Here is a 57,671-nt window from a genome sequence, read left to right as displayed (position 1 = left end):
TGCGTCCATATCAATAGCAAAGGATCCCGGAATGTGGGCTGCTGCATAGGCATCAAAGCCACGAGCATCGAGGACCACCACTCTATCTAATTGTTCATGTAATTCTTTCGGAGAAATTAAAACACTCATCATTACACCTCCTATATATAAACTAGAATGCCATACACTCTATATAATCTAGTGTAACATAGATTATCTTCGATGTGTATGGCATTTCTATTCATACATGTATGATATGACATACTATTAATTTTTATCGGTTTTCATTACTCTTCATAAGAAAGGTTAATACTCATATTACTCTTTAATAGCTTGAAACGCTTCTTTTGCAATTTGTAATGTGTATGCCAAATCTTGATCGCTATGGCACGTAGATAAGAAGTTGCTTTCATATTGGCTGGCTGCATAATAGATGCCACGTTCCAAGTTGTAATGGAAGAATGTTTTAAACACTTCCATATCACAAGCGCTGGCGTCATCGAAGTTATGCACTGCTTTATCTGTGAAGAAGAGAGTAAACATAGATCCTACTCGTTGTACTACTACAGGTACACCTACTTCTTTCGCCGCCGCTTCTAATCCTTGGCATAAGGCTTCTGTAGATTCCTCTACTTGACGGAATGCATTCGGATGTTTTTGCAACATAGACAAGGTAGCAAGACCTGCCGCCATGGCTACTGGATTACCACTCAAGGTGCCTGCTTGGTACACAGGACCGGATGGAGCAATGGAAGACATAATTTCTTTCTTGCCACCGAATACCGCCATTGGTAAGCCACCGCCTACGATTTTACCTAAGCATGTCAAATCTGGAATGACATTGTAATATTTTTGTGCCCCTCCAGAACTGGAGCGGAATCCGCACATCACTTCATCAAAGATGAGGACTGCACCGTGCTCTGTCGTTACTTCACGCAAAGTCTCCAAGAATCCTTCCACAGGAGGTACACAGCCCATATTACCTGCTACTGGTTCCACGATGATGGCTGCAATACTTTCACCATGAGCCTCGAACAATTGGCGAACTGCATCAGAATCATTGTACGGCAATGTAATCGTATCCCTTGCCACACCAGTTGGCACGCCGGGACTATCAGGCACGCCAAAGGTAGCTAAGCCAGAACCAGCTTTCACTAACAAGCTATCACTATGACCATGGTAACAGCCGATAAATTTCACAATTTTGTCACGACCTGTATAGCCACGAGCCAAACGCAAGGCACTCATAGTAGATTCTGTACCAGAGTTCACCATGCGTACCATTTCCATAGATGGATAGAAAGCTTGAATTTTTTTCGCCACTTCTGTTTCAAGCAGTGTTGGTGCTCCATAACTAGTACCACGAGGGATGGCTTCCAAAATAGACGCCACGATTTCAGGATTCGCATGACCTAGAATCATAGGACCCCAAGACAATACGTAATCGATGTACTCATTGCCATCAATATCGTAAATGCGAGATCCACTAGCAGAACTGATAAAAGGAGGATTGCCCCCTACACTGCGGTAAGAGCGAACGGGACTGTTCACACCACCTGGCATATATTCACGAGCCTCTGTAAAGGCTTGTTTTGATTTTTCTAAACTAAACATAATGGCTCCTATATTTCCACACTATTTTTCTTGTAGCCAACGTGCCACATCCAAGGCATGATAGGTAATAATCATCTTTGCCCCTGCTCGTTTCATGGATAGCAAGGTTTCCAAAGTAATGCGTTTTTCATCTACCAACCCCGCTGCCGCTGCTGTTTTAATCATGGCATATTCACCGCTGACATTGTAAACGGCTAAAGGACAATCGAAGTTATCCCGTACTTCGCGTACAATATCCAAATAGGATAGAGCTGGCTTAATCATAATGATATCCGCCCCTTCGATGATATCTTGTTCCACTTCACGCAAGGCTTCTAAACGATTGGCCTCATCCATTTGGTATCCTTTACGGTCCCCAAATCCTGGCGCAGAATGGACCGCATCACGGAATGGTCCATAATAGGCGGACGCATATTTCGCCGCATAACTCATAATAGATACATTGCTAAATCCCGCTGCATCTAAGGCTTCACGAATCGCAGCAATACGTCCATCCATCATGTCAGATGGTGCCACCATGTGAGCACCCGCTTTCGCATGGCTCACTGCTACATTACACAATAATGGCAACGTAGCATCATTCATGACTTCATGATGTTCCACATGACCGCAATGGCCTGTAGATGTGTATTGGCAAAGGCATACGTCGGAAATCACGATCAACTCTGGCACTTCTTTACGGATCGCCATAATCGCTTGCTGTACCGGTTGTTCCATATCCCACGCAGAAGAACCATCTTCATCTTTGTAAGTAGGAATGCCGAAAATTTCAACTCCCTTAATACCTAAGTCATAGGCTTCTTTCGCCAATTTCACAGCTTCGTCCACGGATACATGATATTGTCCTGGTAAGGAAGAAATTTCTTCTTTCACCCCTGTGCCGGGAACAATAAATATAGGATAGATTAAATCATCTACTTGTAATGTTGTTTCACGAACCAACGCACGCATGGCTGGGTTGATGCGCAATCGTCTTGGTCGATTTCGTAATTCCATATTATGCCTCTTTCTATTTGCAATCATTCAAGATTAGATCCACCATCGCAGGGATTGTAAAAGTTTCACCAATTAAATCTGGTTGAATCCCTTCTTCCACACAGGTAGCACCTGTAATCGGTCCAATGCAAACAACCTTCGTGTTTCCTAATAAATTCACTGCATCGGAGCCAAGCATATCTTTTGTATTCGTCACCGTAGAAGAACTTGTAAACGTAATGTAATCTACTTCCCCTGCTCGTAGGGCTTCTTCTAAATATTCTTTGTGGGACGTATCTTGTACCGTTTCATACAAACGCAATACCGTCACATCGCATCCTGCCTGTGAAAGTCCTTTATAAATCACATCGCGTGCCACTTTTGGTTGTACTAGCACAAATCGCAAATCGCCTAGCGCTCGTTCTGGCCATACACGACTCTGTTCTACTGTAATGGTTTCCACCACAGATTCCGCTTGGTAATTCGGTGGCACGATGTCCGCACGAATGCCTCGATCTAATAAAGATTTTGCGGTAGCACTGCCGATAGCACATACTTTCATAGAACCTAAAGCACGGCTATCTAAGCCACGGTCTAATAAACCATCAAAGAAGAACCGCACCCCTTCGGCAGATGTAAAAATTAATCCATCGTAGGAAGATAAGCTATCATAAGCCACATCCATCTCCTCTGTACGAGGCAATGCCTGTGTTTTGATAGCAGATGCTTCGATGACATGGGCCCCCAATTCTAGTAATCGTTCAGATAAGGCGCTAGCTTTACTACGAGCTCGTGTGACCACGATAGTTTTACCAAATAATGGTTTATTATCAAACCAACGTAATTGCTCCCGCAAAGATACTACTTCCCCAACGATAACAATAGCTGGTGCTTTCAATTGCGCTTTTTCTACATCTTCTACGACATGCTCCAAGGTAGAGACCAACGTTTCTTGGATTGGTTTTGTTCCCCAACGGATGACTGCCACTGGAGTTTCCTTAGGACGACCATATTTGATTAAGTTAGTGGCAATGCTCGGTAAATTCGAGATACCCATCACAAAGGAGATCGTATCCACAGATTTAGCTAAGCCATCCCAATTCATACCAGATTCTGGTTTTGTTGGATCTTCATGACCTGTAACAATGGCAAAGGACGTCGCCATGGCACGTTGGGTGACAGGAATCCCAGCATAGGCTGGCGCAGAAATACCAGATGTAATACCAGGTACAAATTCAAATGGCACGCCCGCTTCTACCAAAGCCAACGCTTCTTCACCACCACGACCAAATACTAGAGGGTCGCCCCCTTTAAGACGAGCCACCACTTTACCTTCTAATCCACATTTTACGAGAAGTTCGTTGATTTCCCATTGATGCATCGTATGATTGTTGCTTTTTTTACCTGCATAAATGATCTCTGCTCCTTCTTTCGCATAGGACAAGAAATGAGCATCTGCTAAATAGTCATAAACAATAACATCTGCTTTTTCAATACATTCCTTACCTTTTAGAGTGATTAATTTATGATCACCCGGTCCGGCACCAATTAAATATACAATGCCTGTCATTTCAATACTCCTCTTTCTACTAAATCGTCAATGATGGCTTTGCCCCCTTCTTCATAGAGAGCTTTCGCCAAGTTACGACCTAACATATCTGCTTTTTCTTTTGGTCCTGACAATTCACCTTCAAAACAATTTTTTCCATCTAAAGAAGCAATGATAGCTTTCAACGTTAATTGTCCTTTATAAATCGTCCCATGTACACCCATCGGTACTTGGCAACCACCTTCGAGTTGACGAAGGAAACTACGTTCTCCACGAGTAGCCCACATAGTATTTTCATCGTGCAATACAGATAACATATCTAGCATTTCTGTATCATCCTTGCGACATTCAATGCCCAATGCCCCTTGACCTACAGCAGGAATCATTTCATCGCTAGTGAAAGTCTGTGTAACAACAGATTCCAGCCCCAATCGTTTTAACCCTGCCTCTGCTAATACAATGGCATCAAAGTTTTCTGTTTCTAATTTGTTTAATCGCGTTTGCACATTCCCACGAAGTACAGAAACCTGCAAATCAGGTCGTTGATTCAACAATTGTGCTTGACGGCGTAAACTACTAGTCCCTACCTTAGCACCTTGTGGTAGTTGATCTAGTGTTTTATATTTTGGTGATACCAAAGCATCACATGGTGTTTCACGCTCTGTAATAGCACCTAGTACCAAATCTTCTGGCAATTCTGTAGGCATATCTTTCAAGCTGTGTACAGCCAAATCGATGCTACCATCACGCATAGATGCTTCTAGCTCTTCTGTAAATAAACCTTTACCACCGATTTCAGCCAATGGTTTTTCTAAAATACGATCACCTTTCGTACTGTGATGGACTAACTCCACCTTGCACTGTGGGTAATGTTTACGCAATGTATCTGCTACATAGTTGGCTTGCCATAAAGCAAGGGCACTACTACGGGTGCCTATACGAATTATGTTTCTCATAGTGTGTCGTCCTCCACTTCCAAAGCAAACATATCTTGGAATAACTTCCAATAATCTCGCTCTTCTTCTTTACCCGCTACTTCACCAAAATGAATCATTGGATCACGCAATAATTTACGTACCAACATGCGGGACATATTGCTAATAATCTTACGTTCTAGCTCTGTGGCATTAGGTAATTTTGCCATCGCTCGATGTACTTCACGTTTACGAATGGCTTCTGCTTTTTCACTAAGCAAGACCATAATAGGACGAACCGATAGATATTGTAATTTTTCTTCAATTTCTTGTAAGGCTTCTTCTAAGATAGGCTCTGCTTTTTGAGCTTCTTCTTCTCGTTGGTGTTTATTCGCTTCTACTACACTTTCCAAGGCATCAATGTTAAACAAATACACTCCTGGAATTTCTGTTACATCTGGGTTGATATCACGGGGAACAGCAATATCGATCATGACAATTGGTTTACCACCACGGCCATCCATGATTTCTTCCGCTTCTTCCCATTCAATCACATAATGAGGTGCACCAGTAGATGTAATAATAATATCTGCTACTTTGGCTTCTTCTACAAAATTGTCAAAATCAACGGCTTTACCATTGAATTGCTTTGCCAATTCTTCTGCTGTTTTGAACGTCCGATTGGACACGAAAATACTCTTTACCCCTTTAGCTTGTAAATGACGAGCTGTGAGCTCACTCATTTGACCAGCTCCCAAAATGAGAACCTTTGCCTCACTGATAGGAATATCTAAACTATCTTCCGCTAAATTGACTGCTGTATAACTAACAGATACTGGCGTATTCGCAATCCCCGTCATCGTACGCACACGTTTCCCTACAGCAATGGCTTTTTGGAAAATAATATTAAATACAGATGCTGTTAATCCCTTACTATAGGAAGAAATATAGGCCATTTTTAATTGGCTCAAAATTTGACCTTCTCCTAACACAAGAGAATCTAAACTAGATGCCACTCTAAATAAATGAGAAATACATGCCTTCCCTTCATACAGGAAAAACCATTTCTCATCTACGTCTACCGTTTCTTCACCTTTCAGATGCAGTAGTAAACGTATCATATATTCTTTTACATTCTCCATGTCATTTAGGACGACATAGAGTTCTGTGCGGTTACACGTCGATAAAAGGACGCATTCCTCTACTTCTTCATGAGCATAGATGTGATCCATAGCATGATCGAGAGCTTCTTTGGAAAAAGAAAATTTCTCTCGTACATCTACAGGTGCACTTCTATGATTCAGACCTAATACGACTAATTGCATGTACAATATTCTCCTTCACTGAGTCTCCTTGACCCTCTAATATTTGTATAAACTCCGATTCTCCTAAATTTGTACGCCAGAACTGCTCTCGTTCTTTTGGCGTATTTAATATATGCTGTAATTCTTGTCTCCATAGACGAATCTGAGGCAGCCACTCGGCTAATATGCCGTACCTGGTTTCTATATCCTGTCTAAGCAAGCGACTCACTCGTGGGCTCACTTGATTGGTAAATATAGAAATCTCTAAATCACCAATCTCCGTAGCACTGCCGAATACCCAAGTAGAATCATCTTTCACATCAGCCCGATTAATGAAAGCTTGTACTTCTTGAGCATCTTCCATGACTTGCGCATTCACAGCAGGAATATCCGTAGCAATAATGACAAACTGTTGCCCTACCATATATTCTGAGCTATAAGGCTTCTCTATCCATTGTAATACACCTGCTTTATGGTATGTTACAATGTCAGGCAATACATCAGGACTAACTACTATAATAGATGCCTCTTCGTCTATTAACTTTTCAATTCTACGCAGCGCTACTTGCCCTCCGCCGACTACAAGACAAGGCCTGTCTTTAAGTGAAAGTCCAACTGTTATCATCCTACTATCCTTATATGTCTCTACAATGGCAAAAACGGCTTGAATACTCAAGCCGAAATTCACCTTATACTTCTGTTTCTGTCTCTACAGGTTTTGTTTCCTCTAAAGCAATACCATCTAATAATTGTAGTTGCGCTGTTAAAATTGATTCTACTTTTGCACGGAACACGGCCATTTCATTCGCAATGGTAGCATATTTAGCTTCTGCTTCTCGCAACGCACGATTGGCATCTTCTAAAATCGTAGATCGTTGTTGTTCCGCATTCTGTAAAATTAAATCAGCCTCTTTACGAGCTGCCTCTTTTACATTTTCACCAGTCTCTTGAGCAAGCACCAATGTATTGCGCATAGTTTCTTCCGTTGATTCATATTGATTCAAACGTTTTTCCATTTGCTCTACTTTATCAGTCATTTCACGGTTTTCACGATACAAGATTTCATAAGCTTGTACCACTTCATTCAAGAACTCGTTTACTTCATCGCAGTCAAAGCCACGAATACTTTTTCCAAACTCTTTATTATGAATATCCATTGGTGTTAACATAGGATCAGCCTCCTTACATAAATCGTTTTAGATGTACTCCAATACGCCCTTTTTTAGACGTGCCGGTAATACTTTCTATTTGCATACGACCTCTGCCACGAAGAGAAATAATATCTCCTTCTTTTACTTCTTGCGCTGGTCCTTTCGCAGGTTGCCAATTCACTTGTACTAATCCTGCCTTAATGGCCTCCACAACTTTTGTACGAGATGTACTAAAACCTGAAGAAGCTATAGAATCCAACCGCATAGACGCAACAGTAGTTCGCACTTCTTTTATTTTTTCTTCTTTCGGTTGTAATTCACTCAATTCCATCCGTGATACTGTAACCGTGACCATAGCAATTTTCGTAAAGTTTTGAATCACAAAATCTGCTATCGTTGCATCTACGATTACCTGCGCCCCACCACTAGTGACGATAATATCTCCAAAATGAGTGCGATCAATACCAAGTCCCATTAGGGAACCCAACACATCACGATGTGTCAATAATCGGAATCGTGGATCCCAAGATACTTTCAGCACCGCAATTTGTAAATCTACTGTTCCTTGAAAGTGAGGGTCCACAAAGGCCACTCGAAGGCGTTCTGCCCCTTCGTAACCACCACTGGAAATGATATTAATACCACCAAAATTCGCTTTTACTGCATCTGCAATGACAAGGCCTGTAGGTGACATAAAATCTGTCACACGGTAAGGTCGGCCTGCTTGTACTTGCTCCGCTAGATCAATCATACGTCTAGCCTCTTCGCCATTACCAGATGCTTCAAAATATCGAATTAACTTTTCTTTATCTTTCACGTTGTTTTCCTATTTCATTTGACCGTTCATAACAAGCTAAGATGCCTTCCATAATGGAAGAACGCAACCCTTCTTTTTCCATGGCTGCAATACCTGCTATAGTCGTACCTCCGGGAGATGTCACTTGATCTCTAAGCACACTCGGATGAGCGCCTGTTTCTAAGGCAATCAAGCCAGAGCCATACATCGTCTGTACCGCCGCTTGCAACGCCAATGGCCTAGTGAGACCAATCCGAACACCTGCATTTGCCATAGCATCTAAAATGGTATACATATAGCCTGGACCTGCCCCTGCTAGAGCGCCAATACGGTCTAAATCAGCTTCTGAACATACCACGGCTTCACCTAAGGCTTCGAAAATGCGCAAAGCTTGTTCTCGCTCACCTGGTGTCACTTGTTCACTACTAGCAATCGCTGTAAAGCCAGCTTTTACCAAAATTGGAGTATTCGGCATAGCTCGTAACCAATGTACATGGGGTGCAAAGGATTGTAATGTATCCAATGTAATGCCTGCCGCAATAGAAATACATAATGTTCTCGCCTCGATTTGTGGTCCCACCTCTTCCATAAGAGACGGTAAGACTTGAGGTTTTACGCCAAATACAATGGTTCTGTACTCATCAAAAGCAGGTATGGCATCACAGTCCGTGAAGGCTGTGACACCTAACGTGCGCTCTAATTCTGATGCTTGCTCACTGCGACGCACTAGTACATCTACTTCCTCAGGGCCCCAAACACCTTGTTCCAAAGCCCCCTGTAAAATAGCACCACCCATCGATCCTACACCAATTAGTAGTATTTTTTGCATGGCTACCTCCTAATGCTTAGGCTTGTGGTTCTTTCCAAGCTAATTTGTCAGATATTTCTGTGTACTCTTTATCTGTATAATCTACTGTTACATTCACTGGTACGCAGATAAAGATATCTTTACCAATTTTTTCTAATTTGCCATCTAAAGCAAATGTAGCGCCACTAACAAAGTCCACAATACGTGCAGCTTCATGAGGGTCTGTATTTTCAAAATTAATCACTACTGGACGCATATCGCGCAATTGATTTGCAATGTTTTCAGAGTCTTCGAATGCTTTTGGCTCTACGATGACTACTTTCATACCACTAGAACGTTGTGCCACTGTATTATATCCTCCTGTTTTTGGTTTTACTGCAGATGCTACAGGTCCATTACCACCTGCCACTGGTGCTGTTACCACTGGCTGTTGAAATTCTTCTTCATATGTATCATCTGAATACTCTTCATATTCATATCCATCATCTTGATTACCGCCAAAAAAGTTTTTTACAGAATTCCAGCTGTCTTTCAGTGCCATCGTCATTTCCTCCATTACTTATCATAGTGGCGTTCTCCAAATATTGCGGTTCCCACACGAACAATATTTGCACCCTCTTCAATTGCTACTTCAAAATCATGGGTCATCCCCATGGATATATATTCAATCTGCCCTTCATCAAAATGAAGTTTCATGTCTTCAAATAAAGCATGAGCCACTCGAAAAATTGGGCGAGTCTCTTCTGGATCATCAAAAAATGGTGCCATACACATAAGCCCTTTTACCCGTACATTGGGTAATGTTTTGGCATATTCCCGTATGGTAGGAAACTCTTCCACATCCATGCCAGACTTGCTCTCTTCTCGTGCCACATTAACTTGCAGTAATACTTCTTGTACTAACCCTTCCCTAGCGGCAATGCGCTGAATTTCATCCAACAACTTAACACTGTGAACCGAATGAATCAATGCAAACTTACCTATCGCATTGCGGACTTTGTTGTTTTGCAACTGTCCAATCAAATGCCATTGTAACTCTGGTCCCTGGTAGAGTTCCATTTTTTCTTTTGCTTCTTGTACACGATTCTCACCCACAGTTCTTACGCCTAACTGGGCTACCTCTTGTACAGCCTCTACAGGATGATTCTTCGTCACCGCTACTAGCGTAACAGAATCTGTTCTTCCCACTCGTGCTTTCGCCGCTTCAATGCGTTCCTGCACTTCATGTAATGCTGTTGCTATCATATATGTCAGTCCTCTTTCGTCGTTACATTCCACTCTGAAAGGTCTTCATAAAAAAAATAATACTTTATCTTTCTTATTATAAACGAAAGAATAAGAAAAGTACATAGAAAAAGCATGATTTCAAGCCTATTTCTCTGTATTTTCTTATTCTTAGTCATCTAGTTTATGTATTTGTCAAGTATTCCATGTGTGGGTGAAAGTATATGTTCCCAATCATGCACCGTCATCACATGTGATGTTCTCGAGTGCCCTACAATGTCCTAGGGTGTCCTATGAAAGTAACCATCCTTAAGAAAAAGGAATCTAACACATCTGCGTCCTAGGCTTGGTCTCGCAGGACAGCGAACATGGCCATACGTCCTGTACATCCTTGATCTCGCCGGTACGAGTAACATCCATCAGTGGTCATCGTGTCTGTGGATGATACCGACACTTGCTCCAGTGGTATGCCCTTCTGCACCACACAGGCTGCAATGTATCCTTTCAAATCTACATGTGGTGTAGCTGTTATTTGTCCGTCTCGTTGGATATACCGCACCACCTGGTCCACCTGTGAAAGCCCCAAGGCACGCATGTCTTGTCGAAATTGTTCAGCGATCTCTTCGCTCACCTCAAAGGATTCCCCTCCAATAGAAGGACCGATGAAGAGATAGCAATCAGAAGGCAACGTTCCGTACGCATTGCGCATACTATCCATCGTACGCTCCACAATGTGAGCGATGGCTCCACGCCAACCTGCATGGACAACCGCCACTGCATGATGCACCGCATCATAGATGAGCACAGGTACACAGTCCGCCACAAGCAACAAGAGAGGAACATTCATCAAGTTCGTATGAATCGCATCGCTATCTGGGATACTGTCATCCCAACTAAAAGCACCTCGACCAACAAGCTCTTCCGTCACCCTCGTCACACCTACACCATGTACTTGCTCACCACAAGTCAAATGATTAGGATCCATCCCTAGTACCTGTGCTAAGCGTTTGCGATTCTCTGCCACCGCTTCTGGAGTATCACCAACATGTAGTCCCATGTTAAAACTATCAAAGGAACCTTCGCTGACACCACCATAACGATAGGTGACACCATGAGTGAGGGGGAAGTGCTCTAACAAAGGACTATATTCGTAGGTAATACTTGTGGAATTATCTTGAGAAAATAGTGCATGATGAAGCGAGGAGGAAGTTTGGAATAGTTGCGTTTTGTTCATGTTGTGCCTCCTTTGGGTTAGTAGAATCGTTTACATTTGATCCGTGTAAATATTATTTTTAATAGATTTACTAGTTATATTCCATGAATTTAGATGTTATAATTCATATAAAATAAAAGAATATTGTACTTTCTTGCTACATTATTATTACAAATAAAGCGTAAAAGTAAACCGCAAAGCAATAACTACAATACTCTAATCTTAGTAACTTTTTCTCCATCATTAATGAATTGAATACCATATACAAAATCTGATTGCCAAATAAATACACCATAAAACCAAGTATTATCATCATAAATACGTACCGGTCTACCATATGCCTCATACACTTTTTCTAACGAATCTCCTACTGCAATTCCTCGATACGTTGTAGCATCACGATTAGTAACTTCAATTACTCCTGCCCTTTCGATTTGCCCATAAATACTGCTATACGTTATACCCCCATATCGCATGAAGGCTCTTTGCTCTCCATCTCGTCTATACTCATGATGAACCTCTTCTGTGGGAGCACCTAAAATTCGACGAATCTCCTCATAAGTAGCATTAGGGTATACTCCAGCTATACTACGTTCTGCTCCCCCTAAATGATGTCCGATCTCTTGACCTGATGGATAGCGACTCGGATACTCCGACCGTTGTGGTAATCGAATTGTACTCGCAGAAGATCCACTCGTTCTAGTAGAGCTATTTTGTTTCCCCGCTTCATTCCAAGATTTTTCAACCTTTTTCCACGTTTTAGACAACCAACTCGCCTCTACATGAGTTGGTGTGAAGATGGTAGCACTAAAAAGTGCTAGTAAAATAGATGTGGTTAGTTTTTTCATATTCTCTCTCTTTCATTACAACTCATATACTATTTAAATATTGGACTATTTTATTACTAGTATATCATTAATACATCTATACATTCTATCTAGGCAATTAAACTTTTCACACATTCCACGATAGGTAAATCTGCTTCTAACCAATCTACATCATATAATGTTTCTAAGCCTAACCAACGAGCTGCACTATGTTCTTGCAAATGAAAGTCTCCTAATAATTCACATTGATAGGCATGCATAATAAGATGAAAATTAGGATAGTCATACTCTACGGTTGTTAAAAAATCTCCTACTGTAATCTGTACATCTAACTCTTCTTGTATTTCACGAGATAAAGCTACTTTATGAACTTCTCCAGGCTCAATTTTACCTCCTGGAAATTCCCAACGTCCTTGCAAATCTCCATAGCCTCTTTGTGTAGCTAATACTTGTTTATCTTTCAAAATAACTGCTGCTACTACTTCTATCGTTTTCATCCCTATCTCCTTCAATGATTCACAAAATAATCATATAGATCTTCTCGTATTGGTGTTTCTAAATCATACATAATGCGAACGGCCTTTTTCGTTGTACCCGGCATTGTAAACACTTCTGTTTCACCTGTAGCATAAATATGTCCTAAATAATAAAACTCTTTTGCTCCATCTTCATCATTTTTATTTTTCCGAATAAACAGATGCATCGTAATATTTTCTTCTTTTGCATGTAAAGCTCTTTGTACCAAATTATTGGTAAGGTCCACACCACTTTTAGAAATAGCAATTAATTGTTGTGGAGATAATAATTTATCTTCATATCTAATGGTATCTGCAATATCTTCGCCCTTATCATAATTGATAAATACCGGATATGTTTTAGTGGGCTCATCATATTTATAACCACCAATATTTAATGGCACAATACTCGTTTCCCACTCCATTAACTGACATACATCTTCATACGTATATTTTTGATACAGCGTAAATGATGCCTCCTCATATCGTTGACTATAATATTTTTGATTCCTTTGAAAGCCTACTTTTACATAGTCTTCGACCATATCACGGAAACCTTCTTTTTCTAAAGCTTCACGGAATACTGTTGATATTTGTAATCCATCGACCACTTTATCGCACAGCACGGCATCCTTAAAGCTGGCTTTGGCAGATCCTGTTTTAAACTGTCCAGTAAATAAATTAATGATATTTTTTTCTGTATGGATTGTGCAAGGAATGCCTAATCTTACTAACTGATATTTCATATACACCAATGGATTAGCTTCACCTTTCAATAATCCTTCCAGTACATAGAGTTCATGCACACGTTTACCAAGTACCATGTACTGCCCCATATACTCTAATATTTTAGCTTCTACCGTCGAAAACCTATGGGTGTAGTCTTTTTCATAGTCTACTAAAAACTTATAATATGTTTTTGCATTACTACTAAAGATCAAAGAAATATCAATACTTCCATAGTTCTCAAAATCTATCAATTTAGGTATGCGCCCTAATTTATATTTTAAATTTTTATAGGCTTGTCGAATATGTTTAATCTGCGTGAACTTAGCCGTGTCGATAGATTTAAAAATACGTTCTTGAGCAATCGCATCAAAATGGATGGTAGATGCACCTGGAATCACTCGTGTACCTTCTTGCACATAATAGCGTAAACTATCCTTATTATGGCTTACATCACCAGAAAGAGCTACAGGAATCATAAAATTATTATTAAAATTCCCAATAAAATCAAGAACGACTACATAATCTTTACTGTTATGACGACGCAGTCCCCGCCCTAACTGTTGTACAAACACGATAGGACTCTCTGTGCCACGAACCATAACAACTTGATTGACCTCTGGAATATCGATACCTTCATTAAAAATATCTACCGTCATAATATAATCTAATGCATCATTTGCATCCGGCCCTGATAATCTTTGAATCGCCACTTCACGACTTTCTTGTGAATCTGCACCACTTAAACTTAAAGTTCGCATCCCCAGCTGATTAAAAGCCATGGATAGTTCTTGTGCTTCTTCAAGACTATGACAGAATACTAACCCTTTTACTCGCTCTCCAGAATATCCATAAAAATTACATTGCTCTAGAATTAATCTAGCCCTTGTTTGGTAATCCCATTCATTGGCAAAAATACTCTGAGCTTCATCACCTTCATAGGTTGTTATCCCATCAGATAATTGTCCGATACCAAAATAGTGAAATGGACATAGCAAATCTGCCTCTAATGCATGTTGTAATCGTATTTCATGAATAATATTGTAATCAAATAGCTTATAAATATCGAAATCATCTGTACGCTCTGGACTAGCGGTCATAGCAAACCAAAACTTAGGCTTGAAGTACTCCATAATTCGGTGGTAACTTTCAGATCCTGCCCGATGCGCCTCATCGATGACGATAATATCAAAATCTGTAGGGGAAAATCGCTCATAACAATCTGGCTTTGACATCATTTGCATAGTGGCAAATAAATACGTTTCAGAAAATCCCTTTGCTGTACCTGATAATACACCATACGTCACGGAGTCACCAATCACCCGTTGATAGGATTCCATCGCTTGACGAGCTACCTGTTCACGATGGACCAAAAATAGCACTCGCTTCGGTTTAACACTGCTGACAGCAAATGCAGATGCATAGGTTTTACCTGTACCAGTTGCAGAAATTAATAACCCCTTGTTAGCCCCTGTCTCATATAGTTCTGTAAACTTTTCAATCACATAGGACTGCATACTATTCGGCTGTAATACTTTTGGGGCTTGGTTATATTCAGTTACACTCGCATCTGCCACTGCTGGTAATTGTTTCTTAGTAGAATCGTTGTACTGTTTATATAACACTCTATATGTATCAATATATTCTACATAAGCCTTTGTTTCATCTGCTGCCCATAAACTTTCAAACTCCTCTAAGACAGATGTCACAAAAGATTCTTGCTTATGAGAACTATAATGCACATTCCACTCTTTATTTCTCGTCAATGCATGGAGTGTCATATTTGAACTACCCATGATAATCGTAAACTCATCTTCTAAATGGAATCCATATCCTTTTGTATGAAAGCCTACATCAGATCCTTGTGCATCAAATATGCGAAGTTCAATATTACGAAACTGACTTAACTTATCTAGTATTTTAGGATCATTAAACATCAAAAAATTTGTTGTCAAAATACGGCCTGGAATATGTTTTTCTTCCAACTCTTTTAACGTCATCAATAATGGACTTAATCCACCGGCTGTAATGAAGGCTACGCTGATAAAAAAAGATTCGCACCGTTTTAACTCGCTCTCTATGGCAGAAATAACCTTCCGACCTTCTTCTGCATTATTCGATACAAACTCTGGCCCACTATGTTGTAATGATTTAGTAAAGTTTATCGCACTCATCTCTATCTCCTATATACATCTATATAAGATCACTCTACCAGCTCTTATGCATAAGATCAATAGAAAAATAAAAAGAACACTACACATCCTATAACAAGCCTGAGTATTCTCATGGTTTGTCAAGAAATGTATAGCGTTCTTTCTTATCTTATGGTGCTTGTATCAACGTAACAAAGTATCTTACCACCATTCATTGATATATGTATTTTGTCTTGGGTAGGCCCGATTTAACACTTCTAGTATATCATCTGGTCCTTCTAGTGTTTCTTCAAAAGCAAGTTCTGTAGCACTCATACGACCCATAAGCAATAAGCTCAAGGCTCCTACGGAGAACACTAATTTCGCATTGATGTCCACATGTTCTTTATGTTTCACCACTTGCGCTTTGCCTTCTTTATAGGATACCACATAGGTACCGTGGTTCCACTCACATAATGGGTCTTTCACCCCGAATTGGATGGCTCCTTCTAATGCCACGGGTACAGGAATGCTTTCCATAGCCAGCTTCACATCTACGATACGGCTCATCATAAATGGCATCGTACTATGTCCTGTTTTTCCATTTGTGTGAAAGATATAACCTTGGTCAATCATGCCTTCGTTCCAACGTACGCTTTCACCTTGGGAGCGATGGTTGTACAAGAAGTTCAGCAATGCTTTTTGAGCACGGCGAGTGGTGTACACAAACTCGCTCACCCCGATCTCAGGCTCTCCTAAGCGATAGAAACAATAGCCTTCTAATTGTCCCGAATCATTTTTTACATATCCCACTTGTACGCCTTCTGCAAAAATAGATTCCAACAAACGAACCCATTCTTTTTCTTTTCGTACCGCATAGCCGGACAATGGTTTTGTATACGTTTCATAGACGCCTGCTAAACGTTTCCATTCTCGTGGAGATCGCAACATACCAAAGGATAGTGTTTTATCTAATTTCTTTAGCAAAGGTGCTAACTCGTCTAGTTTCATGGTTTGCACCCATTGATGGGCATACAAATCCCAGCCATAGTTTTGGTAAAACCCTGCAGAAGATGGCATTAAAATGGTTAAGCCTTGTCCACGCTCTTTCAATTCCCCTAAGGCGGCTTTCAATAATTTTTTACCCACCCCGCTACGCCGTACAATCGGATCTGTGGCAACCCCTACCATGTAAGACATAGGTAGGTCCACACCGCGAACACGAATGGTATTTTGTCGTAAATGAACGGTACTCACCAAATAACTACGATCGATGCCGACCATCGTATTGTCTGGTTCATAAGCCGTATCAAAATAATATTTAAAAAATGGATGATCTTCTGGTTCAAAACAATAGGCCCACAAACGTTTTACTTCTTTTGTGTCTGACTCTTTGGCAATTCTAAATTTCAAAATAATCCCTCTTCCATCGCTATGGTACATAGAAAACAGTTCGTATACTTTATTCTATTATTATATAAAAAAATAAGGGCCTACTGCTAGACCCTTTATACACTTCTTTTGTGAAAGTTTACAGACATAGAAAAAGAGCCAGCTTAACCGGCTCTTTCAAGCATGCATCCTCGAACGCATACCCCAATTATTGCATATAAGTATACTTCTTGTAATTTCTAAAACCTAGAAGCAAGGGTGATATGAGTTATTTTAAATATGACAGCATTCCATTGAAAGGTGCAAGACATGATGTATGATCTATTTATATATACAATAATACTCCATCTATAAACAATTTAGCGCCATACCCAAATAAGATCAACCCACAAATTCGGTTAATCCATACCAATTGCGAAATCTTGATACGCTTTGATAGTTTGTGAATGATCGTCGATAACGCACCAAACCAAACAAAGGCTGACACGATGTATCCCAACAAGAAATAGAGAGAGGCTTCTTCTGGAATGCTGGCTTTCACAGCACCGAACATCATGGTCACATCGATAAGTGCCTGTGGATTCAACCACGCTACCGCAAAGGCTGTAGTCACAATGTTCCAAATGGTCACATTCGTATCCACATGGGACACATTCGGTTCCGAATTGAACACGGTGTAGCCCATGTAAAAGATAACCGCCCCACCTAGCAATAAAATGATGCCTTTCAAAAATGGCCATATGTCAAATATGGCACCAATGCCATAAAAGGCTGACACGCTCAAGGTGAGGTCGAAAAATGCCACGATTAAAATCGTTGTAATAATACGTGACACCTTTTGTACCAATGCTGTATTAATAATAAATAAATTCTGCATTCCTATGGGTGCCAACACGGCAAAACCGATGAGTAATCCTTCCCAAAAGTAGGTCATGGATGACTATCCTCACATGCGCCTTGTTTAGCACAACGAGCATCATATTTTTCAGCAAAATGATCTGGGTTGTACGACTCTTTCGCCATGCGAAGACCAGGCAAGCCCATATCTTCTTCACGGTTGATAAACTTTGTATCTGCAAATTCATGACGAATGAATTCATTATTGATAGCTTGATACAAACCACGGATAGTTGGATTTGCTTTTTCAATATGAATGAGCGCCATATGCTCATTCAACATTTCCCCAATGGTGAAAGCTTCTACTCGTCCGAACAATTTAATGCAACCACCTACAAGACCTAATGCATCCCAATGATCAAACAGCAAATTGATAGCAGTTAGTTCATCTTCAATGCCTTCTTCATGGTGTGTCTCCACCCATTGTGCTGCAGCTTCACGACAAAGAGGAATCGTATTTTCATCAATTGGCATATATTCATAGTTAGAATATTGCATACGGAATTGGTTCAAATGATTTTTCTTTTGGCGCAACTTTTTACCCGCTAAGGTAATCATATCTTCTGTACGGTAAATATATTCAAAATTGTCACGGTCTGGTGTAAATTCATAGCAGTCTGGACACAACTTTTGCATCCGTTCCATCATGATGGGGTTTACACCTTTTAACAAAAATGGAATTTGATTTTCCTTAAACCACTCTTTCGCCATTTGTAATCCATCTACAAATTTGGCATCTTTTCCCGCGAACGGTGGTAACATAAATGGAGATTCTGTCACTCCACCACCTTTAATAAATAACACGCCTTCTTCTTCTGCCCAAGTAATGCCATAAATATCTTGCCACATAAACAATGTGGTAAAACTATTATCTGACGCTTCATAATGATGCTCTCCAAAATACGCATCAATACGGGGCTTATCTTCTAAGGTAAAACGCTTGAAGTCTAAAATAGGACTCGCCTCCTAATACTCTGATTTTATGATATAACATTACTATTATATGCTATTCATCGATAAAATTCAATGCAGAATAAATACCCTATTTACATTTTGTGATTTTTATCTATTTCGCAGAAAATTTGGTATAATAAACTTGTCACTATATCCCAATTCCGTGACGGAAAGGGGGTGTTTTTATTGTTAGACTTTCTAATCTTGTTGTTTGTTACTATCATGGCGAATGTAATCAGCTACTACCTTTGCAAATGGCTAGATAGTAACAATAAATAGTGACTAGCCAATGCCGTAATATAAACGGCAAAGAAAAAGCACAGGGTTGCCGCCCTGTGCTTTTTTGGTGTAATCTTTGTTAGACTTATTTGTTGTTTTAGCTACTCACATTGTAACATAACTTAACGTAAAGGTAAACATAGAATACCTCAGTATCTCCACCCTCCGTAAAGCGCCATTGTAGAAGTGGTCTTTCTTGCCTCCCTTATTTGATACATTCCGCAAACGCAAGAAGAGCACGGTGTGCCCCTCACAAACATTATGAAATACCGTTTGTGAGGGGTATACCGTGCTCTTCCTTTATACGCAATTACGAAAGGCAAGAAAGCCGCTACTAAAACAAGCTTTCGTCTTCTTTTAACTCTTCTCCAGAGATCACCGCCACAGAGGCAATTTTATCTCCTTCGTCTAGGTTCTGAGTTTTCACACCAGAAATGGCTTTGCTTTTCTTCACGGCAATGTCGTTCACATCAAAGCGAATGATCTTACCTTGTTCAGAAATTAGCATCATTTCATCGTTGTCATTTACGATTTCTACAGCTACGACTTCACCAGTTTTATCAGTGATTTTAAAGTTTTTCGTCCCTTTGCCACCACGTTTTTGTACTGTGTAGGAGCTTTCCACATTGCGTTTGCCATAACCTTCTTCACTGATAGTAAAGACTTGGCATTCTTCGCCGGTACCGTGGATAATACTAGCACCGACAACTTCGTCGCCAGCGTTCAAGTTGATACCTTTCACACCACGAGCAGCACGTTTCAACAAACGTACGTCACTTTCATGGAAGCGAATAGCCATACCTTTTTTCGTACCTAACAATACATCTTGGTTGCCATAGGTCAAGCCCACAGAGATCAACTGATCCCCTTCGTCCAATGCCACTGCATTCAAGCCACCACGGCGAATGTTGCGATACTCATCGATGGATGTGCGCTTCACAACGCCTTGTTTTGTGACCATGAACAGGTTCACATCGCTGGAGATGCGTTCTAAGTCAATCATGTTCGTCACTGTTTCCCCTACATTAAGAGGAAGCACGTTGATGATGGCTGTACCTCGAGAGTTACGACTAGATGCTTCTGGTACTTCATAAGCTTTCAAGCGGTACGCACGACCTGTGGATGTAAAGAATAACAATGTATTATGCGTGCGCACATGCATGATTTGTGCTACATAATCGTCTTCTTTTGTTTTCATACCCACAACACCTACGCCACCTTTATGTTGGTTACGATACACATTGGCATTCATACGTTTAATATAGCCTTGTCGTGTTAAAGTGATAACCATTTCTTCGTCAGCAATTAAATCTTCCACATCAAAGTCAGATGTATCGATGGTAATTTCACTACGACGTTTATCACCATATTTTTCTTTCATAGCGATTAGCTCTTCTTTGATGATCTCACGTTGACGTGCATCGGAAGCTAAGATTGCTTTCAAGTCCGCAATCAATACCAATAAAGCAGCATGTTCTTCTTCGATTTTTTCACGTTCCAAGCCAGTTAAACGAGCTAAACGCATATCTAAGATAGCGTTCGCTTGAATTTCTGTAAGGTTGAACTTTTCAATCAAAGCGGTACGAGCAATATCTGTAGTTTGAGAGCTGCGGATCGTATGAATCACTTCATCAATATGATCTAAAGCGATCAATAAGCCCTCCAATACGTGTGCACGTGCTTCTGCTTTCGCTAAGTCGAACTCTGTACGGCGTACAATGACTTCTTGACGGTGCGTTAAATAATGACCTAATACTTCTCTCAAAGTCAATACTTTTGGATGGCCTTTCACTAGCGCCAACATAATCACACCAAATGTATCTTGTAATTGTGTATGTTTATATAATTTATTCAACACAATATCTGGTTGCACGTCCGCACGCAATTCGATAACGATGCGAAGACCACGGCGGTCACTTTCATCACGAAGGGCGGTAATGCCATCCACCACTTTATCACGGCTTAAATCTGCAATAGTTGCAATTAAGCGCGCTTTGTTTACTTGGTACGGAATTTCAGTGACTACGATGCGATGTTTCCCCTTAGTCATGGCCTCAATATGAGCTTTCGCACGCATTTTGATGCTACCACGACCTGTGGCATAGGCTTTTTTTATACCATCACGACCAAGGATAGAAGCTCCTGTTGGGAAGTCTGGACCTTTGATAGCCGTCATCAATTGGTTCACATCCACCTCTGGATCGTCGATGAGCATCACAAGACCATCTACCACTTCCCCTAAGTTGTGGGGTGGAATATTTGTGGCCATCCCAACGGCAATACCAGCGGAACCATTGATCAACAAGTTCGGAATCTTAGCAGGAAGTACAGTTGGTTCTTCCAAGGATTCGTCATAGTTCGGCATGAAGTCCACTGTTTTTTTCTCAATATCTGCGAGCATTTCTGTCGCAATACGAGACATACGAACTTCTGTATACCGCATAGCCGCTGCAGAGTCGCCGTCAATAGAACCGAAGTTACCATGACCATCCACGAGTGGATATCTTGTATTAAAATCTTGGGCTAAACGCACCGTTGCGTCATACACAGAACTATCACCATGTGGATGGTATTTACCAAGTACGTCGCCGACGATACGAGCCGATTTTTTGTACGGTTTCGATGGCGTCATGCCTGTTTCATGCATCGCATATAGAATACGACGGTGTACAGGTTTTAAACCATCACGTACATCTGGAAGGGCGCGCATAACGATAACGCTCATGGCGTAATCGATATAGGAGCTGCGCATTTCTTTATCGATTTGGACCGGCACAATCTTGCCATGACTCCAAGCCTTTTCCTCCATTGTATCACCTCATTTTACAACACTGATTATATAACTAACCTATTATACCATTTTATGCACTTTTTTTCTATCTTTTTACATGAAAGTTTCAATACAGTCACATATAAACACTTACGAACGTATGCGTCGCATAAATATTCATACCGTTTTATCATTCCACCGCTAGCATGGCCTCATTTAATCGATTCATACGGAACTGCTCCACCACATCGATCATAAAGCGTTCATTATGGATAGGATTCACATCCATCTTGAATAGGTGGGACTCACAATGACAATCACTGCAGCCAAATCCTTTTACCTCATCTGTACTGATGGCTTTCATGGCCTGTGCTAATTCACATTCTAAATCACTGGAGCTACGAATCGGTAAGGCTGCCACAACAGTGCTGACACTGCGCAAATAATCTAAATGCCAATGTTTCTTTTTCCGCTTCCGTTTATGGCGTTCAATACGCTTTTCCAAATTCGCCTTCGCTGAGCCTACATACACATAATAGCCTGGTTCAAAGTGCATGTTGCCCTTACTACCGATGGTTAAGTCCACCGGCTCTTCTACCTGCAACACCATGAGGTAATCTCCACGGTCCTCCGCTTCTCGGCGCACCGCTTCATCATTATACAAGCATTCTCGCACCACCCTCGGTCTATTGAAATCTGAGGTCCACTGTAACGCCATCGCTTTCCAGTCTAACTGCGGCGCTACCTCAATAAATGTTTTGGTAAATTCCAAATCTGTGTGAAAGTCCGGGGAAAACCACAGAGCTCGTTCCCACTGCACTAAGAATAGAATCCCTGTGCGGTATCCTTCTTGTTGTAACTCTTGTAAGTGTAGTAAATGTTTTCGTCCTCGCTCCGTCACCGCATCAGGGAACATGGCCCCTTGATCACCAAATAAGGTACAAGACTTCACTTCTAGTAAAAAGCGTTCTTCCTTATCATTGGTAAGGAGTAAATCAAATCGACTATGACCCACAGTGTACTCTCGTCGCACCACACGCCACTCTTCCCAACCAGGGATGAGTTGTTCCTCTATCATGTACTCCGCCATGTCATTACAATAATTGGTGTCCAACATGATAGGCACACCATCACGTTCAATACCGATGACACGATATTGTGTTTTTGCTCCTTCTTTGGGATGATGCAGCACATACATTTTCACCCCTACAAAGAGGAGTTCCCACATACGTCCAGGGTTCGGCAAGTGAGCTGCAATCATCTGTCCATCTAATTCTAAATGCACCACAAATCGGTTAGGTCGCTCTACAAAAGTAGCGACCTGTACATTTTCATATAAAACTTTCATACTAATTCCTATCTTTAACGTTCTATCCATTCATATATACTAGTAAGTCATCTGTACTATTTCTATATATTTTTATACTCTCGATTTATGCATTATATATATTAAGATTAATTTATTATAAAATTTATCTTCAATACTAACAAACAAGTTCTAGGGTCATAGTACACGCCACACATATCATACATGCCACTCATGCTACACGCCCTATATACACACCAAACTTTTCCACACGGATACTCTTATAGACTATTACCATGATCCACTCCTATATAACCATCATAACATATACACCGTTCTGTGGATAACCATATGGGTATCCTGTGTCTAGTCTGTGTATAAGCTCTAAGTTATTCACTAGTTATCACACAGTATGTGTATAACTATGTGGTTATCTTGTGTATACTATGTGTGTAATCCAATGACACCTTAAATATGCTTTTATTTTAGTCTTAACTTAATCACTTTTTGTGGATAATTCTGTGTGTAACTCTAAATTTCCAGTGTATAAGCCGTGTATAGTTTGTGAATAAAATTCGTTGCCTCAGCTACATACAAGAACCACTTCTTATAGTATACTAAGAGCATAGGCTTTCGCCTAGTCATATATAATAATTAAGTACTTTAACATACATAAGAATTATCAACATTTACTCGATATTAAGGAGATACACATGGCACAAGTGGCAGGCAATTTACAACGTATCCGCAACGGGAAACGCACCTATGCGATTACCCCTCGGATTCCCGGTGGTTTCGTACAACCACAAATGTTACAAAAATTTATCGACGTGGCAAACACATTCCACGCAACTTTAAAAATTACAGGTGCACAACGCATCATGATCACCAACCTAAATGCAGAAGATGTAGACAAAGCATGGGCTATGCTCGGCATGGAACCAGCACATACTGTATCCAATCGTGTTCGTTCTGTGAAATTCTGCCCTGGCACGACATTCTGTAAACGAGCGAAACAAGACAGCGTACACTTAGGCATGCAATTAGAACGGAAATATATTTCTAAAGAAATGCCATCTAAAATGAAAATTGGTGTATCTGGCTGTCCTAACTCTTGCTCCGAAGCGATTACAAAAGATATCGGCGTTATCGGTAATGACCAAGGTTGGCAAATCTATGCAGGTGGTAGCGCTGGTGCTCATCCACGCTTGGGTGACTTAATCACAGAAGTAGCTACTGAAGAGGAAGTACTCACTATCATCGATCGCATGATTGCATACTACAAAGAAAATGCCCAAATCGAGCGTATCGGTCAATTCATTGACCGCATCGGTCTCAATGCATTCCGGGCTGCTATATTAGACACTGTTGATTCCCCAACAACTACTGCCAAAGCATCTGCGGAACCAGTGGTCAAATTACCAGGTCAAGGTAATGCAGGTCTTGCAGAGGCTACTGCAACTGCTAACGACAAAGGGGCGACTCCTCTTTCACCAGGACAACTGATTACAAAAGATACCATCGTTCGTCATGTGGTGGAAGTATACCCTGAATTAATCCCAATTTTACAATCCATGGGGATGGGATGCCTAGGCTGTCCATCTTCTACAGGTGAACCTTTATGGCAAGCTGCAAATATCCACGGTATGGACATCGATGAATTAGTAACAAAACTTAATGCAGGTCGTAATGTATCTGAAATTGCTATTACAAAAGATTCCATCATTCGTGATATTATAGATATGTATCCACAAACGGTACCTGTGTTACAATCTATCGGTATGGGTTGTTTAGGCTGTCCATCCTCCACAGGAGAACCTATCTGGCAAGCTGCCAACATTCACGGTATTGATGTGGACGAACTCGTTTCCAAATTAGAAGTCGCACGAAAAGGAGCTTAACATGTCAGCAGTATTGGGACACATTCACTTTTGGTTATACAAAAAAATTCAGCTTATAGCTGAACGTGAACAAATTATTAAAAAAGAGGCACAAACTCGCCTCGACGATTTAGCCGATGAGTTATATGCAACAGCGATCGATTTGTATGGGAAACCAATTCCTCCCGATCGTCAGTTGGACCGTATCATCGACCATAATAACATCCACGGTTGGTTACACAACCAATTACAAACCTCTTCCGTTCGCGAAGCTACTTTCATTAAAGATTTAACTGATTGTGGCGGCGATGATGGTATTGATGCTGTATTAGAAGCTTTCATCAAACAAGGTGCTATGTGCGGTACAGAAGCAAAAGAAAAACTTACTGCTCAAACAGCACCTGCTATCTACACAGTGATGCAAGACTATTATGTAAATGGTATGCCTTGTGATCCAAGCGATACTGTCATCGAGCAAACCGATACTACCTTTAGTTGGTACGGAAATCACCAAAATCAAATTTCTTATTGGAAAACAGCGGGCGTGAATCCAATTATCATGGCTGCTGCTTTCCAAGCATGGTTCAGCGCCTTCGTAAGTCATGTAGCACCGGACTTTGCATTCAATGTAAATCTTGATGGTGATATTCCTGTATATACAATTGCAAAAAGCTAAGTAGCTAAACCCTTTTTATATTGTTAAAACAGCAGTAACGCTGTTGGTATTGACTTTCACCCCTGTGAAAGTCCCTAGAATAGGAGGTTCTACTATGGCAGGAACTGTAAAACAAGAACTAGGTTTAATTTTTGATGGCCCGAACTACAAAATTGTGAAAAAAGGCGGCGTCGCTGGTGACAAAGTGGAAAAACACAATCACCCAGAAGCTAACGTCATCTTCACTGTGGTAAAAGGTAAAGTGAACGTATTCCTTAACGAAACAGAATCCCATATCTTAACACCAGGCGAAGTATTACACTTCGACGGCAACAACTACATCCAAGCTACATTAGTGGAAGATAGCGAGTTCGTTGTAAACCTAATTCATAAATAATCCAATTATAAAAGGTGTGAATCCATGCTAGTCATTAGCATTGGGTTCACACCTTTTTTGCGCCTATCTACCATATTATACTTCATTCAATAGCATAATATATGCTTGATACTACACTATAAGAATACACAGCATACAGTAAAACCCCCTAGGCTATCTAACCTAGGGGCTTGTTATATCTTATTTGTTGATGCGTGCTACTACATCTGGTGTTAAGTCGATAACTTGGTTACCTTCTTTAACAGCGCCAGCAGATGTTGGATTAGCCACTAATACATCGATGTTTTTTTCTTTTGCAATAGCTTGAATTGCTTCTGCTACTTTTTTATCTAATGGAGCTAATACACTTGCTTCTTCTTGGTTGTATTTTTCTTGGATGCCACGAACACTTTTATCAAAATATGCTTGTTTTTCTGCATCTGTTTTGAAGTTGTTTAATTTTTTAAATTCACCTTCTAATTTAGGGCCGTATTCTGCACGCAATTTATCAATTTGCATCTGGATAGCACCAAAGCCATTGTAACCAGTGTAGATAGCTTCTTCGTTAATTACGCCTACGTTAGCAGCGTTAGATACTGTGAAAGCACCAACTACAGCTAGTGCACCTAAAGTTGCAATTTTTTTAGTTAAGTTCATGTATAAGCCTCCCTATGAGAAATAGTTTCATTTATGTACTCAGTATAGCAAAGTTGAATGCATTTAGCAAATGACCTTACTGCCTTACTATACCCTATATATATGAAAGTATCATGAAAAATTATTGTTCTTCACTTACATATACATATTCTTCTTTTTTCAATTTGCTAATAATTTCTGGCACCATGCCTATCAAACGATCGAAACCAGTATATTTAGCAGATCCTTTGATATTGAATAATTCAATACGTTCCCCTTTGATCACAAGCACAGCTGTTGGCTCTACTTTCGCTCCACCACCGCCAGCTTTTTGGCATCCACCTAAACCAAGGGATACATCAACGAATGGTACAATCGTAGTATCACCTAATTGTACAGCTTCACCTACTACGGTTTCCACACGAATCATTTCTTTAAATTGTTCAAATAAAGGCTCTAAATTGTCTTTTAAATTAGTAAGTTTAGTATCCATCATGACCTCCTATGATTCTTCAACTTCTGAAAGTTCTTTATTTTGCACTTTGCTTACGACGACGATACTGTACAAATGCTTTTGCACTGTCCATCAGACACTCTCTGACTGCTTTTTTCACTATAAATAGAGTTCCATAGAATGCAAATACACCTAATTGCATATGCCCTTTCACTGTTAAACTACCTGTATAGGCAAACTCTGTATACGAGAAATTAACTTGCTCTACTTGTTTCGGACATAATGTATAGGCAGCCGCGGTGATCAGACCCATTTCATAAGGTCTAGGAATCCCAAAATCACCTTCTAATTGGAATACTCTAGGACTAGCATGGCTAGCACATTGCTTACTGACCGTAAACAACGCTTCATAAAGTTTAGGGTTTGATACATGTTTCCACCACCAATAGGTTGGTAAGTCTTTTGTATCTTCTTGTTTCTTTGTTGTCTCTTCTTGCGGTGATGTAGTGTCTACTGATTCCAGCACCTGTCCATTGGCATCAAACCGTACAGATTGCACAGGTTCTGGCCCTGAGTATCCAGATAATGGATACGGATCTGGTTCGTCTAGCACTTCTTTTGTGTCTACATCTTCTTTACTGTCTGTCGCTAACGGATCTAGTTCTTCTTTTACCCTACGATTTAACCAATCTTCGTAATCACGGGCAGAACCAACTTTCATAGACCCTAATACATAGACCTCCTTAAACAAGGGATGCCCTTGCTTATACGCAAGATGTACCTTCAATACTCGATACATCCACTCAATACGGAAGTCAAATTCATAAGGCTTGCGCGAACTTACTTTCAGACTATATGTGATAGGAATACATAAAATGGCTATGATGAAAGCTATTACTAGCAGCAATAGAATCATCCATAGTGACACGATACCACCTACCTTTCAGTATGTTATACGATATACATACTTAAATTATACCATTCTTTACCCTTAATGCTCAATACCAAGGCGTGCTTCTACGCCTTGATCATAATAATGACGATACGCCTCCATGACGGTAACCAAGTCCGCTTCATCCAATAACCATTGAGGAGCACCACGGCCAGTGAATACCACTTCTACATTAGGATTGCGAGCCGCTAGTAAAGCGCGCCCTTCCGCTTCGTCAATTAAACCGAAAAATAACGCCATATTGTATTCATCTAAAATAACAATATCAAAGTCTCCTGTAGCTACCGCTTGTAGAGCCCGTTCTTGTCCAATATGGATTAAGTCTTTGTACTCTTGTGGGGGCTGCCCTTTGGGAAAGACTACTACATCATCCCCCCATCGACGCAACTCTTCGTCGCTTTTCATTCCTTCAGGAATGATGAAAAATGGTTTCCCTACTGTTTCTACTGTTATAGGTTCCAAATGATCTAATACAGCATGTTCTGAGTACACTTTTGACTTCATAAATTGAAGCAATAGTACTTTCTTACCAACTCCAGCAGCACGCACTGCTAAACCGATGGCAGCGGTTGTTTTTCCCTTGCCATCACCTGTATAAACTTGTACATAGGATTTCATAATTGCCTCCTATTGAATGGGCAAAAATAATAATGGATCTGTAGCCACACCATTCACACGCACCTCGTAATGAACATGACTACCCGTACTTTTACCAGTACTTCCCATCAATGCAATGGATTGTCCTTTTTTTACAGTCATTCCTACTTGTACTAGGAGCGCTGAATTATGCCCATATTTTGTCACAAATCCATTACCATGATCAATTTCTATTTCATTACCATAGCCACCATTATACCCTGCATAGGTCACAGTGCCCGCCGCAGTCGCTACTACTGTCGTTCCCGCATCATTGGCAATGTCTAAGCCTTCATGGAAAGCTCCTCCACCATACACTGGGTCTTGTCGTGCTCCAAAAGTAGAGCTAATGACACCTTTTGCAGGCCAAATGGATGGCATATGACTATTGGCATCCGTTGCATCACCTTCTATAGCTAGCATAGATTGTAATTCTCGAATATCTTTACCCACTCCATCTTTGAGGACATTATAGAGGGTATACATAGACACCAGACGTCGTTGTGCTTGCCGATCTAGGCTAGATATATGGGCAGATAATTGGGTAGTTGTGAAAGTTTTATTTGAGCTTTTGGGAGAAGGGTCCTCTTTCTCTTCTTTACTCTGTGTACTGCCATCTGTTTTTGGCACTGTACCTGACTCTGTACCTTTAATCATATTTCTAATATTTTGATCGAGTTCATCCAAAGTCTTCATTTTTTTATCTAAGACCTCTACCTTTTGATCCAATAGTTTTAATTGCTCTTTTTGTAATTGATTTTCTTGGCGCAATTGCAAGACTTCTACTTGCCGCGCAATCCCCCAGATACCAAATCCTAATAAAATAACTAAGACAGCAATTACTATGATGGCTATGGTCTTACTTTGTTGTTTTGTAAACCGCAAGTTCCAGTCATCACCATGTTGATTTAGATGTGACTGCAACCACTTAGGTATTTGCATATAACATCCTTTCTATGCTGACACGGAAGAACTGGCTAACACATCTCCATTGCTTCGTTGTCCCATAGCAGATTGCAAGCTAGCTAATTCTTCTTGTGAAAGACTGGCTAAACTTTTACCATTCACAATTGGTTTCGTAAAAATACGTGATTCATTTCGTCCATACACACTGGAAATGACAATCCCATTGAAATTGCCATCTAATAATGTTAAGGAAAAAGATAGTTCATTACCGATATTTTCAAAAGCATTATATTTCACAAAGCCAATATGCTGAAATGTTTGTGCCTGTGTAGATTGAATCACTTTTTGTTCTGATAAAATCGTTTGCCAAGTGCTTGCCATATCTCGTAATTCTTTCACTTCAATGGCAAGGCGTCGCTCAATACTCTGACCATTTTCGCCATCCATAAAGTATCGATACCGCTTGGTTAGACGACTCAATCGAATATGTAAACTGAATGCATGTAATACTAACAGTACAATGATTCCCGCTAATATCCATGGTAACCAAGGTAATAGTTGTTCTAACACAATAATCCTTTCTATTCTAATTCATGTTCAAATGGCTTGATAGCACGTTGTAAAATGCCATGTAAAGAGGCTATCAATACACCGTAGTTAACGATAGGAACCCCTTGCACAGAGGCTACATCAATACGTCGTAATACCTCTCGACGTGTCAACATACAGCCACCGCAGTGGATGATGACATCATACTTAGATACGTCATGAGGGAAATGTCCACCGCTAGTCCACTCTAGTTCTAAGTCTGTGTATCCTTTTGCTTTCAGCCATCTTGGAATCTTTACCGTTCCAATATCTTCACATTGTTGGCGATGTGTACACCCTTCACTGATTAATACCTTAGAGCCTGCTCGTAATTGGTCTATGGCGTGTACACCTGCCACTAAATCTTTTAATTTTCCTTTAAACCGTGCCATCAAAATGGAAAAGCTTGTTAAAGCTATCTCCTCTGGCACAATTTGACTCACCGCCTCAAAAGCTTGAGAGTCTGTAATCACTAATTTTGCTGGCTTATGTAATTGCTCCAACGTAGTTGCTAGTTCCTCTACTTGGCAAACCATAGCCATGCCATGATGGTCCAAAATTTCTCGAATCATTTGCACTTGTGGCAAAATAATACGACCCTTTGGAGCCGATTCGTCAATAGGACATACTAAGACAAATACATCTTTTTCTTCGATATAACCACCTAATAAAGATTGTACATCCTCATCTACAGGTTTTAATTTACTTAACGCCTCTAGCAAAGTCATACGGTTTGCCCTATTGTTGACATCTGCTATTACTATCTGAGATGCATAAGGTTGTAGTTCTCCGTGGGATTTAATGAAGTCAGAGCCTTGATGACCTTCTACTTCATTGATGACCACCAACGTAGGTATATGGCTACTTTGTAGTTGTTGTAACCATTCTATATCTTCTGGTATGGGTTCCATATCTGTGCGCAACATATACACGGCTAAATTCATCGTTGGCAATACTTGTTTCGTTTTTTCTACCCGCAACAATCCTAATTCCGATGTATCATCAATGCCTGCTGTGTCTACGATCATGACAGGACCTAAGGGCAATAGTTCCATCCCTTTAGACACTGGATCTGTCGTCGTTCCTGCAATAGGAGATACTAAGGAAATCTGCTGCTCTGTTAACGTGTTAATCAAGGTAGATTTACCCGCATTACAACGCCCAAAAAAGCCTATGTGCAAGCGATTCCCTCTAGTTGTTTCTAATACCATAGACTTCCTTTCTATTCACTTTCGATATAGCTGATTAAACGCATTAATTCTTCTTCACTTTTGAAAGAAACTTCAATGGTTCCTTGTACTTTTTTTGTATTTTTTAAACGAATATCTACAGGAGTCCCTAAGCTATCTTTCAATCGTTGCATTAACTTGCGCAACTCCGCTGTTGGTTGAGGCTGAGACGACGTTAAGCGTTTCTTGCCAGCCTGTAGTTCTTTTACCAATTGTTCCACTTGACGGGCATTTAAATCTTTTTCCTTAATCCGTTCTAAGGCTTGTAATTGTAAATGTTCCCCATCTAACGCCAATAACGGTCTTGCTTGCCCTATAGTTAGCATACTTGTTTCTAACTCTTGTTGTAAAAACTCTGGCAATTGTAATAATCGCACAATATTCGCCACGTAGGAACGACTACGACCTACTGTCAGGGCAATTTCTTCCTGTGTTTTTTTGAAAGTATCCATTAAACACTGATACCCAAAGGCTTCCTCAATAGGGTTTAAATTCTGCCGTTGCAAATTTTCTACTAAGGCAATTTCACTCACTTCTTCTGTTGTATAGTCACGGACTACCACAGGAATTTTAGTCAATCCCGCTTGTTGACACGCACGCCAACGACGTTCACCCGCTACGATTTCATAATGATCATCTACTTTGCGAACTGCAATAGGTGCAATGAGTCCATGAGCCTGAATCGATGCTACTAGGCTTTCCATATCTTCTTCTGTAAAGCGTTTACGGGGCTGATTAGGGTTAGGTTGTATTTTAGTAATATCCATTTCATAGCCACTTTTATGACCATCTTTAAAAGAACCAGACAAGCCAAACGACCCTAAGCCTTTACCAAGACCACCTTTTGATTTCTTAAGCTCCACGCTCAATTACCTCCCGTGCTAAGGCACAATATACTTCAGCTCCTTTGGACCTTTTATCATAGATAACTACTGGCAATCCATGGCTAGGAGCTTCTCCCAATTTCACATTTCGTGGTATCGTTGTTGTATATACAGCATCGCCAAAGTAATTCGTTACTTCTTCTGCCACCTGTACCGCTAACTTAGTTCTACCATTATACATAGTCAGCACAACACCTTCTAATTCTAATTCTGTATTTAGTTCTTCTTGTACTAACTCGATAGTTTTCACCAGTTGGCTCACACCTTCTAAGGCATAGAACTCTGTTTGTATAGGGATTAATACGCTATTGGAGGCGGTTAATGCATTAATTGTTAACATACCCAAGGAAGGAGGACAGTCAATAATAATATAGTCATAGTCATCTACGATAGGTGCTATCCGTTGTTTCAATGTATACCCTTTGTCTTCCATCGCTACTAAGTCTACCTCAGCTCCTGCTAAATCGATGGTTGTGGGCGCAACTTGCAGTGTATCTATGACAGTAGATTCTATGATATCAGTGATAGACACATCGTCCACAAGCATTTCATACACACCGTGGTCAATGTCCTCTTTATCGATTCCTAATCCACTTGTAGCATTTCCTTGAGGATCTAAGTCTAATAAGAGTACTCGTTTTCCTTCTACAGCCAAACAAGCGCTCAAATTAACAGCAGTTGTCGTTTTACCAACACCACCTTTTTGGTTGGCTACGGCAATAATTCTAGCCATGATTTCACCTCTTTCTTATCGTCTTATCACATTATAACATAGATTGTTATGTTTTTTATGAAAGACACCAGTATTTCCTCATCTTTTTCATATATTTTTTTACTGTTTCACGTGAAACACTTTGCCAGTTGTGTCATGTAATGTTTCACGTGAAACAATCCCTCTATGAACCACTATATAGACACTTTTAAGCATTGACAAACAGTTTTATATACAGTACGATTTTCATATGATTTATAGTAACTATGAAAGGATAGGCTCATGATGAAACAACTACGTCCTTGGATACTTGTTATCGCCTTTTTATTCTCTCTCTTTTCCACTTCACAATTAGAAGCGATGCATGTAAAAGGAAATGAACTACCAGCAACAGACTTAGTAGTAGCAGGTATCCCTGCAGGATCTACTACCGATGCTATTTATAAAAGTTTGGGGGGTCCTACTGCTCTTAAACCAAATAGAGTAATTTACGGAGGCATCACCTTCCATGTAAGTAACAAACACTTTCCGGAAACAACAATGACAACTATAGACAACCGAGATGCTGTCACTGCTAGAGGTATCACTGTCGGAGATAGTATAGCAGACATTTATACAAAATATGGTCAACCTAGTATGGTATATAATAAAGAAGGCGTTCACGTTCTTTTTTATGGCGTATATATGCCAACTTACGATTATAGAAAAGGAATTGAATTTGTTACAAATGGAAATTCTATCATAAGAATTAAGATACTCAGCGGTATTTCTCAGTAATGTTTCACGTGAAACATTCTACAGGTTAACCACAACACACATATGATGAAGTCCGTATTCAACGCATATCTACATATACATAAAAAGGAACATGGCATGATTTTTGCCATGTTCCTTTTTATATATTTTTTATAAAGAATTTTAAGCCATCTAATTCTTCTAGACACCTTATCCCATGGAGTAACTCTTCTGAGAGTTCTGCCTACTAAGTGTTATAGTATACTAACTATTCATCACCTAATAAGCCTTTCACTATATTCACCGCAGAAATACCATCTTTGGCATAAGAATCAGCACCGGCTTCATCTGCATAGGCCTGGGACAATACCGCACCACCTACGAGGACCTTCGCATTGACGCCAGCTTCACGTACAGCTGCAATAGTTTCGTTAATCATCGGCATTGTCGTAGTCATCAAGGATGCTATACCAATAATCGGCGCATTGTGTTCTTTCGCTGCTGCCACGATTTCTTCTGGGGACACATCTTTGCCTAAGTCTATGATTTGGTATCCATTGTTTTCTAACAAGGCAGATACGATATTCTTACCTAAGTCATGGATATCACCTTTAACTGTGGCTAGGATAATCGTCGCCTTCTTCTCTGTTGTTCCTTCTGGCAATACTTCTTTGATGGTCGTAAACGCCGCTTGCATTGTTTCTGCTGCTAGCATTACTTGTGGCAAGAACGCTTTACCAGATCCGAATCTTTCCCCTACTACTGCCATAGCATCAGATAACCCTCTACGAGTCACCTCTAGTGGATCTAGGCCTTGTGCTAATGCTTCTTTTACCAATGGCACAACCGCCTCTTTTTCACCTTGCTCTACGGCATGTTTAATGCATTCAATAGGGTCATCACTATGGAAGGCTTCCGCCGCAGCTTTCACTTTTTTCGTCACCACTGCGTTTTCATCGTCACCACCGTACTCAGCAATGAAGTCCGCCGCTGCTGGGTCAAATCCCATGAAGGTACGGCCAGTAATGAAAGCTTTTCGTACGATTTCATTCATTGGGTTCATGATAGGACATGTCAAACCATTGCTCAACGCCATCGTCAAGAATTGTGCATTCAAGTATGCCCGTTGTGGCAAGCCAAAGGATATGTTGGATAAGCCCATCACCGTTGGGAAACCAAATGTTTCAGCGTAGAGTTTTAATGTTTTTAATGTTTCTCTCGCTGCATGTTGGCTACTTGCTAAGGTCAATACCAATGGATCTAATAATAGGTCATTTGGTCGTAATCCATAGTTGTACGCTTCTAAGACGATTTCCTTCGCTAAGGACACACGCTCTTCTGCCGTTTCTGGCAATTCTTTTTTACCTAGTGGCAAGCACAATAAGGCTGCACCATATCGTTTTGCCAACGGTAATACCGCTTCTAATTGCTCTGGCTCTGCGTTCACAGAATTCAACAATGGACGGCCTGGGTAGGCTTTTAAACCTGCTTCCATTGCCACCGGATCTAAGGTATCAATGGATAATGGAACCTCCACAAGCATCGTTAATTCTTCGATAGCTCGTTTCATCGTTTCCCCTGGGTCAACGCCTGTCACACCCATGTTGACATCTAGCACATCAGCACCGGCTTCTACTTGAGCTAAGGCATCTTTCTTCACCATGATAAAGCTACCCTTGCGAATTTCTTCCGCCAACACCTTACGGCCTGTTGGGTTAATGCGTTCCCCGATAATGATTGGTTTTTCTTGCAAACCTACTTTCACTACACTAGTACGGCTCGTGAAAGCAGTAAACGGCTCCACATATGGTCGTTCTGCTGGTGTATGCGCTCGCGCCGCTTTGGCGATAGCCTCGATGTGTTTTGGTGTACTACCGCAACATGCGCCCAAATAGGATGCCCCTGCATCAAGGAAACCAGGAGCATATTCACCCATTTCTTCTGGTCCCAATGGGAAGATGGTTTCCTTCCCTACTAATTGTGGCATACCCGCATTCGGCTGAATACTAATTGGTAAATTCGTTACCGCCGCCATACGTTCTACCAACGGCAATAATTGCTCAGGCCCTAAAGAACAGTTAATACCTACAATATCTGCTTCCATGGCATCCATCAAGATAGCTGCTGCTTCCGGTGGTGTACCTGTGATAGTACGACCATCTTCACTGAAAGAAAACTGACAAATGATTTTCACATCGTCTTTTGTTTTTCCTAATTCTTCACGAGCATCTTTTGCACCCAATAAAGCTGCACGCATTTCTTGGATGTCGATGATGGTTTCGATAATAATATAATCCACACCGGCATCGATGAGGACTCTTGCTTGGTCTTTAAAAGTCTCATAAATCTCATCAAATTGAGCTACCCCGAGTGGCGCCATAAAACGACCACTAGGACCCATATCCCCTGCGATTTTCGCATTTGGGTTAATCTTATCCCGAGCCGCTTGTGCTACTTTCACAGCAGCTCGATTGATTTCATCCATACGATGACCCAATTGGTATTCATCCAGTTTTAAGGCTGTCCCTCCAAAGGTATTAGTCGTAATAATATCACTACCATGACGTAAATATTCTGCGTGGATATGCTCCACCACGTCCGGATGTTCTACGTTAAATAATTCTGGACAAGCCCCGTCACCAAGACCTGCCGCTTGCAGCATGGTACCCATGCCGCCATCTATAATATATACCATATGTCCCTCACTTATGTATCAGGCACATTGCTCGCCCAAGGCAATATACTTCGCATGATGATGAAACTCTTCCCCAGTATCAGTACATCACGCTACTTATCTATACATCTAATTATTGTTCTTAATCAAAACCTCTTTGTTAGCATCTTACAGTTATCAGTATGATATAAAGTACAGCTAAACCATACGCAACTACTATAACAACTTATACTAACTGACACTGTACACCAACGATAGTACTACCAGCAGTTATTATACCTTACACAAATATCAATTATGTTGCAAAAAGTATAACTATCATTAGGATATCTTTTCCATATTATTTATCACAAACAGCATGTTTGTTTAAATACACGACGTCTTTCCCTTTTCTGGTAACTTCCGAGATGCACAATCTACTTGACTACAAGATGTGCAGCCTCGTTGTGTTTTTGGTCCTTCTTCATCTACTGTTTGACAGCCCACAATAGCCGTTACTGATTTACGTGGAAATAGCATGCTTGTGTCTGTCACCGTCAATCCAATTTCTTCTGTCTTAATAATCTTAGCAAATTCTTGCTGTACTGTGACAGGCCAGTTGCCATAGCCTGGGCTAAAGCGCCATGTCGTTTTAAAGCCTTGTTTTTTTGCCTCTCTGTCGATGAGTTCATTTACCTGATCTGCCACTTGTTCTACAGCGGTTGTAGCCGCTGCATCCACAAGAAGACCTAGTGTAGATTTGCCTTCTTTAAATAAAGCAGAACTGCGTTCTTCTACGGCTTCTCCTACTGTGACAGCGAGAACATATACTTTTTTAGCATTCCCTAAATGACGAATGATGCCTGTAGCATCCAGCACCATAGGCGGGTTACTAAGAATTGTATGTGTGTCTGCATCGTAATCATAGCATTGGTACACACCACGAGGTTCTGCCACTAATTGTACTTCTAGGGCAGCTTCTTTCACATACTGCTCTGGAAATCCCTCCGCATGTTTTAATCCGGAGTATCGTTTTATTTCATCTTCATTGAGTTTTGGTAATCGTCCGTTATAGATTGCCATTGTCTCACCTCAATCTTGTATTGCAAATATAAAACATGTGCGAACACAACGTGACCGCACATGTAAAGAGTACTCATTAAGTATATCATAGATATAACTTATAAGCATTTTTCTATATTTTATTATGAGTTATAGTGCATAGCTATAAAGGTTTTATTTTAATCTCTTTTGGTTTTCGAGGGTATTTCTTAGCCGTAGGTTTTACCTTTTTGATATACACAATAGCTCGTTTATCCTCTAAAGTCGGTAACGTCACTTCTTTGACCTCTACAATTTCACCGCCCAAGATGGATACAGCACGTTTACTTTCCTCTAATTCTTCTTGTACAATAGAGCCTTTTAATGCCACCATGTAGCCCCCTACTTTCACATAGGGAAGTCCCCATTCCAATAAGATGGATAAGCGAGCCACCGCACGGCTAGTGAGAAGATTGAAAGATTCCCGGTACTCTTGATGTGCCAAATCTTCTGCACGACCATGTAAAGTTTGTAATCCTTGTAAGTCTAAGTCCTCAATAACACCATCTAAAAAGCGGAGTCGCTTTTGTAAAGAGTCAAATAAAGTAATTTGCAAGGATGGATCGTATATACCCAAGGGAACACCTGGAAAACCTGCACCAGTCCCTAAATCGATGACCGTTGCACCTTTTGTAAAATACTTAGGGTCATAACAAGATAGAGAGTCTACCACATGTTTTAAAGCAAATTCTTCTGGCTCAGTAATTCCCGTCAAATTCATATGCTCATTGGTGGTCACTACATGTTCATAAAACCGTTGCAGTTGGTCAATTTGTGTATCTGTGAGGTCCAACCCATAGGTGTTGGTGTGGGCTTTCACATAGTCTGAAAATATCATATTAACCTCTTTCACGGTAGTACTGCTCAATTTGCACTAAGAGCACAGAAATGTCCGCAGGGGACACCCCAGAAATACGGCTCGCTTGACCAATGGAATGGGGGCGTACAGCGTTCAATTTTTGAATGGCTTCTAAAGATATACCTTTCATCGCTGTATAATCCCAATCTTGAGGAATAATTTTCGCCTCTAATTTGCGAACCTTTTCTACTTGTTCCATTTGTTTTTTTATATATCCATCGTAAGTAATGGTAATATCGATTTCTTCTTCCACCGGCGCTTCGTAGCGAGGCAATCCGAATGCCTCTGCCACTACTCCATAGGATAATTCGTTACGTTTCACCAAATCGTAAGCCTTGATGCCCGTTTTGATGCGAGGTGTACCAATGCGATCTAAGATTTGTTGCGTTTCTTCGCTAGGGTTTACAGGTGTATCCGCTAGTAATTGAATGGCTGCTTCAATTTTACCTTGTTTCTCTTTGAAAGCTCTATATCGTTCTTCCTTAACAAGTCCAATTTCATAGCCTTTTTCTGTTAAGCGCATATCTGCATTGTCTTGACGAAGTAACAAGCGATATTCACTGCGGCTCGTCATCATGCGGTACGGTTCTTTCGTTCCTTTCGTTACCAAATCGTCGATAAGCACACCGATGTAGCCTTCGGAGCGAGATAAGATAAATGGCTCTTTTCCTTCTAACCATAAGGCTGCATTAATACCTGCCATCAAGCCTTGTGCTGCCGCTTCTTCATAGCCAGATGTACCATTCGCTTGACCTGCGGAGTACAATCCTTGAATATGCTTCACTTGTAACGCCGGTGTCAATTGCAATGGATCTAAACAATCGTATTCAATAGCATAGGCAGGGCGCATAATTTCCACATCTTCTAGGCCCGGGATGGTACGCAAAAACGCATATTGCACATCGATTGGTAAGCTTGTACTCATGCCTTGTACATACATTTCATTTGTATGATTGCCCTCTGGCTCCACGAATAATTGATGGCGCTGTTTATCTTCAAAACGAACTACTTTATCTTCGATAGATGGACAATATCTTGGGCCCGTCCCTTCGATAACACCCGTGTACATAGGGGCACGGTGTAAATTGCCACGAATGATATCATGTGTATTTTGATTGGTGAAAGTCAACCAACATACTTGTTCATTGCGGTCGATCCAATCAGACATAAAGGAGAAGGCTCTATGGTGAGAGTCACCAGGTTGCATTTCCATATTCTCTGTGTGCAATGTTCGTTTATCTACACGAGCTGGCGTCCCTGTTTTGAAGCGCATCAACTTAATGCCATGATTCAATAAAGATTGAGACAATAACTCCGCTGTCCGTTGTCCATTAGGACCACCTGTATACGCCAATTCACCAGTAATAATCTTACCTTTTAAGTACGTACCTGTACATAAAATGATGGCCTTTGCTTGGTATACTTCGCCTAATTCAGACACAATGCCTTGTACCACACCATCTTCGATGAGCAATTCATTGACCATGATTTGCTTCACATTGAGGTTCTCAGTATTTTCTAAGACTTCTTTCATACGGCGTTGGTAGGCCACTTTATCAGATTGAGCCCGCAAGGAATGTACCGCAGGTCCCTTTCCTGTATTGAGCATGCGCATTTGGATGGCTGTCGCATCCGCATTGATGCCCATTTCACCGCCCAAAGCATCTAGTTCACATACTAGATGACTTTTACCAGGTCCCCCAATGGCTGGGTTACATGGCATAAGAGCAATGTTATCTAAATTCAATGTGGCCATCAAGGTGCGGTGCCCCATGCGGGCTGTGGCTAAGGCAGCCTCACAACCAGCATGACCACCGCCGATGACGATCACATCATACGTATCTACTAAATACATGTATTCTCCTATTTTCCTAAACAGAATCGTTTAAATAATTCATCCACCATGGATTCACGTAAACTTTCACCAGTAATATCGCCCAGTAATTCCCAAGCGGCGCGAATGTCCGTGACGATTAAATCGATAGGCATACCGCTATCGATGGCAAGAATGGATTGATCCAAGCTAGACTTCGCCTGTTCCATCAAGGTAATGTGGCGCACATTGCTGAGCATCGCCTCATGACTGGCCTGTACAGTTCCGCCTTGTACCAAGGACGTAATGACCTTTGCCATCTCCTCCATACCTTCTCCTTGGGCCGCACTGATGGTGACAATCTCTGTGAAAATCCCTAGTGCCGCAATCTCTTCTTTGCTAACACATTGCGCTTGGTCTGCTTTATTCAAGAAGATAATACTTGGACGATTCGTAATGAGCTGTAGCAACTCTTGTTCTTCCGGCTCCAATGGTTTTGACCCATCAATAACAAGGACCACCACATCTGCTTTATCTAAGTACTGACGTGCTTTTTCAACGCCCATACTTTCCACAATATCTTCGGTCTCACGAATCCCTGCGGTATCAATTAAGCGTACGGGAATCCCTTGGATGGTTAAAAATTCTTCAATACTATCACGGGTCGTGCCTGGAATGTTCGTCACAATGGCACGGTCCTCACGAAGTAAAGCGTTCATCAAACTAGATTTCCCTGCATTAGGACGACCAATAATGGACACCATCACACCATCACGCAATAATTTACCACGCTGTGCCGTTGCCAATAAAGTATCCATCTTCTCAAGGATGGGAGCTAATCCCGTCCGTACCTCTTGAGCCGATACGTCTTCAATATCTTCTTCTGGATAATCGATAGTTACCTCTAAATGAGCAATCATAGCGATTAACTCATCTCGTAAGGCGCGAATATGCTTGGATAAGGTACCGTCTAATTGATTCACTGCCACTTCCAAAGATTGCTCCGTCTTCGCATCAATAATGTCGATGATGGCCTCTGCTTGGGTTAAATCAATGCGACCATTCAAGAATGCTCGCTTCGTGAACTCCCCTTCTTCCGCCTGACGTACCCCCTCTGAAAGAAGGACTTTCAGTATTTCACGGACTGACACAAAACCGCCATGACATTGAATCTCTACCACATCCTCTGCCGTATAGGAATGAGGACCTTTCATCAACACCACGATGACCTCATCCAAGGTTTTACCCGTCTTAGGATGAACAATATGTCCATAATGGATCGTTCGCGTCTGGCGCTCACCCAGTGGCACAGATTGTTTACTGTGAAAGATACGATTCACAACATCGCACGCCTCAGGACCACTGATGCGGATAATACCAATACCGCCAATCCCTGGAGCCGTCGCAATCGCTGCAATCGTGTCATCTAAAAACATAGTATCTCCTGTCTACATCAATGCCGTTGTTTTAAGATATATCTAGTACATATCCTTTATAGGGATACCATATATACATAGTATCAGTAACATATCGTTATGACACTTTCATGATACTCCTAAAAAACATATCTGACATCGAGTAATACCATTTCATATAAAAAGAAAAGGCCTTGTGGCCTTATATAAATTATATCACGCAACCAAAGTAACATCAATGATAGATAGGAGAAAACTCCTTGAGGAACGCCGTTACGAGTAGTAGCCTTTGTGGCGTTCCCTTACTACCTAAATTACACAAACGCAAAAGACCGCAACATGCTCCTGAACAAACCTAACCACTGTATCAGTTTGAGAAGGAGTATGTTGCGGTCTTTCCTTTCCCCTATTCAATTACGAACGCCACAAGACTACATAGCGGAATAAGTGACGACTTAGTTTCTTTTCTTAAGCATCCAATAGATATAATAGATCACTAGTCCATATGTAAGTACATCATATACTTGTAAGAATGGAACCATGGCAGATAATCGTTTAAATCCATGTACGTGGATATTAGCACCAATTAAAGCTACCAAATTCAATCTATGAATCCATACAGCTGCTTTACGAGGCATAGATGTAGCGATACCTTTAAACCAAGGCGTTAGGAATAAAATCCCTACTAGAAAAGCAATAAACATCCCTACAAGAGCTACGTAGCCGCCCCACCAGCCTAATGCTGTTTTAGCATGACCAAAATATACATACCAGTGAACACCTAACATAGCAGTTACTACAATACCTACAATACGGTGTACCTTGTACATTTCACCTACATTATAACGTGTAGTAAACCATTTTGGTTTTGTCGCAAGATACGTCAACACTACCCAAGATGAAAATGGAATCAAACCTAAATAAATCTGCCATTTAAATGGAGGTCTATTTTGTAAATAATATCCATACTCAACCATACCAATCAGTGCTAATGATAATAGAGCAATCCATACCAAAATATGATACTTGCTCTTAAATTGCTTTTGTCCTGAACTTTCCATCGTCACATGACACTCCTTATCCAATAATACCAAAAAAATTTATACAGTTAAAGTATAACAATATCAATTATCATTGTAAAGAATCTAAAAGTATGAATTTCTCATAATATACAGACCTTTTACGCATTCATATTAGATAAGACATATCATTTATATATTACTACCCCTGAAAAGCGCCATTACGAGTAGTAGCCTTGTGGCGGGTCTTACTGACAAAATTGCACAAACACAAGAAGAGCACGGCGTGCCCCCGAACAAACATTATGAAATGCCGTTTGAGAGGGGGTATGCCGTGCTCTTCCCTTTATCATATTCAGTTACGAACGCCACAGGCTACATAGCGGAACAAGTGACGACCTAGCGACGGTCTCTTTTTCTATACACGATAAATGGTCGTGCTAAGTAATTAAATGGTACGCTTAAACAATGTACTAAACGGCTGAATGGGAATACGATAGCCACAATCATCCAGGATAGCATATGGAACTTAAAGATACCAGGAACATTTTCCATTAAGGATGGGTCTGGCATAGCCATCAATACGCTACGGAACCAAGGTCCAATAGATACACGATAGTCAAAGAATCCAGACGCATTCAATAAGGTACCAGCCATACCACTTACGATAGCTAGTGTAAAGAACAAGTACAACCATACATCCATTTTAGATGTGTTAGCGCGTAATTCAGGTGTTGTGAAACGACGTTTCATGAGCATCAAGAATCCTAAGATAAATAGGAAACCAGCTACAGCACCCATGTACAACGCGCCTTGGTGGTACATATGGTCATCCACACCGATCATAGCAGTCCAAGTTTTAGGAATTAATACACCTACCACGTGACCGCCGATAACGCAAAGCAAACCAAAGTGGAACAATGGGTTAGCAATACGCAATTGTTTCTTTTCTAAAAATTGACTTGATTTAGTAGTCCAGTTTCTTTCAAAGTAAAAGAAACGAACAAGTGTCCCTACGACAAAGAAGGTGAAAGCGATATAAGGCAGGGCGCCCCATAGAAATAAACTCATAGTACACCGTCCTCCAATCCATTTGCAACAGATAAAATAATATCAAATAAGAATGCATACGGCAGTTTTGCTTCAATAAAACGCTCCCGAATATATTCTAATTTTGGTTTACAGTATTCATAAATTTCTTTTGCTTTTTCTTCTTCGATAAGCGCACATAATTCAAGAATAGCTGGGACAAAGTCTGGCATTTCTTTTGGTAAGTCATAGCCATTTTCAAGGAAAAATGCTTTGTATTTAACAAGTTCTTCTGCTTGTTCCCCTGTACCTTGTAATTCATAAGTAGATAAATACATATTCGTATTTTGACTAAAGTCAAAGGTACGCACATATTGATCTTCAAACTCTTTACGAGGTGTTTCTTCCACATAGTCGAAAAATTCTACCAAGGCTTGACGGAGTTGAGGGTGCGCAACAGATGTTGCGTCCCCCTTCCATTCTTGTAATTCATCGTACCAAGTGGCATCGGGATAGCGAAGCAGAAATGACGCGATAAGCGCTATTTTCTGAGCATCATTCATTATTGACATCCCCCTGTAGGACAGGCAAAACCACGTTTATGTTGCATATCTGCACGACCTTCACGAGACGCTTTAATATCTGTAGGAATCACGAAACGATCATTGTATTTAGATAATGCTAATAATTTGTACATTTCGTACATTTGATCTTCTGTTAAATCGATTGGATGCTCAGGAGCCTCTCCACCTACATCGCGACGACGCATATATTCACGCATATCTAATACACGTTGTAATACGCGAGCTAGTGCATCTGCATTACCTGCTGTAAATAGATTCGCAAGATATTGTACAGGCACGCGCATTTCGTTTGCATCTGGTAAGTATACTTCAGATGTAATGCGTTGTACGATTGGACTCAATGGCGGTACATACCAAACCATTGGTAATGTACGATATTCTGGATGTAGTGGCAAGCCCACTTTCCATTCCTTGATTAATTTGTAAACTGGAGATTTTTGTGCTGCTTTAATCCAAGCTTCACCAATACCTTCTGCACGAGCCGCTTTTACTACTTCTGGATCATGAGGATCTAAGATTAAATCCACTGTATTTTCGTAGATATCTGTATCGTTTTTGGAAGCCGCTGCTGCTTCTACTTTATCCATATCATAGAAAACAACGCCTACATAACGCATTCTACCTACGCAAGTTTCCGCACAAATTTGTGGTAAACCATTTTCCAAACGTGGGTAACAGAATACGCATTTTTCAGCTTTATTTGTTTCCCAATTGTAGAAGATTTTTTTGTATGGGCAAGATGGTACACAATGGCGCCAGCCACGACATACGTCTTGAGATACTAAAACCACACCGTCTTCATCACGTTTGTAAATCGCACCAGATGGGCACGCTGCCACACACGCTGGATTCAAACAGTGATTACATAGACGAGGTAAGTAGCGCATGAAAACTTTTTCATAGTCAAACACAATATCTTCGCCCATTTTAGCTAAGTTAACATCAGAGCGAGCGTGTTCACCACCAGCCAAATCGTCATCCCAGTTAGGACCCCATTTGATTTCCATTTTTTCTTTTGTTACCAACGAACGTGGACGTGCTACTGGTTGGTTATTTTTACGACCAGAATGGATCAATGTTTCATAGTCATATGTCCATGGTTCAAAGTAGTCTTTCAACTCAGGTTGTTCTGGATGATAGAACAATTTCATCAGACGATTTGTTTTAGAACCTGTAGCCAATGCTAATTTTCCATCGTTACCAACAGTCCAGCCGCCTTTCCATTTTTCTTGGTCTTCCCAATGACGAGGGTAGCCAACACCTGGGCGGGTTTCCACATTATTAAAGTACATATATTCCGCACCTTCGCGGTTTGTCCATGTATTTTTACAAGTGATAGAACATGTGTGACAGCCTAGACACTTGTCTAAATTTAGGACCATAGATACTTGAGCCTTAATCTTCAAGCCAATCTACCTCCTTCATTTTACGAGCCACAATAGTCATATCCCGTTGGTTGCCAGTTGGGCCATAATAATTGAATCCATAACTTAATTGACCATAACCACCAATCATATGTGTTGGTTTCAAATGAATGTGAGTTGGTGCATTGTGTGTACCACCGCGTTGTTTTTTGATTTGTGCAGCAGGTACGTTAATGTGACGGTCTTGAGCATGGTGCATATAGGAAATACCACGAGGAATACGTGGGGATACTACAGCACGGGCTGCAACGATACCGTTTTTATTGAAAGCTTCTACCCAATCATTGTCTTGGACATTGATTTCTTTCGCATCATCTTCGTTCAACCAAATTGTTTGTCCACCACGGAACAATGTTAACAATTGTTGGCTATCGAAGTACATACTATGTGTAGACCATTTATGATGTGGTGTTAAGTATTTCAATGTGATTTGAGGAACCCCCTCTTGTGCATAATCACCTTTCACTGGTGCGTAGGACAAGACTGGTTTGTAAAGCGCCATAGCCTCACCATAGTCACGCATCATTTCATGGTCACAATAGAAGGATTGACGACCCGTAACCGTACGGAATGGAACTTTATCCTCAGTAGATGTTGTAAATGGAGAATAACGACGGTCTTTATTATTTTTACCTGTACTTGTCACAGATGGAATGATAAAGCGTGGTTGACGTACCATATCGTCGAAGGTAATGCGTTCTTCTTCACGACCTTTTGCATTCTTTTGAAGATCTGTTAAGCCTGTTTTTTCTTCCATAGCCTGCCAAGAACGAACTGCTAATTTACCATTCGTACAAGAGGACAAGGTTAACACAACATTACAAGCTTCACGTGCTTCGTAGATGCTAGGACGACCATGAGATACGAAACCTGGTTGGTCGATTGTTCCATTTTGTTCATATAAGGATTGATATTCATCTGTTACATCCCATGCTAAACCATGAGCGCCTACTTTATTTTCAATATTAGGACCTAAGCCAATGAATTTTTCAAAGATTTTACTGTAATCACGTTTTACGTGTACAAGATTTGGCATAGTTTTACCTGGAATTGGTTCACATTCGCCTTTGCTCCAGTCTAATACTTTACCCAATGGTTGAGCCACTTCGCCTGGGCTGTCATGACCCAATGGTTGTGCTACGATATCTTCGTATTCAGTGAAACCAGACTCTTTCGCTACGCGAGATACAGTTTCTGCCAAAGTACGGAATGTATCCCAGTCAGATTTAGTGTCCCATGCGCAATCAACAGCCGCTTGGAATACGTGCACGTATGGATGCATATCTGTGGAAGATAAGTCTTGTTTTTCGTACCATGTTGCTGCAGGGAATACGATATCGGAATATAACGCCGTAGAAGCCATACGGAAATCGATGTCGATCAACAAGTCTAATTTACCTGTTTCAGGAGCTTCACGCCAGTTGATTTCTTCTGGACGTACTGGTGCATCTTCATCTTCTAATACGCCATTTTTTGTACCTAATAAATATTTTAAGAAGTACTCATGACCTTTAGAGGAGGAACCAATCAAGTTGGAACGCCATACGAACAAGTTGCGTGGATGATTTTCTTTCGCAGAAGGATCTTCTACGCAGAATTTCAACTCTTTATTTTTCAATGCTTGTACGATGTATTGGTTAATTTCAGCTTCAGTACCTGCACCTGTCGCACGAGCATCATTGATTAAATCTTGATAGTTACGGTTGAAAGTAGGGTAGGACGGCAACCAACCTAAACGAGCAGCCAATACATTATAGTCACCAGGGTGTCTGTAACGAGGTGTGGCTAATTTAGATACACGATCTGCTAGGTCAATGCAGTCAGAACGATATTGTTCTGTAGCAAAGTAGAACCAAGATGTACCATTTTGTAAACGAGGTGCTTTACTCCAGTCATTTGCTGTCATAATGCCAGCCCAACCTTCAACAGGACGTAATTTTTCTTGTCCTACATAGTGAGCCCAGCCACCGCCGTTAACGCCTTCTGTACCACAGAACATGATCAAGTTAAGGATCGTACGGTAAATTATGTCAGCATGATACCAGTGGTTGATACCAGCACCCATGATGATCATGGAGCGACCTTTTGTTTGTTCTGCGTTATCTGCAAATTCACGAGCTGTACGAATCACTACGTCTGCTTTCACGCCAGTGATTTTTTCTTGCCATGCTGGAGTGTAAGGAGTATCTTCTTCATAGCTAGTAGCCACTTCACCGCCTAAGCCACGATCGATACCATAGTTAGCAAGAATCAAGTCGTAAACTGTTGTTACTTGTACAGGACCTTCTTTAGTTTGTACTGTCATAACAGGGATAGCACGTTCAATAATACCTTCATGAGCTTCGTCACCGAAGTATGGTAATTTAACTAATGCTACGGAATCACGTTGGTCGATGACAGATAAACGAGGAGAGATTTTTTCTCCTGTTGCACGGTTTTCAAGACGTAAATTCCATTTTTTAGGATTTGTATGACGATCACCTAATGTACCATTTGGTGCCACTACTGTATTCGTAATTTCATCGATAACGACAGTGTGGAAATCAGCGCCATCTTCTGTGCTACCTAAATCTTGATTGTTCAAGAAACGGCCCGCTTGTAAAGCACCATTGATTTCTTCTACACGTACTAAAAATGGTAAGTCAGTAAATTCTTTCGCATATTCTTTGAAATATGGAGTTTCTTTATCTACATAGTATTCTTTCAGAATGACATGACCCATTGCCATTGCCATCGCTGCATCTGTACCTGCTTTTACATTCAACCAAGTGTCGGAGAATGTAGTAGATTCTGCATAGTCAGGAGATACAGAGACTACTTTTGTACCTTTATAACGTACTTCTGCCAAGAAGTGAGCATCCGGTGTACGAGTCAATGGTACATTGGAACCCCATGTAATGATGTAACCTGCATTGTACCAGTCACCAGATTCTGGTGTATCAGTTTGTTCACCCCAAACTTGTGGGCTTGATGGCGGCAAATCAGCATACCAGTCATAGAAGGAAAGTGGAGTACCACCCATAAGGTTCAAGAAACGCGCACCACCTGCATAGGACAACATGGACATAGCTGGAATTACAGAGAATCCTGCGTTGCGGTCTGGACCATATGTTTTTGCTGTATATAATAAGGAAGCTGCTACGATTTCTGTAGATTCATCCCAAGTAGAACGTACAAAGCCACCCATACCACGAGCAGATTTATAACGTTTTGCTTTTTCAGGATCTTCTACAATAGATTTCCATGCTTCGATAGGATTTTTAGCAGTTTTCTTCGCTTCTCTCCAAAGCTCGATCAATTCACCACGTACATATGGATATTTTACGCGTAGTGGGCTGTATAAATACCAAGAGAAAGTAGATCCTCGAGGGCATCCACGTGGTTCGTAATCTGGCATATCATCTGGTGTTTTAGGATAATCAGTTGCTTGATTTTCCCACGCTACAACACCATTTTTTACGTAAATATTCCAGCTACAAGAACCAGTACAGTTTACGCCATGTGTGGTGCGGACTACTTTATCGTAGGACCAACGGTCACGATAAAAATTTTCCCATTCACGACCACCTTCTTCTGTGATTTGATGGCCTGTTGGAGATACGTCCTTCTTGCGAAGAAACTTAAATTTTTGAGATAAAAGACTCATCTCATGTCCTCCTTAAAAATACAAAAAAACCCTTGCCTTCGTAGTGCTCACAGCAAGGGGGGATAACCTTAATCATTCGATATTGCTAATATTAGGATCGATAGTTTCTATATCTAAATCTAGCAAATCGATTAATGCATCAAAGTCACAGATTACCAGATGGTGTTTATCATAGGCTACATAGCCTAACTTTCGTAACTCACTTAGCATGCGGTTTAAACCTTCCCGTGATGTGGCAGTAAATTCAGCTAACTCTTGGTTGCTTAATGCAATGTCGATATAAATACCGTCATCCCGCTTAACACCATAACTATTAGCTAAACGCAATAATGTAGAATAAAATGCACCTTTCTTACCGTATAATAATAAGTCTCTATACTTAGCTTGTTGTCGACGCATATGAAGCGTATAAATCTTCATCATCGCAATGGCTAAGGAATGATCCTTAGCAATGGCAGGTTCTAATACATCGTAACGTATACAATAGACTGAGCAATCTTCTCTTGCAATGGCATTAAATACATACGATCTCGTATTCGTCTCATACAAAGGAATTTCCCCAAGCACATTATTCTTACCTACTAATCGTAATGCAAAAATATGTCCTGTGGATTCAAATTTCTTAATACTGAGGCGCCCTCTCTGAACGATATAAAAATGTTCTGCCTTATCGCCTTCGTGAAATAAAAATTCTCCTTTTTTCAGATGAATTACTTCACCTGGCAATGCTAGCAATTGATTGATTAACTCCTGTTCCATACTGTCACCATACATCTTTCAGTAACATCCCATACTTATGAAGTTGATATAAACTTAGCTATATCAATTTCTCAATTACATTTTAAATTTTGCGCTATGTTACTATTATAACTTATTAATAATTATATAAGTTGTGCTTTTTATCACATTCACATTATATTATATCTTATATAATAAGTGTGTGATTTTAGGCACATATTATAATGAAAGTATGGCATAAGTCAATATTTTTTTATACTAATTTGTGTCTTCGATTTACTGTGATACAAAAAGTATCACAAGTTGTACGTTGAAAGGATTAAAGGAGTGTTCTCATGTCAGAGATGAAAATGCCTCAAGTGGGTGCGAGCCGCAAAGAAATTATTGCGAACTGGCAACCAGAAAATCCCGAATTTTGGGAAAAGTTTGGCAAAAAAATTGCTAAACAAAACTTGGTAGTTTCTACCATTGCATTAACGTTATCATTTTGCGTATGGTATTTATGGTCAACCATCGCAGCACAATTAAATGGAGCTGGATTCCATTTCACAACAGAACAGTTATTTACACTGGCTGCCTTCCCAGGTTTAGTAGGTGCTACATTCCGTTTTATTTATACTTACATGCCAGCTTTAATAGGTGGTAGAAACTGGACTTTTATTTCTACAATTATTTTATTAGTACCTGTAGTATGGTTAGGCTATGCTGTACAAGATACAACCACATCCTATGAAACATTCATGATCTTAACAGCTTTGATCGGTTTAGCCGGCGGTAACTTCTCCTCCTCCATGGCTTACATCGGTAACTTCTTCCCTAAATCTGAAAAAGGTACCGCCCTTGGCATTAATGGTGGTATTGGTAACCTTGGGATCTCCGTTATCTATTTCTTAGCTCCATTCGCTATGGGTTCTGCTACATTAGGTAATATCTTCGGTGTCACACCAGCTATCGTTAAAGGCAATGCAGTATACTTAGCCAACGCGGCGTTTATGTGGATTGTGCCTTTAGTAATTATCTTAGCGTGCATGACTCGTTACATGGATAACTTGCCACTAGCAAAACCTAATCCTAAAGCGCTGGCTCAAATTTTTAGCAACAAACACACATGGGCTATGACATTGTTATATACATGTTCCTTCGGTGCCTTCTCTGGATATGCAGCAGCACTTGGTCTACTTGTTAAAACAGAGTTCCCTGAAATTCCATTTGCTCACATCGCATTCGTGGGACCTTTAGTATCTGCCAGCCTTCGTCCAGTAGGTGGTTGGTTAGCTGACAAAATCAATAGCGGTACAAAAATTACTTTCATCGGTTTGATTGGTTTATGTATCACTACTGTATTAATCGCTGTAGGCGTGGATATGCATCACTTCGACTTTTTCTTTGGAATGACTGTATTAATGTTCGTATCCTGCGGTTTCGTAACAGGATCTACATTCCGTATGATTCCTCACATCTTCACAGATGGATTACAATCTTCCTTAATTGCTGGTTTCGTAGCAGCTGTAGCGGCGTACGGTGCCTTCATTACACCAAAAATCTTTGGCTATGTATACACAACATTTGGAAGTATCCACCCAGCATTCGCAGTATTACTAGCTTTCAATATCGTAACAGTATTCGTATGTTACTGGTTCTACGTTCGTAAAGCAGCTAACATGAATGTATAATTGAATCTTATAAAAAAAAGAGCAGCCTCGGCTGCTCTTTTTCATTTAGATAGTAATTACAACTTATCGTTTGTAATAAATGACAATATGACGATATGGTTCTTGTCCTTCACTATCTGTTTTGATATTTTTTTCGTTTTGCAATGCTAAATGAATAATTTTTCGTTCAAAAGCATTCATTGGTTCTAAAGCAATTTTTTGACGTGTACGTCGCACTTTAGCACCTAAACGATGTGCCAATTGAATCAAAGTTTCTTCACGACGGGAACGGTAATTTTCCACGTCCACAACAATTTGGCAGCGACGGCGAACTTCTTTATTAGCCACAAGGTTTGTTAAGTATTGGATAGCATCTAATGTTTGACCATGTTTACCAATTAAAATACCTAAGTCTTCCCCATGTACTTGGAATGTGATCTTATCTTTAGTAGTCAATTTTTCAATTTGTACAGATAAGCCCATCTTTCCAAACATACCTAATAAAAATTCTTTACCTGTATCGGCAATGAAATCTTGTTCTGCTTTTGTAATACCATCCTCAACTACCACAGGAATTTCAATAGCTTCTGTTTCCACAGTATCTACTGTTGTTTCTGTAACAGTTTCCACAACTGATACTACTTCTTCTGCAACAGCAATATTCTCTGCTGTTCCTTCTTCAAAGTATACGCGAACAAGAGCATCTTTTTTACCAAATCCTAAGAAACCTTTTGATGGTTCTTCTAACACTTTCACAGACGTAACAACACGACCTTGAGATTCAATTTGCGCTGTTGCTTGTGAAGTTGCCTCTTCAATCGTTTTTGCTGACACTTCAATGTAATCCATGCCTAGCCTCCTATTTGTTATTACGATAAATTAATGTTTGTTGTGCTAATTGGAATAGATTTGAAACTACCCAGTAAATTACCAATCCACTAGCAAAGTTTAAACTGATATAGCCAATGAATAGTGGCATAAAGATGTTCATAATCTTTGCTTGTTGATTATTACCACTAGCAGATGTTTGTTTACTCATAATATACGTAGACAACGCAGACAATACTGGTAATACATAGATTGGATCTGGATCACTCAAATTTGGTAACCATAAGAATTGCGCATATTGAGGATCATATGGATATCCTTGCAATGCATAGAAAATAGCAATCAAGAATGGCATTTGTACAAGAAGTGGTAAACAACCAGCTAATGGATTGATGCCTAATTCTTTATACATTTTCATAATTTCTTGCTGTGCTTTTTGTGGATTGTCCTTATATTTGTCTTGAATGGCTTTCATTTTAGGTTGTAAATCAGCCATGCCTTTCATAGACTGCACTTGTTTTTGTGTCAACGGTGCTAATATAAGTTTAATAATAATGGTAAGCAAAATAATCGCGATACCATAGCTTGGGAAGCCCATCGATTTTGTGGCCAAAAACGAATATTCCACAAGACTTCTCATAAAATCTACTAAATATTGAAAGATTTCCATGCCTACTCCTTTTCTTGTTCTTTGTAGTATAACCTTTGTGTACCCATATACGTTATGGTATGGTCTATATTTCATCCATACAGGTACTCAGGTATTTCCAAAACTGTGCTATGGCAAAGGATCATATCCACCCTTGTGAAAGGGATGGCATTTTAAAATCCGTTTAATGCCTAAATAGCTACCTTTTAAAGGTCCATATCGTCGCAATGCTTGCAACATATACATCGAACAGGTGGGATAAAAACGACAAGTACTTGGCTTTAAAGGAGATAGAGCATATCGATAGAACTGAACTAATCCAATTAACAAGTAATTTACAAGTTTACTAATACCCATTAGTTTCTATCCTTTAATAATTTACATTTTTTGAATAGACGCATCATTTCACGTTCTGCCTGTTCGTAGGTAGCATTGGCTAAATAACCTCGACCGACTACTACGATATGATGACCTTCACGCAATTCATGTTGATGCAAACGATACACTTCTTTCATCAAACGTCGTGCTCTGTTGCGCTGTACTGCGCCACCTACTTTTTTACCCGTGACGAAACCAATTTTACTTTTTTGCTTTGCCACTGGCATATGATAGACCACACAAAGACGTCCCACTTCATAGCGACCGTGCTTATACACTAATTGATATTCATTGTTTTTCCGAATTCTTCTATCTTTTGTTAAACTATTCATAGTTATCCTTTAATACCGTACATACAGAAAAACTTGGCTCTGCGGCCAAGTTCTCTTGCTGTATATTTGATTATGCAGATAAGCGTTTTCTGCCTTTAGCGCGTCGACGTTTTAATACTAGACGGCCACCGATGGTTTTCATACGTTCACGGAAACCATGAGTACGTTTTCTCCAAAGTGTATTTGGTTGGTAAGTACGTTTCATTACAACAACACCTCCTCATGATAGGTTTATTTTTTCGTATACCATAACATAGTAATTATATGTATAAACCCTAATTCTGTCAATATAAACCTTGTTTTTAATAGTATATATATAAACGATTTGTAATATTGTCATAGTAAAGCAAAAAAGTTTTTGGTATAATAAACCTATACACCAACAAAGGGTTATAAACAAGTTTTCCACATTTTTTACATCTTATCCACTGACTTATTCACAATATTGTGGATAGAAACAATTCTACCTATTATCTTGTTTATGAACTCTTTTTCTTTGTCTAATTTTTAGTTATCCACATTTATCATGATGTGGACAAATAATTTTTATACACATACAGGAAGGTTTATTATGAGTGACTTAGATCTCTACTCCCTATGGGACCAAGTGATGCAAAAAACAAAAACAAAAATGCCCCAGCAAATGTGGGACTCCTTGGTCGTAAATTCCTTGATGCCCTATTCTATGACATCTACCATCCTAACCTTATTCGTTATGGATCCTAGCAAATTAAAATACATTCAAACCCCATTGGTCCATAACCAAATTGTAGAGGCAGCAAAAAGTTTACTTCCTACCTTACAAACTATTGACTATCTAACGGATACTGCTACATCAGATGCATCTTCATTAGAAACAATACACACATCTCCTTCGGATATTCCTCCTATGCCGCCTATCGATATGCCTTCTATTGAAGATACAACGATGGAAAGTTCTCCATCTCCTATCATCCCTCCCCCTTGGAATACAGAAGAGTATGACGAAGTATTACCAGAAGGTGTGAGTCGTCCTAGCTATGATTCTCCTGTCATCATTCAAAGAAATACTTCTCCTTCACAAGGTATCCAAAAACCAGTGCCTGCTGATTTATTTGCAACTAAAACAACTACTTCCACACCATTACCAACAGCACCATCTGTGCAACGGGATATGAATAGCTCTTCAAAATCACATCTAAATCGTGCTTTTACTTTTGATAATTACATCGAATCTAATTCTAACCGCGTTGCTTTCAGTGCTGCAAAAGCAGTAGCAGAAAACCCAGGATTTCGTTACAATCCACTGTATATTCACGGTCAATCTGGTCTTGGTAAAACTCATTTAATGCATGCCATCGGCAATGAAATTTTAGCCAATAATCCAGCTGCTAAAATTATGTCCATTACCAGTGAAGATTTTATGAATAGTTTTATTGAATCTTTGCGAACAAAAACACCGGATCAGTTCCGCCGTAACTTCCGAGACATCGACGTACTCATCATTGACGATGTACAATTCTTAGAAGAAAAAAATAAGAAAACTACACAGGAAGAATTTTTCAATACTTTCAACCACTTATTGAGCCACAATAAAGCAGTGATTTTATCCAGTGATAAGCCGCCAAAAGATTACAAGGAAATGGAAGAACGCTTAATTACACGATTCAATAGTGGCCTTACTGTAGAAATTGAAGCACCAAATCCAGAAATGATTGAAGCCATCATCCATGAGGAAATCTATCATCGCCGCAGTGAATACCCAACTTTAAATGTTCCAAAAGAGGTAATACACTTATTTGCACAATACTTTAATAAAAGAAATATTCGTGAACTAAAAGGCGCCTTTGAAACATTGATTACACAAGCGGCTATCACAAACCGATTAGAAACGATTGATGTAGAATTTACTAATATAGCAATCAAAGACTTTATCATTCATACAGAAAAAATCGTATTATCCATTAAATACATCCAAGAATTTGTAGCAGATTATTTCAAAATTAAACTAGAACATTTAATTAGCCAAAAACGGAATAAGCAATATGCCCATCCACGCCAAATTGCTATGTATTTAGCTCGTGAATTAATCAATGAAAGTTACCCACAAATTTCCTTTGCTTTTGGTAAAAAAGACCATACAACGGCATTGCATGCGTATGAAAAAATTTCTAGAGAAATAGAAAAGGATCAAGATTTAAGATATACCATTGAACGTATTCGTGAAGAATTAGAAGCAGCTAAGTAATCTCCAAATTGTGGATAAGTATGTGCGTAACCTGTGTACACTTTGTGCCTAGGCTGTTAACAAAAATCGACTTACACACAAGGTAATTTCAAACCTGTTACTATGTGGATAGATGCAATTTTCTATTCCCAATGTTGTAAACATGTGTAAAACATTGATATACAAGGACTTTATACACCTATCCACTTGTGCACGCGCCCTACTACTACAGCTACTACTTTAAACAAAAACACTCTAACATAGTTATATTAGTCACAAGGAGTTAATGATGAAACTTCAATTTAACAAAACTGAATTAGTGAAAGCTATGTCACTATTCCAACGTGTAGCAAGCAATAAAACAAGTTCTAATTTACCAGGATCTATCTACATTTCTACAAAAGATAATTACGTAGAATTACAAGCTAATGACTTTGAAATTGGAATGAGATCCCAAGTAGATGCTACCATCCTTGAACCAGGTACGATTGTAGTAGGTTCTAAATACTTTCAAGAAATTCTAAAAAAATTACCTGGTGAACAAGTAGAATTATATAAACCAGACAATTCCAATCAATTACAAATTAAATCAGATCATTCTGAGTTTAAATTAGTCACTATGCAAGTAGAAGATTTTTCTTTAGTAGAACAAATCCAAGATGATAATAGTATTATGATTGACGGAGAACAGTTAAAACAATTAATCGATTTAACTGTATATGCTACTTCTACAGATACAGATCGTCCTATTTTCTGTGGTACCTTAGTAGAAATTGAAGGTAATGAACTTACTATGGTCGGTACTGATACACATCGTATGGCTGTTAAAAAAGTTACCTTAGATACAGCTCTTGAAAATTCAATGCGTATTGTCATTCCAAAACGTACTGTAGAAGAAGTTTCCAGAGTATTACCATCAGATCAACCTGTTATGGTTAAATTAATTTGGAATAGAAATCAAGTAGCTATTGTATTTGATACTGTATATATTATTTCAAGATTAATTGAAGGTACATATCCTGATTATAAACGTGTTATTCCTGCTAAATTCGATGCTAGTGCTATTTTAAATCGTCGTGAATTTGCTAGTTCTTTAGATCGTGTATATTTTATGGCGAAAGATATGAGTTATTCTGCCATTCGTTATGATTGGGAAGAAAATCAAGTTACATTAAGTTCTCAAAGTGCTGATATTGGTATGGTAAAAGATATTGTTCTATGTACCTTTGAAGGCAATCCTTTCACTATTAATTTTAATGGTAAATATATAGATGAATTATTGAAACATAGCACAGGTGAAAGAATCCATATGTATTTACAAGAACAAGGGGCTATGGTGATTCGTCAAGATAATAATGACCATTACACCTATGTGGT

Annotated in this window: 53 protein-coding genes (2 of these 53 cut by a window edge); 7 read left to right on the top strand and 46 right to left on the bottom strand. The window is 40.0% G+C overall.

What is annotated here, in order from left to right:
- The 21 genes from EO127_RS07240 to sfsA all read right to left on the bottom strand — a co-directional run.
- Nucleotides 1-129, bottom strand: the 5' end (the start) of a protein-coding gene (locus EO127_RS07240; RefSeq protein WP_127448756.1) for a sulfurtransferase. 687 nt of this gene lie to the left of the window's left edge; only the first 129 of its 816 coding nucleotides appear in the window; it begins with the start codon at nt 127-129; its stop codon lies off the left edge, out of view.
- A gap of 168 nt (nt 130-297) precedes the next feature.
- Nucleotides 298-1,593: a glutamate-1-semialdehyde 2,1-aminomutase gene (hemL, locus tag EO127_RS07235; protein WP_127448748.1), complete on the bottom strand. Its 1,296-nt coding sequence runs from the start codon at nt 1,591-1,593 to the stop codon at nt 298-300.
- Nucleotides 1,594-1,614: 21 nt separating this feature from the next.
- Nucleotides 1,615-2,589: a porphobilinogen synthase gene (hemB, locus tag EO127_RS07230; RefSeq protein WP_127448747.1), complete on the bottom strand. Its 975-nt coding sequence runs from the start codon at nt 2,587-2,589 to the stop codon at nt 1,615-1,617.
- A gap of 13 nt (nt 2,590-2,602) precedes the next feature.
- On the bottom strand, nt 2,603-4,138 hold the full coding sequence (gene cobA, locus EO127_RS07225; protein WP_009353913.1) for a uroporphyrinogen-III C-methyltransferase: 1,536 nt from the start codon (nt 4,136-4,138) through the stop codon (nt 2,603-2,605).
- A complete protein-coding gene (gene hemC / locus EO127_RS07220) occupies nt 4,135-5,073 on the bottom strand; it encodes a hydroxymethylbilane synthase (protein WP_127011175.1) in 939 nt (312 codons plus the stop codon). Before hemC ends, cobA begins: the two co-directional genes overlap by 4 nt.
- Nucleotides 5,070-6,356 carry a glutamyl-tRNA reductase gene (gene hemA, locus EO127_RS07215; protein WP_127011174.1) on the bottom strand — a complete coding sequence of 429 codons (1,287 nt, stop codon included), beginning with the start codon at nt 6,354-6,356 and terminating at the stop codon, nt 5,070-5,072. The genes hemC and hemA overlap by 4 nt, the downstream gene beginning before the upstream one ends.
- The gene (locus tag EO127_RS07210) at nt 6,325-6,960 is read right to left on the bottom strand and encodes a bifunctional precorrin-2 dehydrogenase/sirohydrochlorin ferrochelatase (protein ID WP_083818426.1); all 636 of its coding nucleotides are present in this window, start codon (nt 6,958-6,960) and stop codon (nt 6,325-6,327) included. Before EO127_RS07210 ends, hemA begins: the two co-directional genes overlap by 32 nt.
- Before the next feature lie 64 nt (nt 6,961-7,024).
- Complete coding sequence (locus tag EO127_RS07205) at nt 7,025-7,504, bottom strand: DivIVA domain-containing protein (RefSeq protein WP_009353901.1); 480 nt, start codon at nt 7,502-7,504, stop codon at nt 7,025-7,027.
- 13 nt (nt 7,505-7,517) lie between these two features.
- Nucleotides 7,518-8,303, bottom strand: a complete 786-nt coding sequence (locus EO127_RS07200; protein ID WP_127448746.1) for an RNA-binding protein — start codon at nt 8,301-8,303, stop codon at nt 7,518-7,520.
- Nucleotides 8,293-9,111, bottom strand: a complete 819-nt coding sequence (gene proC / locus EO127_RS07195; RefSeq protein WP_127011171.1) for a pyrroline-5-carboxylate reductase — start codon at nt 9,109-9,111, stop codon at nt 8,293-8,295. The genes EO127_RS07200 and proC overlap by 11 nt, the downstream gene beginning before the upstream one ends.
- Nucleotides 9,112-9,127: 16 nt before the next feature.
- Complete coding sequence (locus EO127_RS07190; RefSeq protein ID WP_127069282.1) at nt 9,128-9,631, bottom strand: cell division protein SepF; 504 nt, start codon at nt 9,629-9,631, stop codon at nt 9,128-9,130.
- Nucleotides 9,632-9,645: 14 nt separating this feature from the next.
- Nucleotides 9,646-10,335 (bottom strand): YggS family pyridoxal phosphate-dependent enzyme, encoded by a 690-nt coding sequence (locus tag EO127_RS07185; RefSeq protein WP_127448745.1) that lies wholly within the window; start codon nt 10,333-10,335, stop codon nt 9,646-9,648.
- 319 nt (nt 10,336-10,654) lie between these two features.
- Nucleotides 10,655-11,548 (bottom strand): peptidoglycan editing factor PgeF, encoded by an 894-nt coding sequence (gene pgeF / locus EO127_RS07180; protein WP_127448744.1) that lies wholly within the window; start codon nt 11,546-11,548, stop codon nt 10,655-10,657.
- Nucleotides 11,549-11,733: 185 nt separating this feature from the next.
- Entirely contained in the window at nt 11,734-12,375 is a 642-nt protein-coding gene (locus tag EO127_RS07175) for a hypothetical protein (RefSeq protein ID WP_127448743.1), read from the bottom strand.
- 89 nt (nt 12,376-12,464) lie between these two features.
- On the bottom strand, nt 12,465-12,851 hold the full coding sequence (locus tag EO127_RS07170) for a (deoxy)nucleoside triphosphate pyrophosphohydrolase (protein ID WP_127448742.1): 387 nt from the start codon (nt 12,849-12,851) through the stop codon (nt 12,465-12,467).
- Nucleotides 12,852-12,862: 11 nt separating this feature from the next.
- Nucleotides 12,863-15,769, bottom strand: a complete 2,907-nt coding sequence (locus tag EO127_RS07165; RefSeq protein WP_127448741.1) for a DUF3427 domain-containing protein — start codon at nt 15,767-15,769, stop codon at nt 12,863-12,865.
- A gap of 180 nt (nt 15,770-15,949) precedes the next feature.
- Nucleotides 15,950-17,140 carry an enhanced intracellular survival protein Eis gene (gene eis / locus EO127_RS07160; protein ID WP_127448740.1) on the bottom strand — a complete coding sequence of 397 codons (1,191 nt, stop codon included), beginning with the start codon at nt 17,138-17,140 and terminating at the stop codon, nt 15,950-15,952.
- Nucleotides 17,141-17,444: 304 nt separating this feature from the next.
- Complete coding sequence (locus EO127_RS07155) at nt 17,445-18,053, bottom strand: LysE/ArgO family amino acid transporter (protein WP_127448739.1); 609 nt, start codon at nt 18,051-18,053, stop codon at nt 17,445-17,447.
- On the bottom strand, nt 18,050-18,970 hold the full coding sequence (locus EO127_RS07150; RefSeq protein WP_127448738.1) for a DUF2156 domain-containing protein: 921 nt from the start codon (nt 18,968-18,970) through the stop codon (nt 18,050-18,052). The genes EO127_RS07155 and EO127_RS07150 overlap by 4 nt, the downstream gene beginning before the upstream one ends.
- A 613-nt stretch (nt 18,971-19,583) precedes the next feature.
- On the bottom strand, nt 19,584-22,058 hold the full coding sequence (gene gyrA, locus EO127_RS07145; protein WP_127448737.1) for a DNA gyrase subunit A: 2,475 nt from the start codon (nt 22,056-22,058) through the stop codon (nt 19,584-19,586).
- Between the two features lie 151 nt (nt 22,059-22,209).
- Nucleotides 22,210-23,367: a DNA/RNA nuclease SfsA gene (gene sfsA, locus EO127_RS07140; protein ID WP_127448736.1), complete on the bottom strand. Its 1,158-nt coding sequence runs from the start codon at nt 23,365-23,367 to the stop codon at nt 22,210-22,212.
- Nucleotides 23,368-24,038: 671 nt separating this feature from the next.
- Here sfsA and EO127_RS07135 point away from each other — a divergent pair.
- The 3 genes from EO127_RS07135 to EO127_RS07125 all read left to right on the top strand — a co-directional run bounded on the left by EO127_RS07135 (nt 24,039) and on the right by EO127_RS07125 (nt 26,257).
- On the top strand, nt 24,039-25,226 hold the full coding sequence (locus EO127_RS07135) for a DUF1858 domain-containing protein (protein WP_127448735.1): 1,188 nt from the start codon (nt 24,039-24,041) through the stop codon (nt 25,224-25,226).
- A 1-nt stretch (nt 25,227) separates the two neighbouring features.
- Nucleotides 25,228-25,881 carry a hypothetical protein gene (locus tag EO127_RS07130; RefSeq protein ID WP_127069270.1) on the top strand — a complete coding sequence of 218 codons (654 nt, stop codon included), beginning with the start codon at nt 25,228-25,230 and terminating at the stop codon, nt 25,879-25,881.
- A gap of 94 nt (nt 25,882-25,975) precedes the next feature.
- Nucleotides 25,976-26,257: a cupin domain-containing protein gene (locus EO127_RS07125; protein WP_127061611.1), complete on the top strand. Its 282-nt coding sequence runs from the start codon at nt 25,976-25,978 to the stop codon at nt 26,255-26,257.
- Between the two features lie 180 nt (nt 26,258-26,437).
- Here EO127_RS07125 and EO127_RS07120 read toward each other — a convergent pair whose 3' ends face one another.
- The 9 genes from EO127_RS07120 to EO127_RS07080 all read right to left on the bottom strand — a co-directional run bounded on the left by EO127_RS07120 (nt 26,438) and on the right by EO127_RS07080 (nt 33,254).
- Complete coding sequence (locus EO127_RS07120) at nt 26,438-26,893, bottom strand: OmpH family outer membrane protein (RefSeq protein ID WP_009353765.1); 456 nt, start codon at nt 26,891-26,893, stop codon at nt 26,438-26,440.
- 121 nt (nt 26,894-27,014) lie between these two features.
- Nucleotides 27,015-27,365 (bottom strand): GerW family sporulation protein, encoded by a 351-nt coding sequence (locus tag EO127_RS07115; RefSeq protein ID WP_127069474.1) that lies wholly within the window; start codon nt 27,363-27,365, stop codon nt 27,015-27,017.
- Nucleotides 27,366-27,402: 37 nt separating this feature from the next.
- Nucleotides 27,403-28,254, bottom strand: a complete 852-nt coding sequence (locus EO127_RS07110) for a hypothetical protein (RefSeq protein ID WP_127448734.1) — start codon at nt 28,252-28,254, stop codon at nt 27,403-27,405.
- Nucleotides 28,255-28,317: 63 nt separating this feature from the next.
- Complete coding sequence (locus EO127_RS07105; RefSeq protein ID WP_127448733.1) at nt 28,318-28,896, bottom strand: cob(I)yrinic acid a,c-diamide adenosyltransferase; 579 nt, start codon at nt 28,894-28,896, stop codon at nt 28,318-28,320.
- Between the two features lie 9 nt (nt 28,897-28,905).
- The gene (locus EO127_RS07100; RefSeq protein ID WP_127448732.1) at nt 28,906-29,856 is read right to left on the bottom strand and encodes a M23 family metallopeptidase; all 951 of its coding nucleotides are present in this window, start codon (nt 29,854-29,856) and stop codon (nt 28,906-28,908) included.
- Nucleotides 29,857-29,868: 12 nt separating this feature from the next.
- A complete protein-coding gene (locus EO127_RS07095) occupies nt 29,869-30,390 on the bottom strand; it encodes a DUF4446 family protein (RefSeq protein WP_127069467.1) in 522 nt (173 codons plus the stop codon).
- A gap of 11 nt (nt 30,391-30,401) precedes the next feature.
- Nucleotides 30,402-31,619, bottom strand: coding sequence for a [FeFe] hydrogenase H-cluster maturation GTPase HydF (gene hydF / locus EO127_RS07090; protein ID WP_127448731.1), 1,218 nt, complete (start codon nt 31,617-31,619; stop codon nt 30,402-30,404).
- A gap of 11 nt (nt 31,620-31,630) precedes the next feature.
- Nucleotides 31,631-32,500 (bottom strand): ParB/RepB/Spo0J family partition protein, encoded by an 870-nt coding sequence (locus EO127_RS07085; protein WP_240646043.1) that lies wholly within the window; start codon nt 32,498-32,500, stop codon nt 31,631-31,633.
- Nucleotides 32,490-33,254 (bottom strand): ParA family protein, encoded by a 765-nt coding sequence (locus tag EO127_RS07080; protein ID WP_127069465.1) that lies wholly within the window; start codon nt 33,252-33,254, stop codon nt 32,490-32,492. The genes EO127_RS07085 and EO127_RS07080 overlap by 11 nt, the downstream gene beginning before the upstream one ends.
- A 261-nt stretch (nt 33,255-33,515) precedes the next feature.
- Here EO127_RS07080 and EO127_RS07075 point away from each other — a divergent pair, with 261 nt between their 5' ends.
- Nucleotides 33,516-34,010, top strand: a complete 495-nt coding sequence (locus EO127_RS07075) for a hypothetical protein (protein WP_127448730.1) — start codon at nt 33,516-33,518, stop codon at nt 34,008-34,010.
- A 226-nt stretch (nt 34,011-34,236) separates the two neighbouring features.
- Here EO127_RS07075 and EO127_RS07070 read toward each other — a convergent pair whose 3' ends face one another.
- The 11 genes from EO127_RS07070 to EO127_RS07020 form a co-directional block, all read right to left on the bottom strand.
- Complete coding sequence (locus EO127_RS07070) at nt 34,237-36,663, bottom strand: homocysteine S-methyltransferase family protein (RefSeq protein WP_127448729.1); 2,427 nt, start codon at nt 36,661-36,663, stop codon at nt 34,237-34,239.
- A 345-nt stretch (nt 36,664-37,008) separates the two neighbouring features.
- Nucleotides 37,009-37,704, bottom strand: coding sequence for a vitamin B12 dependent-methionine synthase activation domain-containing protein (locus EO127_RS07065; RefSeq protein ID WP_127448728.1), 696 nt, complete (start codon nt 37,702-37,704; stop codon nt 37,009-37,011).
- 142 nt (nt 37,705-37,846) lie between these two features.
- Nucleotides 37,847-38,560: a 16S rRNA (guanine(527)-N(7))-methyltransferase RsmG gene (rsmG, locus tag EO127_RS07060; RefSeq protein WP_127448727.1), complete on the bottom strand. Its 714-nt coding sequence runs from the start codon at nt 38,558-38,560 to the stop codon at nt 37,847-37,849.
- Between the two features lies 1 nt (nt 38,561).
- On the bottom strand, nt 38,562-40,436 hold the full coding sequence (gene mnmG / locus EO127_RS07055) for a tRNA uridine-5-carboxymethylaminomethyl(34) synthesis enzyme MnmG (protein WP_127448726.1): 1,875 nt from the start codon (nt 40,434-40,436) through the stop codon (nt 38,562-38,564).
- Nucleotides 40,437-40,444: 8 nt separating this feature from the next.
- Nucleotides 40,445-41,830, bottom strand: a complete 1,386-nt coding sequence (mnmE, locus tag EO127_RS07050) for a tRNA uridine-5-carboxymethylaminomethyl(34) synthesis GTPase MnmE (RefSeq protein WP_127448725.1) — start codon at nt 41,828-41,830, stop codon at nt 40,445-40,447.
- A gap of 434 nt (nt 41,831-42,264) precedes the next feature.
- Entirely contained in the window at nt 42,265-42,870 is a 606-nt protein-coding gene (locus tag EO127_RS07045; protein ID WP_127448754.1) for a hypothetical protein, read from the bottom strand.
- Nucleotides 42,871-43,227: 357 nt separating this feature from the next.
- Nucleotides 43,228-43,899: a respiratory nitrate reductase subunit gamma gene (gene narI, locus EO127_RS07040; protein WP_126940995.1), complete on the bottom strand. Its 672-nt coding sequence runs from the start codon at nt 43,897-43,899 to the stop codon at nt 43,228-43,230.
- Complete coding sequence (gene narJ / locus EO127_RS07035; protein ID WP_126940996.1) at nt 43,896-44,420, bottom strand: nitrate reductase molybdenum cofactor assembly chaperone; 525 nt, start codon at nt 44,418-44,420, stop codon at nt 43,896-43,898. The genes narI and narJ overlap by 4 nt, the downstream gene beginning before the upstream one ends.
- Complete coding sequence (gene narH / locus EO127_RS07030) at nt 44,420-45,847, bottom strand: nitrate reductase subunit beta (RefSeq protein ID WP_009353956.1); 1,428 nt, start codon at nt 45,845-45,847, stop codon at nt 44,420-44,422. The genes narJ and narH overlap by 1 nt, the downstream gene beginning before the upstream one ends.
- Nucleotides 45,837-49,511 carry a nitrate reductase subunit alpha gene (locus EO127_RS07025; RefSeq protein ID WP_127448724.1) on the bottom strand — a complete coding sequence of 1,225 codons (3,675 nt, stop codon included), beginning with the start codon at nt 49,509-49,511 and terminating at the stop codon, nt 45,837-45,839. The genes narH and EO127_RS07025 overlap by 11 nt, the downstream gene beginning before the upstream one ends.
- Nucleotides 49,512-49,583: 72 nt before the next feature.
- A complete protein-coding gene (locus EO127_RS07020; RefSeq protein WP_370447303.1) occupies nt 49,584-50,270 on the bottom strand; it encodes a Crp/Fnr family transcriptional regulator in 687 nt (228 codons plus the stop codon).
- Nucleotides 50,271-50,584: 314 nt separating this feature from the next.
- On the opposite strand from EO127_RS07020, the gene EO127_RS07015 reads away from it, so the two are divergent.
- The gene (locus EO127_RS07015) at nt 50,585-51,922 is read left to right on the top strand and encodes an MFS transporter (protein WP_009353948.1); all 1,338 of its coding nucleotides are present in this window, start codon (nt 50,585-50,587) and stop codon (nt 51,920-51,922) included.
- Nucleotides 51,923-51,985: 63 nt separating this feature from the next.
- Here the strand turns inward: EO127_RS07015 and jag are convergent, their stop codons facing one another.
- The 5 genes from jag to rpmH form a co-directional block, all read right to left on the bottom strand.
- Nucleotides 51,986-52,750 carry an RNA-binding cell elongation regulator Jag/EloR gene (gene jag / locus EO127_RS07010; RefSeq protein ID WP_127448723.1) on the bottom strand — a complete coding sequence of 255 codons (765 nt, stop codon included), beginning with the start codon at nt 52,748-52,750 and terminating at the stop codon, nt 51,986-51,988.
- A 10-nt stretch (nt 52,751-52,760) separates the two neighbouring features.
- On the bottom strand, nt 52,761-53,399 hold the full coding sequence (locus EO127_RS07005) for a YidC/Oxa1 family membrane protein insertase (RefSeq protein WP_127448722.1): 639 nt from the start codon (nt 53,397-53,399) through the stop codon (nt 52,761-52,763).
- A 108-nt stretch (nt 53,400-53,507) separates the two neighbouring features.
- Nucleotides 53,508-53,735: a membrane protein insertion efficiency factor YidD gene (yidD, locus tag EO127_RS07000; RefSeq protein ID WP_009353977.1), complete on the bottom strand. Its 228-nt coding sequence runs from the start codon at nt 53,733-53,735 to the stop codon at nt 53,508-53,510.
- Nucleotides 53,735-54,088, bottom strand: coding sequence for a ribonuclease P protein component (rnpA, locus tag EO127_RS06995; RefSeq protein WP_009353996.1), 354 nt, complete (start codon nt 54,086-54,088; stop codon nt 53,735-53,737). Before rnpA ends, yidD begins: the two co-directional genes overlap by 1 nt.
- A gap of 70 nt (nt 54,089-54,158) precedes the next feature.
- Nucleotides 54,159-54,293, bottom strand: coding sequence for a 50S ribosomal protein L34 (gene rpmH / locus EO127_RS06990; RefSeq protein WP_004692946.1), 135 nt, complete (start codon nt 54,291-54,293; stop codon nt 54,159-54,161).
- A gap of 366 nt (nt 54,294-54,659) precedes the next feature.
- On the opposite strand from rpmH, the gene dnaA reads away from it, so the two are divergent.
- Nucleotides 54,660-56,315, top strand: a complete 1,656-nt coding sequence (dnaA, locus tag EO127_RS06985) for a chromosomal replication initiator protein DnaA (RefSeq protein WP_164742314.1) — start codon at nt 54,660-54,662, stop codon at nt 56,313-56,315.
- A 268-nt stretch (nt 56,316-56,583) separates the two neighbouring features.
- Nucleotides 56,584-57,671: the 5' portion of a DNA polymerase III subunit beta gene (gene dnaN / locus EO127_RS06980; RefSeq protein WP_127448720.1), read on the top strand. The gene runs 25 nt beyond the window's last position; the window shows 1,088 of its 1,113 coding nt (coding positions 1-1,088); the start codon lies at nt 56,584-56,586; its stop codon lies beyond the right edge, outside the window.

This window comes from Veillonella sp. 3310 (genome assembly GCF_003999875.1).
GTDB lineage: Bacteria > Bacillota > Negativicutes > Veillonellales > Veillonellaceae > F0422.
Note: the sequence above shows the minus strand (reverse complement) of the source record. Positions and strands in the feature narration are given on the sequence as shown.

Coding starts and splice junctions, on each gene's coding strand:
- cobA (WP_009353913.1), bottom strand. CDS start 4,138: ATGACAGGCATTGTATATTTAATTGGTGCCGGACCGGGTGATCATAAA.
- rnpA (WP_009353996.1), bottom strand. CDS start 54,088: ATGAATAGTTTAACAAAAGATAGAAGAATTCGGAAAAACAATGAATAT.
- hemC (WP_127011175.1), bottom strand. CDS start 5,073: ATGAGAAACATAATTCGTATAGGCACCCGTAGTAGTGCCCTTGCTTTA.
- EO127_RS07105 (WP_127448733.1), bottom strand. CDS start 28,896: ATGAAATCCTATGTACAAGTTTATACAGGTGATGGCAAGGGAAAAACA.
- sfsA (WP_127448736.1), bottom strand. CDS start 23,367: ATGAAAGTTTTATATGAAAATGTACAGGTCGCTACTTTTGTAGAGCGA.
- EO127_RS07020 (WP_370447303.1), bottom strand. CDS start 50,270: ATGGAACAGGAGTTAATCAATCAATTGCTAGCATTGCCAGGTGAAGTA.
- EO127_RS07165 (WP_127448741.1), bottom strand. CDS start 15,769: ATGAGTGCGATAAACTTTACTAAATCATTACAACATAGTGGGCCAGAG.
- EO127_RS07080 (WP_127069465.1), bottom strand. CDS start 33,254: ATGGCTAGAATTATTGCCGTAGCCAACCAAAAAGGTGGTGTTGGTAAA.
- EO127_RS07015 (WP_009353948.1), top strand. CDS start 50,585: ATGTCAGAGATGAAAATGCCTCAAGTGGGTGCGAGCCGCAAAGAAATT.
- EO127_RS07025 (WP_127448724.1), bottom strand. CDS start 49,511: ATGAGTCTTTTATCTCAAAAATTTAAGTTTCTTCGCAAGAAGGACGTA.
- EO127_RS07190 (WP_127069282.1), bottom strand. CDS start 9,631: ATGGCACTGAAAGACAGCTGGAATTCTGTAAAAAACTTTTTTGGCGGT.
- EO127_RS07170 (WP_127448742.1), bottom strand. CDS start 12,851: ATGAAAACGATAGAAGTAGTAGCAGCAGTTATTTTGAAAGATAAACAA.
- EO127_RS07125 (WP_127061611.1), top strand. CDS start 25,976: ATGGCAGGAACTGTAAAACAAGAACTAGGTTTAATTTTTGATGGCCCG.
- hemA (WP_127011174.1), bottom strand. CDS start 6,356: ATGCAATTAGTCGTATTAGGTCTGAATCATAGAAGTGCACCTGTAGAT.
- pgeF (WP_127448744.1), bottom strand. CDS start 11,548: ATGAACAAAACGCAACTATTCCAAACTTCCTCCTCGCTTCATCATGCA.
- hemL (WP_127448748.1), bottom strand. CDS start 1,593: ATGTTTAGTTTAGAAAAATCAAAACAAGCCTTTACAGAGGCTCGTGAA.
- hydF (WP_127448731.1), bottom strand. CDS start 31,619: ATGGTATTAGAAACAACTAGAGGGAATCGCTTGCACATAGGCTTTTTT.
- EO127_RS07205 (WP_009353901.1), bottom strand. CDS start 7,504: ATGTTAACACCAATGGATATTCATAATAAAGAGTTTGGAAAAAGTATT.
- EO127_RS07120 (WP_009353765.1), bottom strand. CDS start 26,893: ATGAACTTAACTAAAAAAATTGCAACTTTAGGTGCACTAGCTGTAGTT.
- EO127_RS07155 (WP_127448739.1), bottom strand. CDS start 18,053: ATGACCTACTTTTGGGAAGGATTACTCATCGGTTTTGCCGTGTTGGCA.
- mnmG (WP_127448726.1), bottom strand. CDS start 40,436: ATGTATTTAGTAGATACGTATGATGTGATCGTCATCGGCGGTGGTCAT.
- EO127_RS07175 (WP_127448743.1), bottom strand. CDS start 12,375: ATGAAAAAACTAACCACATCTATTTTACTAGCACTTTTTAGTGCTACC.
- rpmH (WP_004692946.1), bottom strand. CDS start 54,293: ATGAAACGTACTTACCAACCAAATACACTTTGGAGAAAACGTACTCAT.
- EO127_RS07070 (WP_127448729.1), bottom strand. CDS start 36,663: ATGGTATATATTATAGATGGCGGCATGGGTACCATGCTGCAAGCGGCA.
- yidD (WP_009353977.1), bottom strand. CDS start 53,735: ATGGGTATTAGTAAACTTGTAAATTACTTGTTAATTGGATTAGTTCAG.
- mnmE (WP_127448725.1), bottom strand. CDS start 41,830: ATGTTTTTAGATGACACGATTGCAGCGATTGCGACGGCTCCAGGGATT.
- rsmG (WP_127448727.1), bottom strand. CDS start 38,560: ATGATATTTTCAGACTATGTGAAAGCCCACACCAACACCTATGGGTTG.
- EO127_RS07130 (WP_127069270.1), top strand. CDS start 25,228: ATGTCAGCAGTATTGGGACACATTCACTTTTGGTTATACAAAAAAATT.
- dnaA (WP_164742314.1), top strand. CDS start 54,660: ATGAGTGACTTAGATCTCTACTCCCTATGGGACCAAGTGATGCAAAAA.
- EO127_RS07045 (WP_127448754.1), bottom strand. CDS start 42,870: ATGGAAAGTTCAGGACAAAAGCAATTTAAGAGCAAGTATCATATTTTG.
- EO127_RS07075 (WP_127448730.1), top strand. CDS start 33,516: ATGATGAAACAACTACGTCCTTGGATACTTGTTATCGCCTTTTTATTC.
- EO127_RS07005 (WP_127448722.1), bottom strand. CDS start 53,399: ATGGAAATCTTTCAATATTTAGTAGATTTTATGAGAAGTCTTGTGGAA.
- EO127_RS07100 (WP_127448732.1), bottom strand. CDS start 29,856: ATGCAAATACCTAAGTGGTTGCAGTCACATCTAAATCAACATGGTGAT.
- hemB (WP_127448747.1), bottom strand. CDS start 2,589: ATGGAATTACGAAATCGACCAAGACGATTGCGCATCAACCCAGCCATG.
- EO127_RS07115 (WP_127069474.1), bottom strand. CDS start 27,365: ATGGATACTAAACTTACTAATTTAAAAGACAATTTAGAGCCTTTATTT.
- EO127_RS07185 (WP_127448745.1), bottom strand. CDS start 10,335: ATGATAGCAACAGCATTACATGAAGTGCAGGAACGCATTGAAGCGGCG.
- narJ (WP_126940996.1), bottom strand. CDS start 44,420: ATGAATGATGCTCAGAAAATAGCGCTTATCGCGTCATTTCTGCTTCGC.
- EO127_RS07135 (WP_127448735.1), top strand. CDS start 24,039: ATGGCACAAGTGGCAGGCAATTTACAACGTATCCGCAACGGGAAACGC.
- proC (WP_127011171.1), bottom strand. CDS start 9,111: ATGCAAAAAATACTACTAATTGGTGTAGGATCGATGGGTGGTGCTATT.
- EO127_RS07065 (WP_127448728.1), bottom strand. CDS start 37,704: ATGGCAATCTATAACGGACGATTACCAAAACTCAATGAAGATGAAATA.
- gyrA (WP_127448737.1), bottom strand. CDS start 22,058: ATGGAGGAAAAGGCTTGGAGTCATGGCAAGATTGTGCCGGTCCAAATC.
- narI (WP_126940995.1), bottom strand. CDS start 43,899: ATGAGTTTATTTCTATGGGGCGCCCTGCCTTATATCGCTTTCACCTTC.
- jag (WP_127448723.1), bottom strand. CDS start 52,750: ATGGATTACATTGAAGTGTCAGCAAAAACGATTGAAGAGGCAACTTCA.
- EO127_RS07210 (WP_083818426.1), bottom strand. CDS start 6,960: ATGATAACAGTTGGACTTTCACTTAAAGACAGGCCTTGTCTTGTAGTC.